71 protein-coding genes and 2 pseudogenes (1 of these 73 running past the window's edge) are annotated in these 54,140 nt (G+C 37.5%); 42 read left to right on the top strand and 31 right to left on the bottom strand.

Annotation, left to right across the window (positions count from 1 at the left end; translation table 11 throughout):
- On the bottom strand, nt 1-780 hold the 5' portion of the coding sequence (locus CCAL5182_RS05180) for a DegT/DnrJ/EryC1/StrS family aminotransferase (RefSeq protein WP_169936530.1). 354 nt of this gene lie to the left of the window's left edge; only the first 780 of its 1,134 coding nucleotides appear in the window; it begins with the start codon at nt 778-780; its stop codon lies beyond the left edge, outside the window.
- Nucleotides 781-790: 10 nt separating this feature from the next.
- Entirely contained in the window at nt 791-1,546 is a 756-nt protein-coding gene (locus CCAL5182_RS05175; protein WP_169936532.1) for an NAD+ synthase, read from the bottom strand.
- A 115-nt stretch (nt 1,547-1,661) separates the two neighbouring features.
- Between CCAL5182_RS05175 and CCAL5182_RS05170 the strand changes: the two genes are divergently transcribed.
- Complete coding sequence (locus tag CCAL5182_RS05170) at nt 1,662-2,264, top strand: MBL fold metallo-hydrolase (RefSeq protein ID WP_336610437.1); 603 nt, start codon at nt 1,662-1,664, stop codon at nt 2,262-2,264.
- Here the strand turns inward: CCAL5182_RS05170 and CCAL5182_RS05165 are convergent.
- The 3 genes from CCAL5182_RS05165 to CCAL5182_RS05155 are packed head-to-tail and all read right to left on the bottom strand — an operon-like array spanning nt 2,257 to nt 3,861.
- The gene (locus CCAL5182_RS05165; RefSeq protein WP_169936536.1) at nt 2,257-2,784 is read right to left on the bottom strand and encodes a PaaI family thioesterase; all 528 of its coding nucleotides are present in this window, start codon (nt 2,782-2,784) and stop codon (nt 2,257-2,259) included. The two genes, CCAL5182_RS05170 and CCAL5182_RS05165, sit on opposite strands and share 8 nt — an antisense overlap.
- 8 nt (nt 2,785-2,792) lie before the next feature.
- A complete protein-coding gene (gene cmoB, locus CCAL5182_RS05160; RefSeq protein WP_322619308.1) occupies nt 2,793-3,683 on the bottom strand; it encodes a tRNA 5-methoxyuridine(34)/uridine 5-oxyacetic acid(34) synthase CmoB in 891 nt (296 codons plus the stop codon).
- A 1-nt stretch (nt 3,684) separates the two neighbouring features.
- The gene (locus tag CCAL5182_RS05155) at nt 3,685-3,861 is read right to left on the bottom strand and encodes a hypothetical protein (RefSeq protein WP_169936538.1); all 177 of its coding nucleotides are present in this window, start codon (nt 3,859-3,861) and stop codon (nt 3,685-3,687) included.
- 89 nt (nt 3,862-3,950) lie between these two features.
- On the opposite strand from CCAL5182_RS05155, the gene CCAL5182_RS05150 reads away from it, so the two are divergent.
- The 4 genes from CCAL5182_RS05150 to CCAL5182_RS05135 are packed head-to-tail and all read left to right on the top strand — an operon-like array spanning nt 3,951 to nt 6,899.
- A complete protein-coding gene (locus CCAL5182_RS05150) occupies nt 3,951-5,036 on the top strand; it encodes a transglutaminase domain-containing protein (protein WP_169936540.1) in 1,086 nt (361 codons plus the stop codon).
- Nucleotides 5,037-5,038: 2 nt separating this feature from the next.
- Entirely contained in the window at nt 5,039-5,362 is a 324-nt protein-coding gene (locus CCAL5182_RS05145) for an aryl sulfotransferase (RefSeq protein WP_169936542.1), read from the top strand.
- Nucleotides 5,355-5,615, top strand: coding sequence for a heavy-metal-associated domain-containing protein (locus CCAL5182_RS05140; protein ID WP_169936544.1), 261 nt, complete (start codon nt 5,355-5,357; stop codon nt 5,613-5,615). The genes CCAL5182_RS05145 and CCAL5182_RS05140 overlap by 8 nt, the downstream gene beginning before the upstream one ends.
- 6 nt (nt 5,616-5,621) lie before the next feature.
- On the top strand, nt 5,622-6,899 hold the full coding sequence (locus tag CCAL5182_RS05135) for a M20/M25/M40 family metallo-hydrolase (protein ID WP_336610436.1): 1,278 nt from the start codon (nt 5,622-5,624) through the stop codon (nt 6,897-6,899).
- 73 nt (nt 6,900-6,972) lie between these two features.
- On the opposite strand, the gene CCAL5182_RS05130 is transcribed toward CCAL5182_RS05135, so the two are convergent.
- Nucleotides 6,973-7,215: a hypothetical protein gene (locus CCAL5182_RS05130; RefSeq protein WP_336610435.1), complete on the bottom strand. Its 243-nt coding sequence runs from the start codon at nt 7,213-7,215 to the stop codon at nt 6,973-6,975.
- Between the two features lie 74 nt (nt 7,216-7,289).
- On the bottom strand, nt 7,290-7,925 hold the full coding sequence (gene nth, locus CCAL5182_RS05125; protein WP_169936550.1) for an endonuclease III: 636 nt from the start codon (nt 7,923-7,925) through the stop codon (nt 7,290-7,292).
- A gap of 88 nt (nt 7,926-8,013) precedes the next feature.
- Here nth and CCAL5182_RS05120 point away from each other — a divergent pair, with 88 nt between their 5' ends.
- From CCAL5182_RS05120 to CCAL5182_RS05090, 7 genes are read left to right on the top strand one after another with little or no spacing between them, the layout of a single operon-like run.
- On the top strand, nt 8,014-8,841 hold the full coding sequence (locus CCAL5182_RS05120; RefSeq protein ID WP_169972178.1) for a peptidylprolyl isomerase: 828 nt from the start codon (nt 8,014-8,016) through the stop codon (nt 8,839-8,841).
- 12 nt (nt 8,842-8,853) lie between these two features.
- Nucleotides 8,854-9,918, top strand: a complete 1,065-nt coding sequence (gene fbaA / locus CCAL5182_RS05115; RefSeq protein WP_169936553.1) for a class II fructose-bisphosphate aldolase — start codon at nt 8,854-8,856, stop codon at nt 9,916-9,918.
- Nucleotides 9,919-9,922: 4 nt separating this feature from the next.
- A complete protein-coding gene (locus tag CCAL5182_RS05110; RefSeq protein WP_336610434.1) occupies nt 9,923-11,251 on the top strand; it encodes a MotA/TolQ/ExbB proton channel family protein in 1,329 nt (442 codons plus the stop codon).
- The gene (locus CCAL5182_RS05105) at nt 11,238-12,326 is read left to right on the top strand and encodes an OmpA family protein (RefSeq protein ID WP_169936557.1); all 1,089 of its coding nucleotides are present in this window, start codon (nt 11,238-11,240) and stop codon (nt 12,324-12,326) included. The genes CCAL5182_RS05110 and CCAL5182_RS05105 overlap by 14 nt, the downstream gene beginning before the upstream one ends.
- Nucleotides 12,323-13,171 carry a 1-aminocyclopropane-1-carboxylate deaminase gene (locus tag CCAL5182_RS05100; RefSeq protein WP_169972181.1) on the top strand — a complete coding sequence of 283 codons (849 nt, stop codon included), beginning with the start codon at nt 12,323-12,325 and terminating at the stop codon, nt 13,169-13,171. Before CCAL5182_RS05105 ends, CCAL5182_RS05100 begins: the two co-directional genes overlap by 4 nt.
- Nucleotides 13,168-14,463 carry a histidinol dehydrogenase gene (gene hisD / locus CCAL5182_RS05095; protein ID WP_336610433.1) on the top strand — a complete coding sequence of 432 codons (1,296 nt, stop codon included), beginning with the start codon at nt 13,168-13,170 and terminating at the stop codon, nt 14,461-14,463. The genes CCAL5182_RS05100 and hisD overlap by 4 nt, the downstream gene beginning before the upstream one ends.
- A gap of 55 nt (nt 14,464-14,518) precedes the next feature.
- Nucleotides 14,519-15,268: a flagellin gene (locus CCAL5182_RS05090; RefSeq protein ID WP_336610432.1), complete on the top strand. Its 750-nt coding sequence runs from the start codon at nt 14,519-14,521 to the stop codon at nt 15,266-15,268.
- Nucleotides 15,269-15,383: 115 nt separating this feature from the next.
- On the opposite strand, the gene rpoD is transcribed toward CCAL5182_RS05090, so the two are convergent.
- On the bottom strand, nt 15,384-17,243 hold the full coding sequence (gene rpoD, locus CCAL5182_RS05085; RefSeq protein WP_169999661.1) for an RNA polymerase sigma factor RpoD: 1,860 nt from the start codon (nt 17,241-17,243) through the stop codon (nt 15,384-15,386).
- Between the two features lie 153 nt (nt 17,244-17,396).
- On the opposite strand from rpoD, the gene CCAL5182_RS05080 reads away from it, so the two are divergent.
- Both CCAL5182_RS05080 and flgG read left to right on the top strand, forming a co-directional pair.
- Nucleotides 17,397-18,209 (top strand): flagellar hook-basal body protein, encoded by an 813-nt coding sequence (locus tag CCAL5182_RS05080; protein WP_336610431.1) that lies wholly within the window; start codon nt 17,397-17,399, stop codon nt 18,207-18,209.
- An 11-nt stretch (nt 18,210-18,220) separates the two neighbouring features.
- Nucleotides 18,221-19,009, top strand: coding sequence for a flagellar basal-body rod protein FlgG (gene flgG / locus CCAL5182_RS05075; RefSeq protein WP_169936569.1), 789 nt, complete (start codon nt 18,221-18,223; stop codon nt 19,007-19,009).
- 140 nt (nt 19,010-19,149) lie between these two features.
- Here the strand turns inward: flgG and CCAL5182_RS05070 are convergent, their stop codons facing one another.
- Nucleotides 19,150-19,662 carry a hypothetical protein gene (locus CCAL5182_RS05070; RefSeq protein ID WP_336610430.1) on the bottom strand — a complete coding sequence of 171 codons (513 nt, stop codon included), beginning with the start codon at nt 19,660-19,662 and terminating at the stop codon, nt 19,150-19,152.
- A gap of 200 nt (nt 19,663-19,862) precedes the next feature.
- Here CCAL5182_RS05070 and CCAL5182_RS05065 point away from each other — a divergent pair, with 200 nt between their 5' ends.
- The 7 genes from CCAL5182_RS05065 (at nt 19,863) to CCAL5182_RS05035 (ending at nt 23,373) form a co-directional block, all read left to right on the top strand.
- A complete protein-coding gene (locus CCAL5182_RS05065; protein WP_336610464.1) occupies nt 19,863-20,483 on the top strand; it encodes an AzlC family ABC transporter permease in 621 nt (206 codons plus the stop codon).
- A 60-nt stretch (nt 20,484-20,543) separates the two neighbouring features.
- Nucleotides 20,544-20,888 carry a branched-chain amino acid transporter permease gene (locus CCAL5182_RS05060; protein ID WP_169972184.1) on the top strand — a complete coding sequence of 115 codons (345 nt, stop codon included), beginning with the start codon at nt 20,544-20,546 and terminating at the stop codon, nt 20,886-20,888.
- A gap of 94 nt (nt 20,889-20,982) precedes the next feature.
- Nucleotides 20,983-22,032, top strand: coding sequence for a type II asparaginase (locus CCAL5182_RS05055; protein ID WP_394346904.1), 1,050 nt, complete (start codon nt 20,983-20,985; stop codon nt 22,030-22,032).
- A 119-nt stretch (nt 22,033-22,151) separates the two neighbouring features.
- On the top strand, nt 22,152-22,400 hold the full coding sequence (locus CCAL5182_RS05050; RefSeq protein ID WP_336610429.1) for a LysE family translocator: 249 nt from the start codon (nt 22,152-22,154) through the stop codon (nt 22,398-22,400).
- Nucleotides 22,378-22,536: a hypothetical protein gene (locus CCAL5182_RS05045; RefSeq protein WP_336610428.1), complete on the top strand. Its 159-nt coding sequence runs from the start codon at nt 22,378-22,380 to the stop codon at nt 22,534-22,536. The genes CCAL5182_RS05050 and CCAL5182_RS05045 overlap by 23 nt, the downstream gene beginning before the upstream one ends.
- 56 nt (nt 22,537-22,592) lie before the next feature.
- Nucleotides 22,593-23,258 carry an HpcH/HpaI aldolase family protein gene (locus CCAL5182_RS05040; RefSeq protein ID WP_228026851.1) on the top strand — a complete coding sequence of 222 codons (666 nt, stop codon included), beginning with the start codon at nt 22,593-22,595 and terminating at the stop codon, nt 23,256-23,258.
- Nucleotides 23,227-23,373, top strand: coding sequence for a hypothetical protein (locus CCAL5182_RS05035; RefSeq protein ID WP_228026852.1), 147 nt, complete (start codon nt 23,227-23,229; stop codon nt 23,371-23,373). Before CCAL5182_RS05040 ends, CCAL5182_RS05035 begins: the two co-directional genes overlap by 32 nt.
- A 45-nt stretch (nt 23,374-23,418) precedes the next feature.
- Here the strand turns inward: CCAL5182_RS05035 and CCAL5182_RS05030 are convergent, their stop codons facing one another.
- Nucleotides 23,419-24,375, bottom strand: coding sequence for an SLAC1 anion channel family protein (locus CCAL5182_RS05030; protein WP_169972191.1), 957 nt, complete (start codon nt 24,373-24,375; stop codon nt 23,419-23,421).
- A gap of 164 nt (nt 24,376-24,539) precedes the next feature.
- On the opposite strand from CCAL5182_RS05030, the gene CCAL5182_RS05025 reads away from it, so the two are divergent.
- From CCAL5182_RS05025 to glyS, 11 genes are all read left to right on the top strand, one after another.
- Nucleotides 24,540-25,184 (top strand): Crp/Fnr family transcriptional regulator, encoded by a 645-nt coding sequence (locus CCAL5182_RS05025; RefSeq protein ID WP_336610427.1) that lies wholly within the window; start codon nt 24,540-24,542, stop codon nt 25,182-25,184.
- A gap of 65 nt (nt 25,185-25,249) precedes the next feature.
- The gene (locus tag CCAL5182_RS05020) at nt 25,250-25,426 is read left to right on the top strand and encodes a YgaP family membrane protein (protein ID WP_169938607.1); all 177 of its coding nucleotides are present in this window, start codon (nt 25,250-25,252) and stop codon (nt 25,424-25,426) included.
- An 86-nt stretch (nt 25,427-25,512) separates the two neighbouring features.
- Entirely contained in the window at nt 25,513-25,992 is a 480-nt protein-coding gene (locus tag CCAL5182_RS05015) for a 3-isopropylmalate dehydratase small subunit (protein WP_169938609.1), read from the top strand.
- Nucleotides 25,993-26,011: 19 nt separating this feature from the next.
- Entirely contained in the window at nt 26,012-27,079 is a 1,068-nt protein-coding gene (gene leuB, locus CCAL5182_RS05010; RefSeq protein WP_336610426.1) for a 3-isopropylmalate dehydrogenase, read from the top strand.
- Nucleotides 27,076-27,321, top strand: a complete 246-nt coding sequence (locus tag CCAL5182_RS05005; protein ID WP_169938614.1) for a hypothetical protein — start codon at nt 27,076-27,078, stop codon at nt 27,319-27,321. The genes leuB and CCAL5182_RS05005 overlap by 4 nt, the downstream gene beginning before the upstream one ends.
- Nucleotides 27,318-27,671, top strand: a complete 354-nt coding sequence (locus CCAL5182_RS05000; protein ID WP_170016612.1) for a CiaD-like domain-containing protein — start codon at nt 27,318-27,320, stop codon at nt 27,669-27,671. The genes CCAL5182_RS05005 and CCAL5182_RS05000 overlap by 4 nt, the downstream gene beginning before the upstream one ends.
- A complete protein-coding gene (locus CCAL5182_RS04995; protein WP_336610463.1) occupies nt 27,637-28,788 on the top strand; it encodes a CCA tRNA nucleotidyltransferase in 1,152 nt (383 codons plus the stop codon). The genes CCAL5182_RS05000 and CCAL5182_RS04995 overlap by 35 nt, the downstream gene beginning before the upstream one ends.
- A gap of 15 nt (nt 28,789-28,803) precedes the next feature.
- Entirely contained in the window at nt 28,804-29,637 is an 834-nt protein-coding gene (purU, locus tag CCAL5182_RS04990; protein WP_169938618.1) for a formyltetrahydrofolate deformylase, read from the top strand.
- Entirely contained in the window at nt 29,637-30,116 is a 480-nt protein-coding gene (locus CCAL5182_RS04985; protein ID WP_169938620.1) for a tRNA (cytidine(34)-2'-O)-methyltransferase, read from the top strand. The genes purU and CCAL5182_RS04985 overlap by 1 nt, the downstream gene beginning before the upstream one ends.
- Entirely contained in the window at nt 30,113-31,039 is a 927-nt protein-coding gene (locus CCAL5182_RS04980; protein ID WP_336610425.1) for an endonuclease/exonuclease/phosphatase family protein, read from the top strand. The genes CCAL5182_RS04985 and CCAL5182_RS04980 overlap by 4 nt, the downstream gene beginning before the upstream one ends.
- A 115-nt stretch (nt 31,040-31,154) precedes the next feature.
- Nucleotides 31,155-33,182, top strand: a complete 2,028-nt coding sequence (glyS, locus tag CCAL5182_RS04975) for a glycine--tRNA ligase subunit beta (RefSeq protein WP_336610424.1) — start codon at nt 31,155-31,157, stop codon at nt 33,180-33,182.
- 35 nt (nt 33,183-33,217) lie between these two features.
- Here the strand turns inward: glyS and modD are convergent, their stop codons facing one another.
- The 9 genes from modD to CCAL5182_RS04930 form a co-directional block, all read right to left on the bottom strand.
- Nucleotides 33,218-34,057: a ModD protein gene (modD, locus tag CCAL5182_RS04970; protein ID WP_336610423.1), complete on the bottom strand. Its 840-nt coding sequence runs from the start codon at nt 34,055-34,057 to the stop codon at nt 33,218-33,220.
- Nucleotides 34,054-34,323 (bottom strand): helicase, encoded by a 270-nt coding sequence (locus tag CCAL5182_RS04965; protein WP_169938628.1) that lies wholly within the window; start codon nt 34,321-34,323, stop codon nt 34,054-34,056. Before CCAL5182_RS04965 ends, modD begins: the two co-directional genes overlap by 4 nt.
- Nucleotides 34,313-36,403: a heavy metal translocating P-type ATPase gene (locus CCAL5182_RS04960; protein WP_442862141.1), complete on the bottom strand. Its 2,091-nt coding sequence runs from the start codon at nt 36,401-36,403 to the stop codon at nt 34,313-34,315. Before CCAL5182_RS04960 ends, CCAL5182_RS04965 begins: the two co-directional genes overlap by 11 nt.
- On the bottom strand, nt 36,372-36,680 hold the full coding sequence (locus CCAL5182_RS04955) for a YtxH domain-containing protein (RefSeq protein ID WP_169999644.1): 309 nt from the start codon (nt 36,678-36,680) through the stop codon (nt 36,372-36,374). Before CCAL5182_RS04955 ends, CCAL5182_RS04960 begins: the two co-directional genes overlap by 32 nt.
- Nucleotides 36,681-36,989, bottom strand: coding sequence for a hypothetical protein (locus tag CCAL5182_RS04950; RefSeq protein ID WP_169999642.1), 309 nt, complete (start codon nt 36,987-36,989; stop codon nt 36,681-36,683).
- Nucleotides 36,990-36,999: 10 nt separating this feature from the next.
- Nucleotides 37,000-37,323: a hypothetical protein gene (locus CCAL5182_RS04945; RefSeq protein ID WP_228026746.1), complete on the bottom strand. Its 324-nt coding sequence runs from the start codon at nt 37,321-37,323 to the stop codon at nt 37,000-37,002.
- Nucleotides 37,323-37,967, bottom strand: coding sequence for a ferritin-like domain-containing protein (locus CCAL5182_RS04940; RefSeq protein WP_169972198.1), 645 nt, complete (start codon nt 37,965-37,967; stop codon nt 37,323-37,325). Before CCAL5182_RS04940 ends, CCAL5182_RS04945 begins: the two co-directional genes overlap by 1 nt.
- On the bottom strand, nt 37,960-38,283 hold the full coding sequence (locus tag CCAL5182_RS04935; protein WP_169972199.1) for an HMA2 domain-containing protein: 324 nt from the start codon (nt 38,281-38,283) through the stop codon (nt 37,960-37,962). The genes CCAL5182_RS04940 and CCAL5182_RS04935 overlap by 8 nt, the downstream gene beginning before the upstream one ends.
- Before the next feature lie 86 nt (nt 38,284-38,369).
- Nucleotides 38,370-38,816, bottom strand: a complete 447-nt coding sequence (locus CCAL5182_RS04930) for a Fur family transcriptional regulator (protein WP_169938639.1) — start codon at nt 38,814-38,816, stop codon at nt 38,370-38,372.
- Nucleotides 38,817-38,949: 133 nt separating this feature from the next.
- Here CCAL5182_RS04930 and CCAL5182_RS04925 point away from each other — a divergent pair, with 133 nt between their 5' ends.
- Nucleotides 38,950-39,159: a hypothetical protein gene (locus CCAL5182_RS04925; protein ID WP_169938641.1), complete on the top strand. Its 210-nt coding sequence runs from the start codon at nt 38,950-38,952 to the stop codon at nt 39,157-39,159.
- Here the strand turns inward: CCAL5182_RS04925 and CCAL5182_RS04920 are convergent.
- Nucleotides 39,156-39,812, bottom strand: a complete 657-nt coding sequence (locus CCAL5182_RS04920; RefSeq protein WP_336610421.1) for a lipid-binding SYLF domain-containing protein — start codon at nt 39,810-39,812, stop codon at nt 39,156-39,158. The two genes, CCAL5182_RS04925 and CCAL5182_RS04920, sit on opposite strands and share 4 nt — an antisense overlap.
- A gap of 186 nt (nt 39,813-39,998) precedes the next feature.
- Between CCAL5182_RS04920 and CCAL5182_RS04915 the strand changes: the two are divergent.
- Nucleotides 39,999-40,367, top strand: a pseudogene (locus tag CCAL5182_RS04915) (molybdopterin oxidoreductase family protein); the annotation flags it as partial.
- Nucleotides 40,368-40,398: 31 nt separating this feature from the next.
- Nucleotides 40,399-40,572, top strand: coding sequence for a hypothetical protein (locus tag CCAL5182_RS04910; RefSeq protein ID WP_336610419.1), 174 nt, complete (start codon nt 40,399-40,401; stop codon nt 40,570-40,572).
- A gap of 12 nt (nt 40,573-40,584) precedes the next feature.
- On the opposite strand, the gene CCAL5182_RS04905 is transcribed toward CCAL5182_RS04910, so the two are convergent.
- Entirely contained in the window at nt 40,585-40,788 is a 204-nt protein-coding gene (locus CCAL5182_RS04905) for a hypothetical protein (protein WP_336610418.1), read from the bottom strand.
- A 52-nt stretch (nt 40,789-40,840) separates the two neighbouring features.
- Here CCAL5182_RS04905 and CCAL5182_RS04900 point away from each other — a divergent pair.
- From CCAL5182_RS04900 to CCAL5182_RS04890, 3 genes and pseudogenes are all read left to right on the top strand, one after another.
- A pseudogene (locus CCAL5182_RS04900) lies at nt 40,841-41,317 on the top strand (molybdopterin dinucleotide binding domain-containing protein); the annotation flags it as partial.
- 94 nt (nt 41,318-41,411) lie between these two features.
- Nucleotides 41,412-42,026, top strand: coding sequence for a trimeric intracellular cation channel family protein (locus tag CCAL5182_RS04895; protein ID WP_336610416.1), 615 nt, complete (start codon nt 41,412-41,414; stop codon nt 42,024-42,026).
- 1 nt (nt 42,027) lies between these two features.
- A complete protein-coding gene (locus CCAL5182_RS04890; protein WP_336610415.1) occupies nt 42,028-43,191 on the top strand; it encodes an acetylornithine transaminase in 1,164 nt (387 codons plus the stop codon).
- Nucleotides 43,192-43,203: 12 nt separating this feature from the next.
- On the opposite strand, the gene ybaK is transcribed toward CCAL5182_RS04890, so the two are convergent.
- Nucleotides 43,204-43,689, bottom strand: coding sequence for a Cys-tRNA(Pro) deacylase (ybaK, locus tag CCAL5182_RS04885; protein WP_169972203.1), 486 nt, complete (start codon nt 43,687-43,689; stop codon nt 43,204-43,206).
- 57 nt (nt 43,690-43,746) lie between these two features.
- Between ybaK and fliL the strand changes: the two genes are divergently transcribed.
- From fliL to CCAL5182_RS04870, 3 genes are read left to right on the top strand one after another with little or no spacing between them, the layout of a single operon-like run.
- On the top strand, nt 43,747-44,289 hold the full coding sequence (gene fliL, locus CCAL5182_RS04880) for a flagellar basal body-associated protein FliL (RefSeq protein ID WP_169972204.1): 543 nt from the start codon (nt 43,747-43,749) through the stop codon (nt 44,287-44,289).
- Nucleotides 44,286-44,636 carry a holo-ACP synthase gene (gene acpS / locus CCAL5182_RS04875; RefSeq protein WP_169938655.1) on the top strand — a complete coding sequence of 117 codons (351 nt, stop codon included), beginning with the start codon at nt 44,286-44,288 and terminating at the stop codon, nt 44,634-44,636. The genes fliL and acpS overlap by 4 nt, the downstream gene beginning before the upstream one ends.
- Nucleotides 44,637-44,678: 42 nt before the next feature.
- On the top strand, nt 44,679-47,969 hold the full coding sequence (locus CCAL5182_RS04870; protein WP_336610414.1) for a DUF748 domain-containing protein: 3,291 nt from the start codon (nt 44,679-44,681) through the stop codon (nt 47,967-47,969).
- Between the two features lie 25 nt (nt 47,970-47,994).
- Here the strand turns inward: CCAL5182_RS04870 and radA are convergent, their stop codons facing one another.
- The 9 genes from radA to CCAL5182_RS04825 form a co-directional block, all read right to left on the bottom strand.
- On the bottom strand, nt 47,995-49,335 hold the full coding sequence (gene radA / locus CCAL5182_RS04865) for a DNA repair protein RadA (RefSeq protein ID WP_336610413.1): 1,341 nt from the start codon (nt 49,333-49,335) through the stop codon (nt 47,995-47,997).
- Nucleotides 49,328-50,236: a DMT family transporter gene (locus CCAL5182_RS04860; protein WP_336610412.1), complete on the bottom strand. Its 909-nt coding sequence runs from the start codon at nt 50,234-50,236 to the stop codon at nt 49,328-49,330. The genes radA and CCAL5182_RS04860 overlap by 8 nt, the downstream gene beginning before the upstream one ends.
- A complete protein-coding gene (locus tag CCAL5182_RS04855) occupies nt 50,217-50,564 on the bottom strand; it encodes a VanZ family protein (protein ID WP_169938663.1) in 348 nt (115 codons plus the stop codon). Before CCAL5182_RS04855 ends, CCAL5182_RS04860 begins: the two co-directional genes overlap by 20 nt.
- Nucleotides 50,557-51,423, bottom strand: a complete 867-nt coding sequence (gene ftsY, locus CCAL5182_RS04850) for a signal recognition particle-docking protein FtsY (RefSeq protein WP_336610411.1) — start codon at nt 51,421-51,423, stop codon at nt 50,557-50,559. The genes CCAL5182_RS04855 and ftsY overlap by 8 nt, the downstream gene beginning before the upstream one ends.
- Entirely contained in the window at nt 51,423-51,995 is a 573-nt protein-coding gene (locus tag CCAL5182_RS04845; protein WP_336610410.1) for a TlpA family protein disulfide reductase, read from the bottom strand. Before CCAL5182_RS04845 ends, ftsY begins: the two co-directional genes overlap by 1 nt.
- A gap of 140 nt (nt 51,996-52,135) precedes the next feature.
- Nucleotides 52,136-52,825, bottom strand: coding sequence for a hypothetical protein (locus CCAL5182_RS04840; RefSeq protein ID WP_336610409.1), 690 nt, complete (start codon nt 52,823-52,825; stop codon nt 52,136-52,138).
- Nucleotides 52,826-52,842: 17 nt separating this feature from the next.
- Entirely contained in the window at nt 52,843-53,199 is a 357-nt protein-coding gene (locus CCAL5182_RS04835) for a hypothetical protein (protein ID WP_336610408.1), read from the bottom strand.
- A complete protein-coding gene (locus tag CCAL5182_RS04830) occupies nt 53,196-53,519 on the bottom strand; it encodes a hypothetical protein (protein WP_336610407.1) in 324 nt (107 codons plus the stop codon). Before CCAL5182_RS04830 ends, CCAL5182_RS04835 begins: the two co-directional genes overlap by 4 nt.
- Nucleotides 53,467-53,757, bottom strand: a complete 291-nt coding sequence (locus CCAL5182_RS04825) for a hypothetical protein (protein WP_336610406.1) — start codon at nt 53,755-53,757, stop codon at nt 53,467-53,469. The genes CCAL5182_RS04830 and CCAL5182_RS04825 overlap by 53 nt, the downstream gene beginning before the upstream one ends.
- A gap of 17 nt (nt 53,758-53,774) precedes the next feature.
- Between CCAL5182_RS04825 and CCAL5182_RS04820 the strand changes: the two genes are divergently transcribed.
- The coding region (locus tag CCAL5182_RS04820) for a hypothetical protein (protein ID WP_336610405.1) at nt 53,775-54,140 on the top strand (366 nt) is incomplete at its 3' end.

Raw genomic sequence — 54,140 nt, 5'->3', positions numbered from 1 at the left:
GCGTTTGATAAACATATCGTTTTTCTCTATCTGGGCAGTGGCATATGCGGCATTTAATGCACTTATATCGTATTTAAGACCGATGTCAACTACGTCATAAATATAGCCTAAGTTGCCGTATTTATCGATACCGTTTATAAGTGCGTAGTTTCTAAGAAGTCTCGCGCGTTCCGCAATCTTGTCGTCATTTGTTGTGAAAAATCCAGCTGTTGCGATAGGGTTGTTTACTTGCGAATACGTCTGAAAGCATGATAAAAATGAGTTTTCATTGCCGATTTTGGCGCCATTGTATGTTAGTCCGATAGAGCGATTTGCATCATCTAATACTTTTACGTCATAATGTTTTGCTATCTCGTTTATCTCATCAACCGGAGCACTTTGTCCTGCTATGTGACTTACAAAAATTCCTTTTAGTTTTTTATGATTATACTCTTTGAGGGCTTTTTCAAGTGAGTCCGGGTTTATGTTAAAGTCATCTTCGTTTATATCGACAAATATCGGCTCGGCATCAAAGTGCCTGATTGATTGGGCTACACTTGGAAATGAATTTACCGAGCAAATAATCTTATCTCCACGTTTTATCTCCATTGCACTTAAGGCTAAGTGGTGTGCTGCGGCTAGGTTGTTTGTGCTTATGACATGTTTTGCACCGAAATATTTTTGCAAAGTATCTTCTAGTGCTTTAATGGTTTTGTTTGAATTTTGGTTTTTTAAAACATCTTGTATAAGTTCATTTTCGCGCTCCGTAATGGTTGGTTTATAAAATGAAATTTCTTCCATGTCTTGCCCCCTAAATTTTTGCTATCAGAGGCATTCGCCTCTTAAATTCGTTTGATTTTACTCTTTTTAGTATCTCTTGAACTGTTTTTTTGCCAAATTTTTCTTCGATTTGTTTATTATAAATTTCACCGTTTTTTGTCGCTATTAAAATTTCATCAACCACTTCATAGCTATATCCGATATCTTCTTCGTCGCTTTGGCCTTCCCAAAGATCGGCTGATGGCGCTTTGTTTATGATATTTCCGTCTATCTCAAGATACCTAGCAAACTCAAAAATTTCAGTTTTATAAAGCTCTCCGATAGGATTTATTGCACATGCCATATCGCCAAATATAGTTCCGTATCCAAGCATGAGTTCACTTTTGTTACTAGTTCCCACAACGATAGCTCTTATGTCTGCCGAGTAGTCATACAAAAGGCTCATTCTTATTCTTGCACTTAAATTTCCTTTTCGAATATTGTTTAAATTTGTGTCTATACTCTCTTGGTATGCGCCTAAAATGCTTTCTATGCTTAAGATTTTAAATTTAATGTTTCTCTTTTGACAAAATTCAGTTGCATCTTTTATATTTTTTGGGTCGGAATTTTTAGTCGGCATGATTAGGGCGTGTGTATTTTGAGGCATTGCCTTTGCGCAAAGTGCGCCCACTATAGCAGAATCAAGCCCTCCGCTCATACCAAGAAGTAAATTTTCGACACCGATATTTTTACAGTAGTCTCTTATAAAAGCAACCAGTTTTAGCTCTAACTCTTTAAAATCTCTCATTTTGGTATCATTGTTTAAAAAATTTGTATTATTATACTTAACATATATAAATTTTTAGTTAAGTTTTCATAATTTTATTGTAAAATTCTTAAAAAAATAAATTAAAGTATTTAAAATGAAAGTGTTATCAAAAAGTTTTGGAGAATACGCTACAAACTGTTACATAGTAGAACAAGACGGTATGCAACTTGCTGTAGATCCAGGTAAAGGTTCGTTTGAGTGGATTGGTCAAAATGTTACAAATTTAAAGGCTATACTTTGTACACATGGGCATTTTGACCATATTTTTGATGTTTTAAAGGTCCAAAATAAGTTTAAGGCGCCTATTTATATCCATGAAGAGGACGCATTTTGGGCGCAAAATGATATTTTTGGATATGGATATGAGCTATTTACTCCAGATGTATTTTTTAAAGACCAAGAGTGCGTTACTATCGGCTCGTTTAATATAAAATTCCATCACTTTGCAGGACATACGCCAGGATGTTCAATGATAGAGATAAATGGCTGTATGTTTAGCGGTGATTTCTTGTTTAGAGATAGTATTGGCAGGTGGGATTTTCCGTATTCAAACAAAGAAGATATGCTAAAAAGCCTTGAAAAATGCTCAAAAATAAGCGGTGACTACAAGCTCTATCCAGGACACGGTGAGCCAAGCAGCCTAAGTGCGGAGCAAAGCAGGCTTGATATGTGGATAAGGATAGTGGCTTCTAGTTAGCCTTATCCTGTCGCTCTTTAGCACGTCTAATAGCGCCTTCGCGTTGGATATTTTTTTGTTGTGCTAAGAAAATATGCTCTTCGAGTGCAACGAGTTGAAATGTCCCCTCGAATACCTTCATGTCGTGAAGTTTGCCTATGACTCTTACTTCGCGTTTGCGCGACTCGTCAAAGTAAGCTCTTGCATCAAATTCTACGATCTCTCCAAGTTTGATCGGGCCGTAAAAATTTATACGAGCATTTATGGTGACGCAAAATTCTTCATTGATGGCAACAAGAGCCGCGTAGTTTGCCGCGGAAAATATAAATCCGCTATGGATGAGATCAGAGCCGTCGGCTACCATTTCGTTTGTGGTAAAAAATTTTGTTTTTGCGTGATTTTTTTCTAAAAATGTCGTTACGCCGGTTAGGCTTAACTTGATATTTGGTGATGTTTTTATCTCATTGCGAAATGGATTTTCGTCTTCAGGAAGGACGATTTGAGAGTCACCAACCTCTTCATAAATGCTGTTTTCAGCCATTTTTATCCTTAAATTTTTATTTTTATATACACTCGGTTTGGAGCAGGATAACCTTCGATAGTTTTTAAACTATCGTTTGGATCAAGAAAATTTTCTAAACTCTGTCCGTCTATCCACTCGGTTTTTCTTTGTTCGTTTACGTCGGTAGGTTTTGTGGCTAAAATTTCAAAATCACTAAATTTAGCCCTTTCACACCAATTTTCAAGCGCACCGATAGTAGGGACAAAGTATATGTTTGGTATCTTTGAATACGTAAGCTTTGGTGTTAATGCAAAATCACCCGGCATATCTATATACATCGTATCTAAAAATACTTCTCCGCCCTTATTAAGTGAACCTTTAAGTTCTTTTAGCATTTTTACCGGATCGCTTCTGTGATATATCACGCCAAGGCAAAAGATGGTGTCAAATTTGTGCTCGTAATGCGCTAAATGCTCAACTCCTAAAAGCTCATATATGATATTTGAGCGCACAAAATGGTTTATGAAATTAAACTGCATAAACGTATGCACGCTAGGGTCAAAGCCGACTAATTTTTTTGGTTTTTCTTTAAGCATGCGAAACATGTAATATCCGTTATTGCACCCCACATCGGCTACAACTTTATCTTTTAAATTTATATGTGGTTTAAGTAGGTTGTATTTTATAAAGCTTTGCCACTCTGTATCTATAAAAAGCTCTCCAAGCGCAAACGGACCTTTTCTCCATGGCTTAAGCTCTTTTGCGATCGCCTCTATCTGTTCTTGTTTTTGAGTGGTTAGACCGTTAAATTTAATACTAACAATATCGTTAAATTCACACTCGCAATCAAACTTTCCTAGTGCATTTATGCGTGAAAGAAGTTCTAAATTTTTAGATGAATTTAATATCTTTTGTCTTTCTTTTATGAAATTTTGCACGCTACTTCCAGTCTATGATGTTGTGCGGACACTCTTTGCGATATGTGCCGGTCGCGTCATAATACTCTTTACAGTCGTTGTAATACTGTGTTGAAATTCCGCGCTCATTTAAAAAAATACAACCGTTAAAAACAAAAACAATAAGCATTAAAAGTAATATTTTAAGAAATTTATTCATGGATTTGATTTTAGCATAAAATTTAATATTTTATAGTAAAATGTTCGTTTTTAGGGCTTAGGTTAGCCATTTTATTATTAAGGCATTTCATGCAAAGACGTGATTTTTTTAAAATAGGTGGAGTTTTGGGTGCGGCAAGCGTGCTGCCAAGCGTAGCATTTGCGGCTGCTAACGAGAGCAAAAGTAGTGCGGTTAGGACGTTTGACGTTAGATTAAGTCATTTACTAAAAGAAAAGGGTAAAAACGCTCGTTTTTGGTTACCTCTTGTTACTTCAACCGATTTTCAACAATTAGTAAGCGACTATAAGATAACAACAAATGCAAAAGAGTATTACATTTCAGATCTTGCCATCCCAACGCTATTTGCCGACTTTAAAGAGGGTCAAGTAGATCCAGCAATAGATGTTGAATTTAAAGTAAGAACTACTGAGAGAAATACCGACTTTTCAAAGGTTAATTTTAACGAAAATGAAAAATTAAGCAAAGAGATCGAGTTTTATCTAAAAGCAACCGCTCAAATTCCTACAACAGGCATAGTTAAAGAATTTGCTGACAAGATCATCGGTAAAACAAAAGGTGACTTAGAAAAAGCTCGTTTGATATATAACTGGGTCGCAAACACTATGGAGCGTGACAATAGCGTGCCTGGATGTGGCAGAGGAGATGTAAAAGCTATCCTTGAAAGCGGTAAACTAGTCGGTAAATGCACCGATATAAACAGTGTGTTTGTCGGACTTTGTAGGGCGGTTGGAATTCCTGCTCGTGAGTTATTTGGTATCCGCGTTGGTGCTTCGAGATTTTCAGGTCAAATGGGCGCAGCCCCAAAAGAGGACGGCTTAAGTCATATATCTGGCGGACAGCACTGTAGGGCGGAATTTTATCTAAAAGGATATGGCTGGGTGCCTGTTGATCCTGCTGATGTTACAAAGGTAAGACTGGGCGAAAAACTAAGCAACAGCGACACAAAATTGGCTCAAATTCGTGATTATCTATTTGGTAACTGGGAAATGTGTTGGATAGGCTTTAACTACGGTAGAGACTTTGACCTAAAGCCACTTGCCGAGCAAAGACCTATAAATAACTTTGGCTATCCATATGCTGAGGTTGATGGCAACACGTTAGATTATTACAACCCAAAAGAATTTAGCTACGATTACGTATCGAAAGAAATTTAAATTTGAAGCACGTTTGGTTTATCATAACCTCGGCTATTAGCGCATTTATGGCAACGCTTTGTTGCCTACCTGCGCTACTTTTTTTACTGTTTGGAACCTCTTTTTCATTTTTGTCTTGGACTAGCGCATTTTATGAGTATCGCACGTTTTTTAGCATACTTTCGGTGATATTTTTCGTTGCTTCGGCATTTTTTGTGTTTTATAAGCCAAAGTCTTGCGCGCTAAATTATGCTAAGAAAAAGTGGATATTTATATATGTTCTTTTGGGGATTTTGATTGTTTTTATGCTTGTTTATCCAGAGCTGTTGGGAGACTTTTATGAGTAAAATTTTATTTGCACTACTAATTTGTACGGTTGCATTTTCGGATCAAAATTTTAAGATACAAGTAGAGGCTATGCATTGTCCACTTTGTACGTCAATGGTTAGAAAAGCACTGCTTGGAGTTGAGGGCACTCAAAGTGCCAAAGTTTCTTTACGTAGTAAAACGGCGGATGTTATTACGGTGGATGGAGTTAAGGAAGATGACTTGCTTAAAGCTATAGAGGCTATAGGCTATCCTGGTATTGTTTTAAAGTAGGCACTCATGAAAGAAGTTCAAATTTTAGACAAATTTAAGGAAATTTCACAAATTCCTCATTGCAGTTTTAATACAAAAGAGTTGCGCGACTTTTTGGCTAATTATGCCAAAAATCACGGATATAGCGTGGACGTTGATGAGGTTGGAAATATCCACGCGATAAAAGGTGAGCCTAAAATTTGCTTGCAAAGTCACTATGATATGGTTTGTGTGGGCCATACGCCAAAGCTCGAGCTTGTCGAAAAAGATGGTTTTTTAAGCGCTAAAGAGTCATCTTTGGGTGCCGATAATGGCATGGGTGTCGCTATCATGATGCAGATGATGAAGGAATTTGAAAATTTAGAATGTCTTTTTACAAACGACGAAGAGGTTGGGCTTATAGGAGCAAATGGATTTGACGGTAATTTTGCAAGCAAAAAGCTTTTAAATTTAGACAGCGAAGATGACAGCGAGGTTATAGTTGGTTGTGCAGGAGGTATAAATATCTTTGCATGCATTGACGCAGATACAAAGACTGTATCAAGCGGCGATGTTTATGAAGTTATCGTTAGCGGATATCCTGGTGGACACTCCGGTGTTGAGATACAAAAAGATATACCAAACGCTATTAAAATTTTAGCTTGCTTTATAAGACAAAACGGTGCGAAGCTAGTAAGTATAGAAGGCGGCGAAAGAAGCAACTCTATACCGGTTAACGCAAAGGCTGTCGTAGTAAGTCAGAACAAATTAAAAAGCGATGACTTGCATATTTGCGTTAAGAAGCTTGACGGTACTGCTAAAATTTTAAAAAATTCAGATCAAATTTTAGCTTTTATAAATGGTTTTTCGCAGGGCGTAAGAAGCTATGATGTGGAGTTAAATTTACCAAAAGATAGTGTAAATTTATCTACCGTAAAAAATCACAACGGTAAGATCTGGGTGGAATTTTACGCTCGCTCTATGAGTATGGATGGAATTTCAAGGCTCGAGTTTGAGATCGGCGAAATGGCTAGTGCGCTTGGTTTTGACATTAGTATCAATGAGCGCTCTAATCCCTGGGAGCCTAGTGCAGATGAATTTGCTTATGCTGTTTTGGATGAACTTCAAAAATTTAAACCGGATGCAAAGATAAAGGCTATACACGCAGGGCTTGAGTGTGGTGTGCTTTGTGAGGGTAGAGATGATATGCAGACTTGTTCCATAGGACCAAATATCTACTCTCCGCACTCTACCCACGAAAGATGTGAGCTTGCTTCGGTTGATATTATAGCAAGTGTCGTTAGAAATATAATTAGCAGATATTAAATTTGTAAAATTTTACATAAAATTTCATTTAAAATGCTTAGAAACTATAAGCATTTTAAATTTACATAAACGCTTAAACTAAGATGTTTAGGCTTCCTCTTTCTTGCCTGCTTTGTTCTTGGTTTTGACTCTGCTCGGTTTGTTCTAGTTGTCTTTGTTCGTTTGCTCTTTGACTTTGCTCGGCTTGAGATGCTTGTGTGTTTTGAATTCGCTCTTCGTTATTTTTGTTTTGAGCACTTGGCTCTCGCGTTTTGTTTTGATTTTTGTAGATATCATAGCTTTGATAACTTCCGTAAGAATTTATTGAAGTAGGCATTTTTATCCTTTTGATTTTATTTATATTATAGTATCTTTTAGATAATTGCAACTTAATATGATATAAAATTTACATTAAATTTGCACTTTATCCTTGCTTTTGCAAAGCTCATATAAAAAGCATTCGCCGCAAAGTGGTTTTTGAGCCTTGCAGACATATCTGCCAAAAAGCACCATCGCTTGATGAAGCCTGCCAAGATCTGTTTTAAAAGCTAAAATAAGATCAGCCTCGGTTGTTTGTGGGGTTTTTGCACTGCTTAAACCAAGACGATGTGAAACTCTAAATACATGCGTATCTACTGCCATTACATTAGCACCAAGTGCTTCTAGCATGACGACATGGGCAGTTTTTGTTCCAACTCCTGCTAAATTTATTAGTTCGCTCTCTGTGAGCGGAATTTCTCCACCGTGATCATCAACAACACTTTTTGCCATTTTTATTAAATTTTGTGCTTTATTGTTAAAAAAACTGCAAGAATTTATAAACAATTTCACGCTCGCAAGATTGGCATTTGATAAGGAATTTACATCGGGATAGGCTTCAAAAAATGCCGGAGTTATTAGGTTTACACGCTTATCGGTGCACTGTGCCGATAGCATGACGCAGACTATTAGTTCGTAGTTGTTTTTCCACTGAAGTTCGCTTTTTGCATCTTTGTAATTTTGCAAAAATAAATTTTTGATTTTCGATATATCTTTTTTCGTTCTCATTTTGTGATTTTAGCATTTAATTAATAAAAAGTAACGTATTCTTTGGATATAATAACTGGTTTAAAACAAAATTTTATAAAGGATGTTTATGAAGAAATTTTTATTTCCAACGTTTTTAAGCTTGGCTACCGCACTTAGCCTAAATGCTGCCGTTATGGCTACAGTTGATGGCGAGAGCATAGAAGATAGCGAGGTTGCTGCTTTGTTAAGCGCTGCTATGCCTGGATTTGACGCGAGCCAACTTTCACAGCTTCCTGCTGATGGTAAAAAACGCGTTGTTGATGATTTGATTAATAGAAAACTTTTACTTAAAGACGCTAAAGCAACAGGCATAGAAAAAGATCCTGAATTTACAAAAGCTATGCAAAATGTTCGCGATAGTATCGCTCTTGACGTATATATGAAAAAAATGTTTGACGGCATTAAAGTAAGTGATGCCGAGATAAAAGATTTTTACAACAAAAACAAAGAAAATTTCTCTCAACCGGCTCAAGCCCGTGCTCGCCATATACTTTTGGGTGACGAAAAAGAGGCTGGGGCTGTTATAGCTGAGCTTAAAAAATTAAAAGGTGATGCACTAACTAAGAAGTTTGCTGAGCTAGCAAGCGCTAAATCAATCGACAAAGGCTCTGCGGCACACGGTGGCGAGCTTGGCTGGTTTGGTCAAAGCCAGATGGTTAAACCTTTTGCCGATGCTGCTTTTGCACTTAAAAAAGGTGAAATTTCTGCAAAGCCTGTTCAAACTCAATTTGGATATCATGTTATCTTAAAAGAGGATTCAAGGCCTGCCGGAACAGTTTCACTTGATCAAGCTAAAGGTCAAATTGAACAAAATTTAAAACTAGAAAAATTTCAAGGTCAAATTAGACAAAAAACAGATGCGCTTCGCTCTAAATCTAAAATAGAATACAAGTAATCGGAGGATAAAATGGGCGTTTTAGATGTTGTAAAAGCCGGTGTTGTAAGTGGCGAGGATCTAAATAAGCTATATGCATATGCAAAAGAGCAAGGTTTTGCTATACCTGCAGTAAATGTCGTAGGTTCTAACTCTGTAAATGCGGTACTAGAAGCGGCAAAAACGGCAAATTCGCCCGTTATTATTCAATTTAGCAACGGTGGAGCCAGTTTTTACGCAGGTAAAAGCTGTCAGGGTGGAGATGTTTTAGGTGCTATTGCTGGAGCTAAGCATGTTCACTTGCTAGCAAAGGCTTACGGAGTGCCGGTAGTGCTTCATACCGATCACGCCGCTCGTAAGCTTTTGCCTTGGATAGATGCTCTTATACAGGCTTCAAAGGAGCATAAAAAAACTCATGGTATACCACTTTTTAGCTCTCATATGCTTGATCTTAGCGAAGAGAGTTTGGAAGAAAATTTAAGTACTTGTGAAAAGTATCTAAAAGAACTTAGCGATCTTGACATCGCCCTTGAGATAGAACTGGGTGTAACCGGTGGCGAAGAAGACGGGGTGGATAATACAAATGTCGATAACGCACTTTTATACACACAACCCGAAGATGTAGCTCTTGCTTATGAAAGACTTAGTAAGATAAGTGATAAATTTAGCATAGCCGCAAGTTTTGGCAATGTTCATGGAGTTTATAAACCCGGCAATGTTGTTTTACGTCCCGAAATTCTTAAAAATTCACAAGAGTATGTCGCAAAGAAATTTAATACAAGCGACAAAAAGCCTGTAAATTTTGTATTTCACGGTGGAAGTGGCAGCGAGCTAAAAGATATCAAAGATGCCGTAAGTTACGGCGTGATAAAAATGAATATCGACACTGATACGCAGTGGGCGTTTTGGGATGGCGTGCGCGAATACGAAGCCAAAAATAGAGGCTACCTTCAAGCGCAGATCGGTAACCCCGAAGGCGATGATAAGCCGAATAAAAAATATTACGATCCAAGAAAATGGATAAGGTGTGGCGAAGAGAGCGTGATAAAACGCTTGCAAGTTGCATTTTCTGATCTGAACTGTTTAAATAGGAATTAATAAAATGTCGGTCAATAACGACTTTAGCGATCTTGCCTTACCTCAAACCAAGGCAGACCGCTCTATCTTTGTTTTTTTTAAGATTATCTTTTTACCGGTTGCTACCTTTGTTTTAGCCTTGCTTGCATACCTTGAAGTTATCAACTTTGAGATGAAAGCGCACACGATAGTGATGATGGCTATTATCTTGATCATAGCCGTGATATTTACTCGTCATAGTGCGGAGTATGCGTATAGTATTTTTCGTGCAAGAGGCGATGATTTTAGGCAAAGCCTTAAAAAATTTATCGTTTCACATTTGCTTGAAATTTCAGGACTTAAGAAGTCAAGATCCGGTTTTAATGAATTTTTAGACGAATACACAAGAAATTTTAGAAATGACAATCTAGCAAGTATAGGCTCTGCCGTATTTCCTATGCTTGGAATTTTAGGCACATTTATAAGTATAGCCATGTCTATGCCTTCGTTTAGTTCAGGTACGGCCGGAGAGCTTGAAAAAGAGATAGCTATCTTGCTAAACGGTGTTGGTACGGCATTTTATGTGTCGATATACGGTATATTTCTTGCGCTTTGGTGGATGTTTTTTGAAAAGATAGGTATATCAAAATTTGAAAAATTTGCCAACGAACAAAAAGAGTTAAGTAGAGAATTTTTCTGGCAAAAAGACGAGCTTGAACAGTTGTATATGAGTGCTGCAAGTTCACATTTTGAAGATATGAAAGTCATGTTTACCCGAGTAAGCAATGAAGAGTATTTTAAACGGCTTGATAGCGTTACTGAGGCTAAATTTAGCAACTTTATGCAGCTTGAAGAAGCGCAGCAAAAAATAGTCGCTCAAGCTTCCGAGACTTTAGAGCAAAATGTAAAAATTTTAAATAAAGCCGCAAGTAGACAGGACGAATTTATTAAAATTCATTCAGATATTTTAAATGCCATGTCTTCGTTTAACGACTCCTTAAAAGAGTTGGAGTTAAAAATTTCAACCCAATACAACAGAGCAAGCGAACTAAATGAGAGCAAGATGGTAAGTCTTGATAAAAGTGTGGCTAAATTCTCGGAAAATTTAAAACTTTTTGACTTAAGTTTAAAAGAATTTTCGGTTAAACTTTTAAATGAGCAAAATGCTGCTATGAAGTCGTTTAGGCAAAGTATTTTTGATGGAGTAAGCGAATTTAAAAGTGTTTATGAGCAGGAGATAAAGAGTTCTGAAAGAGAAAAAGAGCGTGATGTCTTGATCGCGGAACTTAAAAAAAGCGTAAAAGAGATCGATCAAGAAGCTAGCTTAATCATACAAAAAATAGAAAATGCAAATTTGATAGATGAAAATAGATAAAAAAGACCAAGCATCCTCGACATTTTGGGTTTCGTATGCAGACCTTATGGCGGGATTGCTTTTTGTTTTTATGCTACTTATCGGCGCGATAGTCGTTAAGTATGTTCTTTCTCAAAATACCCTGGCAAGCAAAGAGCAAGCCATAATCGCAGCTCTTGCAAATTTAAAAGACGAACAAGGTAAAAATATCACGCTTGATAGGCTAAATGCAGCCTTAAAAAGCGAGCTTGCAAAAATAGGCGATGAAAATTTAGAGCTTAAAAAAGCAAATGAAATTTACATAGTTGAGCTTGATGCGCTAAAAGAGCGGTTAGAGAGAGCTGTAAATGAAAACTTAGACGCAAATACAAGTATAAAAGACCTAAATGCGAGTATTTTAAATTTAAATCAACAAATGATAATCCTAACAGACGAGTTAAAAGCGGCTGAAGAAAACGCAACAACTCAAAGCGAAGATAATGAGAAAAATTTAGCTAAAATCGCCTTTTTGCTCGAGCAGGTAAGCCAAAAAGAGGCTAGATATGATGAAATTTTAAGAGACCTTAATATAACAAAAAGTCGTATTAAAAATTTAACAGGCATTAGAGTAAAGGTTATAGGGGCTCTTAAAGAAAGGCTCGGAAGCGATATCGCTATAGATCCGAATTCAGGAGCTTTAAAACTAAGTTCTTCTGTCCTTTTTGATAAGGGTAGGGCGGAGATAAAAGATGAAGTTAAAAATGAATTAAAGCTTACCTTACAAAAATACTTCGATGTGCTTTTAAATGATGAAGAGATATCTAAAAACATCGATCAAATTATGATAGAGGGCTTTACCGATAGTGACGGAAGCTATCTTTATAACCTCGAGCTTTCGCAGCGCAGAGCTTATGCTGTGATGGATTTTATAAATTCATATAGTAGCGATGAAAATTTAAGAAAACATCTCGTTGCAAGCGGCCGTAGCTTTAACGAGCTTGTAATGAAAGATGGAGTAGAAGACAAAGACGCCTCACGAAGGATAGAGATAAAATTTTTGATCTCAAACAAAGAGGCGATAAAAGAGATAGAGAAATTTTTGGAACATACGCCATGATAGAGAAGTTTAAATTTCGCGGACGTGAGATGTTTTTGCTAAGAGACGATCTGCTTGGTGAATTTAACGGCAACAAGGCCAGAAAGCTTGAGTATTTTTTAAATAGCGACTTAAAAGGTATAAAACGCATAGTCTCACATGGTTCAAGTCAGTCAAATGCCATGTATAGTCTTAGTGTGTTTGCAAAGATGCGAGGTCTTGAATTTTGCTTTGTGGTTTCTCATTTAAACTCGAATTTGCAAGAAAAGCCTGTTGGAAATTTTAAATTTGCCCTACAAAACGGCATGAAGATATTTGTCGCGCAAGATAGAAGGTCACTTGCAAAAGAGCTAGCAAGCCAAGATGATGCTTTTTTTATAGAAGAGGGCGTGGCGATGACTGAAGCCGAATTTGGCTTTAAAACACAAGCTATGCAAATAGAAAAATGGTGCGAAAAAAATAGCATAAGACCTGATATCTTTTTGCCATCAGGTACAGGAACGAGTGCAGCTTATCTTGCTAAAAATTCAAATTTAAGAGTATTTACTTGTCCTTGTGTCGGCGATGTTAAATTTTTACAAGATGAAATTTTTGCTCTTGATAAAAATTCAAAAGTTCAAATTTTAAATCCTCCTAAGAAGTATCATTTTGGGGATTTAAAACTTGAGCTTTATAAAATTTGGCGTGAAATTTTAGACGAAACAGGAGTTGAGTTTGAGCTCATTTACGATCCGGTTGGCTTTTTAACGCTATTTTCAAATTTGGACGCATTTAGCGGCGATATCCTTTATATTCACCAAGGAGGAATTCTTGGCAATATAAGCCAAAAAATGCGATATGAGAGAAAATTTAAAGGAGAATTATGAAATTTTTACACACAAACGACGCTGATTTTAGGGATAAATTCTCACAACTAGTAAGGCGTTCTGATATGGACATGAGCGGTGTTATGCCGACTGTTATGAAAGTCATCGAAGATATAAAAAAAGACGGAGATGATGCACTTTTTGCGCAAATAGCAAAATTTGATAAATTTACTCCCACATCCACACAGGATCTATTGATATCAACCAAACAAATGCAAGAGGCTTATGACGCGCTTGATAACACGCTTAGAGAGTCGTTAAAGTTAGCTTACGAGCGCATAAAAGCCTATCACGAGCAATCCGTGCCAAAAACTTGGAGTATGCGTGATGAGCACGATGTGCTTTTGGGTGCTAAGTATACTCCGGTAGATAGAGCGGGACTTTATATACCGGGTGGTAAAGCGGCATATCCTAGTTCGCTTTTGATGAATGCTGTTCCTGCCATAGTTGCAGGAGTAAAAGGGATAGTGGTTTGCACCCCTGCTATCGGCGGCAACGTAAACTCTCTTTTACTTGCAGCCATGCATCTTTGTGGTATCAAAACGGCATTTAAAATAGGCGGAGCAAGCGCGATAGCGGCCATGGCATACGGAACTAAGAGTGTTCCAAAGGTGGATGTTATAACAGGTCCCGGAAATATCTACGTAGCAACCGCTAAAAAGCTTGTTTATGGTGAAGTAAACATAGACATGATAGCGGGTCCAAGCGAGATAGGTATCATAGCGGATGACAGCGCAAATGCTCGCCATATCGCGATCGATCTTTTAAGTCAGGCAGAGCATGATGAGCTTGCAAGTAGCTTTTTAATAACTCCGGTAGAGGCTTTTGCTAATGAAGTTTCAAAGCACGTTGCAAGTGAATTAAAGAGTCTAAAGCGCGAAGCTATCGCAGCAGAAAGCATACGCAATAAAGCCGCGATAATAGTAGCAAAAGACATGCAAGAGTGCGTTGAGCTTATGAATGAACTAGCTGTAGAACACCTTGAAATCGCGACAAATGACGCATTAAGCTATATGAACGACATAAGGCATGCCGGAGCGATATTTTTCGGACATTTTACACCAGAAGCCATGGGTGATTATCTAGCCGGACCAAATCATACTTTGCCAACAGGCGGAAGCGCTAGATTTTACTCGCCTCTAGGGGTTGAAAATTTCATGAAGAAAAGCTCTATAATCTCTATTGGTAGAAAAGGCATAAAAGAGCTTGGCAAAGCATGTATGAATTTAGCCGATGCAGAGGGGCTTGGCGCACACGAAAGATCGGTAAAAGTTCGCTTAGAGGATTTTTAGGTTAAATTTAGTTTAAAACTATACAATGCCTTGCAAATAGAGTAAAGGGGTTAAAATGAAGTTGAACAACTTATCTGCAACAAATATGTATAATGTTGCACAAAATAATAACGACCAGCAAGAAAAAGCTTTGAAAAATATCGCTGTCGCGCGTGCTTTAAGTGGGATTGACGGCTCAAACCTTGCTATCGCGGACTCCCTTATGCTCCAAAGTAACACTCTTGAGCAAGGTATTGCTAATGCAAACGATGCCATAGGTATGCTTCAAATCGCTGACTCCACGCTGTCAAATTTAAGCCAAAGTGCAAATCGTATAAATGAACTTTCGGTATCTTTAAATAATGCTGCGTTAAATGACAGCCAGCGCTCAATGATACGAGGTGAGATCAACGCACTTTCAAATTCTATGAGCGATAGCCTAAGTAACGCTACGTTTAACGGTAGAAATGTTTTTGGATCAGAGCTAAATTTTGTTACAGGCAATGGCATGGAGAGTATAAATTTAAACACAAATTCTTTAATGACAATAGATGAAGATGGCTCTAATGCAACCGATATAATCTCTAATATCAATTCTCTTCGCACTCAAATAGGCTCTGCGCAAAATGGTATAGCTTCAGGCATAAATGCTTCTGTTGCGCAAAGTATAGCACTAAAAGAGAGTGAGAGTAACCTGCAAAACAATGGTATCGCCAAGAATTTAAATGATCTTCAAAATGCAAATTTGAGCATAAATGCAGCCATTTTGGCACAAACACATAATATTACAAGCTTACAAACCCAACTTGATAGACTTCTTTCATAAGCCCAAATTTGGGCTTATGTTTTTATCTGCTTAAATTTTTATATATTCTATTAAAAATTTGAAAATCATAATGTATTAAAATGTAGTTTTGTCAAAAAAAGAAGATCGAGAGAAATTATCCCTCGATGTAGTTTTTGAGTTTTCTACCCACTTTAGGGTGTTTTAGCTTTTTAATGGCTGAGCTTTCTATCTGACGAACACGCTCACGAGTTACATTAAGAGCCTTGCCTATCTCTTCTAGTGTTCTATCGCTTTCGTCTTCAAGTAGACCAAATCTCATGCAAATAACAGCTTTTTCACGGTCGTTTAGCTGAGAGAGAACCTCGTCTATCTGCTCTCTAAGGTCGCCTTTTAATATCTGTTCCATTGGGCTTAATGATGTTTTATCCTCGACAAAGTCTCCAAATTTTCCATCATCTTCGTTTGCTATCGGAGCTTCTAAGCTAATAGGCTCTTTTGTGATTTTAATGACTTGTTTTACCTTGTCTATGCTTAGTCCGACCTCTTTTGCAATGATGCTTACATCGGGCTCTTTCCCTTCTTCTTGGAGGTATTTTCGGTTGATTTTATTGATACGATTGATCGTTTCTATCATGTGTATCGGTATGCGGATAGTTCTTGCTTGATCGGCGATCGCGCGAGATATGGCTTGACGTATCCACCATGTTGCGTAAGTTGAGAATTTGTAGCCTTTTCGGTATTCAAATTTATCAACAGCTTTCATTAAGCCGATATTTCCCTCTTGGATAAGATCTAAAAACGGCAAGCCACGGTTGGTGTAGCGTTTTGCTATACTAACGACAAGGCGTAAATTTGATTTTGCCATTCTGGCTTTTGCCTCGTCTGAAATTTTCTTTCCGCGTTTTATCTGCTCTAAAATTTCTTTTAAGACGGTTGGATCAAGGTCAAATCCTTGCTTGCTAGCCTCTTTTGTTTGAAACAATTTCTTTATCTCAACATAAGTTGAAACCATTGTCGCTTCAGGAACACGTGTAGCTATCTCTTCTTTTGATAGTTTTACTATGTCTTTTAGTATGCTTTTGTGATTTTTCTTAAGTTCGTCACTAAACATTGGCAAGCGATACTCAAGGCGTTTAAGTTCTCTATCAAATTCGTCGTCGCTTTTTAGTGCAGTTTCCATTGATTTTACGATCTCGCTTATAAGCTTGCTTGTTGGGCCTAGATCCATAAGCTTATCTTTTAGAATTTTCTTTTTAAATGCAAGAGTAAGTTTTGACGCAGTATCTTCGTTCTCAACTTTTTCTTGTTTATTGGCTGTTTTTAGCCACTCTTTTTTGGCTTTTTCAAGTGCTTTAAAGCTTTCTATAACTTTTTCAGCGCGTTTGTCGTTTTTGAGTGATTTTTTAGGAGTTTCTTCATCCTCATTTTCCTCCTCATCGCTCTCTTCTTCCTCGTTTTCGTTTTCACTTTCACCATCATCTTCAAAGCTTTTAAAAAGCTCTTTTACGCGACGTTCACGGTTGATAAGCGGCTCTTTGTAATCAAGTATAAAGTCTATAAGAAATGGCACCGAGCAAAATGCATCTATGATAATATCTTCGCCAAGTTCGATTTTTTTGCTGATTTCTATCTCTTCTTCTTTTGTTAAAAGCGCTATTTGCCCCATTTCGCGTAGATACATCCTTACTGGACTATCTGAGCGTGACCATTCTAAAAAGTCGTTATCGTTTGCAAGGTCAAATTCTTCTTCTAAATTTAATTCATTTGAATTTTGCTCTTTTTCGCTCTCTTTTTGGCGTTTTTTAGCATCTGCTATATTTCTTGCTTTTGCAACCTCTGCGGCAGTCATAAGCTGAACTTTGTTTGCGTTAGCCAATGCTTCTATCTTTTTAACCACTGTTGCCGTTGGGGCTTTTTCAAGTAGTTTTACTAATTTTTCATAAGTAACAAAACCCTTTGCGTTCTCGACAAAAAGTTCCTCGATTTGATTAAACGCGTCTTTGCTTGTACTCATAAAATTTCCTTTCCGATTGGCGATTTAAAAATATCTGACTATGTTTTGAAGAAATGTGGATTATACCGAAATTTTATTAAACGTATATAAATTTAAAGTTGGAACGTATTTTGCTTTAATTCGTTTTGATATAAATTTGAACTAGGAAAATCTATGCAAAATGGCTACTATCAGGCAACGGCAGGTATGGTTACGCAGTTTAACCGACTAAATGTCATAACAAATAACCTTGCAAACGTAAACACTATGGGATTTAAAAAAGACGGCGTGGTTGTGGGGGATTTTGAGAGAATTTTTAAAGAGGTTCACGATGAGCTTCCACTTAAAAACCACACCAAAGATGCTGCTAAATTTTTAAACAGAACGCTAGATAGAGTTCCGCAGGTAAGCGAGCAGTATATTGATTTTAGCATGGGAGGGATAAAAAATAGCACAAATACGCTTGATTTTGCAATTAAGCGAGACGATGTATTTTTTCTAATCGATACTTCAAGTGGTGTTAGATTAAGTAAAAACGGCTCTTTTAGTCTTGATGAAGACGGCTTTGTTGTTACGCAAGAAGGTTACCGTGTATTGCCTAGCGGATACGAAACTATGCCTTTGGCTCAAAGAGGCATTCAGGTGCCTCAAGGAGAGGACTTTAGAGTGGACACAAGAGGAAACGCTTATGCCAATAACGAGCAAATAGCTAAATTTTACATGGCTCAACCACGCGAGATAAGAGCTCTTGAAAAGATAGGGGATAATTTTTACAAGCCGGAAAATTTAGATGATATAGTAGATATAAATGAAGCAAATGTTGTCTTGCAAGGATATGCACAGATGTCAAATGTAAATCCTGTAATTGAAATGGTTGGACTTATAGAGACACAAAGGTTGGTTGAAATGTATCAAAAAGTAATGACAAGTCATATGACTGATCTTAACCAAGACGCTATTGATAAACTTGCAGCAAGTAGAGGATAAAGGATAAAAACATGATGAGATCACTTTATACGTCAGCAACAGGCATGATAGCCCAGCAGACGCAAATAGACGTTACCACACATAATATTGCAAACGTCAATACTTACGGCTTTAAGAAAAATCGCGCAGAATTCGCAGATCTTATGTATCAAGTAATGGAGTATGCAGGAACTGCCACAAGTCAGACTACTACAAGCCCAACCGGTATCGAAGTAGGACTTGGCGTTCGACCGACTGCGATAAATAAAATTTTCTCGCAAGGGTATTTTAAAGAGACGAGCAATAACCTTGACGTTGTCATCGCAGGGGATGGATTTTTTCAAATTCAGCTACCTGACGGCACAACGGCTTACACTAGAAACGGCGCCTTTAAGCTTGATAGTGAAGGTACGATCGTAAATTCTGACGGATACGCTTTGATACCTCAGATAACCGTTCCTGCAAACGCTACGCAAATTTCTATCGGTACTGACGGAACTGTTTCCGTGCTTCAAGCCGGCGAAACCGATATGGCGCAAATCGGACAAATAGAGCTTGCAAATTTTATAAATCCAGCAGGTCTTCACTCTATGGGGGATAATAACTATCTTGAAACGGCAGCAAGCGGAGATGTTGTCGTAGGTGTTGCGGGCTTAGATGGACTTGGAACTATTAGACAAGGATTTGTTGAGATGAGTAACGTGCAGCTTGTTGAAGAGATGACTGATCTTATCACGGGGCAACGCGCGTATGAGGCAAATTCAAAAGGGATCACGACAAGTGATGCGATGCTTGAGATCGTAAACGGACTTAAAAGGTAAGTAAAATGAGCTATATGCTTTTAATTATCGGTTTTATTGTGTTGATTTGGGTGGCTGATATATTATACTTTTCAAACGAAGAAGCCCATAAATTTTCAAAATAATTTTATGACTTTCTAACCCGTTTGTGGGCTAGAATTTTACTTTTCCGGGCATTTTGTATTTGGTTGGATACGAGTATCAGAGCCTTGAGATGATATCAAGTAGGCTTCTCCGGCTATAAACTCACATACTTTTCCTGCTTGTGTAGAGGTAAATACCTCATCGCCGATTTTATACACCAAACTTACTGCATCAACGATAGTAGCTTCATCGCCGACTTTACTTCCGCCGACTCCGCCAAGTGTGCCACCCACTATTCCTCCGATCACTGCACCTTTATCCGACGAACCGCCGCCCAATGCATAACCAGTAACCGCACCAACTGCGGCACCAAGCACCGCTCCAACGGTTGTGCTTTGTGTTTTTGTTCCGCCGTCTTCAACTGCAACTCTTGCAGGCAAGACTTCAAGTATTGTTACTACTTTTACACTTTGTTGTCTGTTTAATTCACCTTGATTATATACGTTGCCACCTATTGTATCGGTAGTTTTTGCGCCACATCCTGCAAATAACGCACCGCAAATGGCAAGCGAGATAAATTTAGCTTTCATTGCTTCTCCTTTTTAAAGTCATTTTGATTATACACTTAAATTTTAAATGAGTATTTTTTATTACATTAAGAAAACTACTTTAAATTTTTCCTTATGCTGAGATTTAAGTTATGTTTTTGTATTATTCGCGTTTTTAAGGCATTTTAGTGGAACAAAATTTAGATAATAAATTCATCTTTAAACTCTCCATCCCTGTTTTTATGGGTTATTTTCCATTGGGTATAGCATTTGGCATAGTTGCTCATAGTGTAGGCATAAGTCCTTTTATAGCTCTTATGCTTAGTATGCTTTCTTACGGAGGGGCTGCGCAATTTATGATGCTTTCGCTTTTTGCGGCAGAAACTACTTTTTTAGAAGTTTTTGTTGTGTCTTATCTTGTAAATTTACGCCATACTTTTTATGGACTTTCGCTTTTAAAAGAATACAACGGACTAAAATTTAAAATTTTTAATATCGCTACTTTAACGGATGAAACATTTGCTATCTTTAAAACATTACATATCGAAAATTTAGACGATAGAGGTCGCGTTTTTACTGCGCTAAATTTTCTTTCTTGGAGCTACTGGGCTTTAGGAACGGCAACGGGAAGTTTTGCTGGTATGCTTATAAAATTTGATATGAGCGGACTTGAATTTAGCCTAACCGCACTTTTTATAGTCATAGTTATTGAGATGTTTAAAACAGATAGAAATTTTAAAGTCCTTGGTGCGGCTTGTGTTTTTGGAATTTTAGGACTCGCGCTTTTGCCGGTTAAATTTTTACTTGTTGGCTCAATGTTTGCATGTTTTGTATTTATTTTAATATTTAAGGATCGTTTGTGATTATTAAGATAAGATTTTGCTACATTATCGTAACACTTTAAATTTAACACGGAGATTTGCATGAATATAAGCACAATATCTAACGAATGGATACTTTTTTTGGCTGTTATTTTAAGTTCTATTGCAACATTTATAACCCGTGTAACACCATTTTATATGATAAAAAACTATAAACCAAGCCCATGGTTGAACGCGATACAAAAACATATGGGACTAATGATAATGGTGATTTTGGTATGTTATGCGTTAAAGGATACTAGGCTAAATGCCTATCCATACGGGGCAAGTGAAGCGATGGCTGTTTTGATTGCCATTTTGGCTCATCTTAAATTTAAAAACACCCTAGTTAGTATTGTCATTTCAACTTTGTTTTATATGTTTTTTATTAGAGTTTTTAAAATTTAATAAAATTAAAATATTAATTGACTTTCTAAATTTTACCATGTATAATTTCTCCTAAGTTTTATAAAAACCATTTTATTTTAAAGGAGAATGTATCATGAGTTTTTCATTCAAGAAGGTGGTGGCAATTATGCTTCTTTCAGCTGTTGCGGCTTTTGCAAAGCCTACGATTTACATTTTAGCTACTGGTGGTACCATAGCTGGTTCAGGTGCAAGCGCTCTTGATTCTAGTTATACTTCGGGTACAGTTACGGTTGATAAACTAATCGCCGCAGTTCCTGAGATCAACAAGATCGCAACCATCAAAGGTGAGCAAATTTCACAAATCGGCTCTCAAGAGATGAACAACGAGGTTTGGCTAAAACTTGCAACTCGCGTAAATGAATTACTAACTAGCGGCAAAGCTGACGGTGTCGTTATCACTCACGGTACTGACACTATGGAAGAGACCTCATATTTTCTTGACTTAACAGTAAAAAGTGACAAACCTATCGTATTTGTAGGCGCTATGAGAAATAGCGGTTCACTAAGTGCAGACGGTCCTTTGAACTTATTTAACGCTGTAAATGTAGCTATAAGCAAAGAAGCTGTAGGTAAAGGTGTTTTGGTTACAATGAATGACGAAATTCATGCTGCTCGCGAAGTAACAAAAACAAACACAACTGCAGTTGATACATTTAAGTCGCCAAACAGCGGTAAAATCGGTACTGTATTTTACGGAAATGTAAAATTCTATATGAACCCTATCCGCAAACACACTGTAAATTCAGCATTTGATATCACTAAGATCAAAGAACTTCCACGTGTTGACATCATCTATAGCCATGCAAATGACAATCCTGACTTTGCAAATATCGCTATCAAAAACGGTGCAAAAGGCATAATCAGCTCAGGTATGGGTAACGGCAATCCATTTCCAACTGTTCTTGAGGCACTTGGAGAAGGTGTTAAAAAAGGCGTTGTAGTAGTTAGAGATTCTCGTGTAGGAACAGGTGAGACTACTCTAAACGGCGAAGTTGATGATGCTAAATACGGCTTTTTGGCAAGTGATAATCTAAACGCTCAAAAAGCTAGAGTTCTTTTAATGCTAGCTCTTACACAAACAACAGATAAAGCTAAAATTCAAGAACTATTCTTAACTCATTAATATAGTAGGTAGAGCGCAAAAGGTTACAAGTTAGCCTTTTGCGTGCTTTTATAGGTGTTTTATTTCTTTGCTCGCTTGCTTAATAAAATTTGACTTAATCCAGCCGCTTAAGGCGCATCATGAATTATCTTCTCTTTGTTGTTACGTTTTTTCCTATTAGTTTTATGCCAGGCATTAATATGACCCTTGCTTTAAGTATCGGCATGAGTATAGGCTATATGCGAGCTATACCTATGATATTAGGGCAACTTGTAGGTGTTGTTTTGGTTAGTTTTTTGTGTATTTTAGGGGTTGCTACGCTACTAATGAGATATGAATTTGTGTTTGAGATGATAAGAATTTGCGGTGCGATTTACAGAAGTATCTAAAAACGGACTAGGTGAAGTTGCTACTTTCGTAGAAAACGCAAATAGCGACTACTCTACGTATGATTTGCTAAAAGAGTATTATAAAGATGAAGAGAGCGATATGTATTGGCTAGAAAACCAACTCGAGCTTATCTAAATGATCGGCAAACAAAACTGGCTAGTAGCTCAGCTTTAAATCGCAAAGGATAAAAAATGGCAATGACTAAAGACTATCTAAAAAACAGCTTTAAAGAGAATATCAACGCTGGAAATTTACAGTTTGGCGTAGCGCAAGAGATACCAAGTGCGGAGGTGGCTGAGGTTTTAGCCACGACTAAATATGACTGGCTATTTGTCGATGGCGAGCACGGCGCACACGACATCCTCTCTATCGTTGATATAGCACGTGCTATCGCGCCTTATGATATGACGCCTGTGGTTAGGATACCGCAAGCAGGCACTGGTATATTTAAACAGCTCCTTGACTCTGGTATCCAAAACATCATCATCCCAAAGGTAGAAAGTGGCGAGGAGACCGAGCAGATAATGTGCTGGGCTTCGTATCCGCCTAGGGGCAACCGCGGTATGGGTGCAGGTGCGGTAAGAGCGGCGAGATATGGCAGGTATCCTGACTATTTAGAGCGTATAGAAAAAGAGATATGCATTTTACCACAAATAGAGAGCAAAAAGGGTATAGAAAACCTTGAGGCGATAGCTACGACACCGGGTATCGGCGGTGTGTTTCTAGGGCCTATCGACTTAGCTGTGGATATGGGTCATGGGCTAAATATCTTTCATCCTGAGGTGGTGGAGGCGATGAAGTATAAAGCGCATAAGAGAGCTTGGTGTGCCGGTAGGCACTATCGCTGTTACGCCTGAGCAGGTAAAAGAGTATGCTGATATGGGCGTTAGCTTTTTAGGCGTTGGGGTTGATACTCTGTTTTTGGCAAACTCAGCCGATAGCACGCTTGAAACGTTTAAAAGCAAGCTTTAAAATGAGATGAACGCCACTAAGTCATCGCGGTTTAGTGGTGTAAATTTAGTGCTCCGCTACGCAAATTTCATCGTTTTTGATAGCTTTTATAGTAAAGTATCCGACAACTCCGATGAAAAATAGCAAAAGCACAAACATTATCACGCCAAAGTATAGATAAATCGGCTCACGGCTTAACTCATAAGCCTTCACAAAAGTCATGCTAGCCGCCGCTGTCGGGAAGGTAAACGCCCACCACGATAGGAAAAATTTAAGCTTCATGAAATTTTTATACATAAATAGTATCAGCCCCGTAAAAAATATCGTCAAATTTAAAAGCACGTGAGCAAATACATCAAAGCTCTCCACAAGTCTCGTGTAGCCTAAAAATGCGATCGCAGGCGGAGCGATGACGATAAAAAGGGTCGGCATGAATTTTTGTGCGAGCTGATCGTGAAAGATGATGCGGTAAAAGACGATCGTAAACAAAACGAGCCAAAAAAAGAGCCCGATAGAGAAGTAATACCACAAAAACTCGCTCTTACTATCGCTTGCGATGACCACTACAAGGTTGCCAACTATCGGGATAAACCAGGCGGGATTTGAGTGGTTTATGAGTAGGTTGTTATTGATCCAAAAGGCGATGACATAAAAGGTAAAAAAAGTCTGTAAAACAAGTGCGATGTAAAAAAGCACGCTGTGCAAAGAGGCAAATTCACTCCACATCGCAGAAAGCAAAAACAGCGATATGGCAAATGCGGCGAAGAAATTTATCTTAACTGGATGAGATATCTCTTTTTTTACATCATCTTTAAATTTAATTATTTTTATTCCATAAAGTGCAGCGATAGCGATAAAGATTAGGCTAGTTGCGCTACGTAAAATTTCAAATATGATATCTGATAAACCAAGCGTTAAATTTAATTTCTCGTATGATAATGTAAGCCCGCCAAGTCCCATAATAACAGCAAAAAGCATAATGGGAAAGTTGGCAAGTTTAGATGATGTTTCTTCATTTTTCATAATAACTCTTTAAAATTTTTTTAAAATATTACTCTTATAATGGCAAAATTTCAGTGATAAAATCACTTTGTTAAAGAATTTTATTACATGAAAATAAATAAATACTAAGAAGATGTTTAGAATTTTTCAATACAATACTGGAATTACATAATTCAAGGAATAAAATGCTAAATGAAGCTGATCGTAAATTTTTAGACGAAAGTTTTTTGTCTAAGTTTGAAATTTCGGACGCCCATAAGCAACTTGTTATGGAAAAAAGTCTAATCAAGACTTTTAAAAAAGATGAGATCATCTATACAAAAGACGGTTGCAAGGGTTTTATCGTAGTAAAGAGCGGCAATATAAGAGCCTACATCGCCTCTAGTAACTTTAAAGAAATCACTGTTTTTAGCCTAAAAGATAATGAAAGTTGTGTGTTGTGCTCCTCTTGTGTCAAGAAAAATTTCGAGATAGAGATAAATTTACAGGTGTATGAAGACACCGAAGTAGTTTTGATACCTATTGATATTTATAAAATTTTAAGGGACATTTATCCAGAGATCATGAGTTTTACTTTAAATTTAATCTCAACAAGATTTGCAAGTGTTATTACCGTTATGGAGCAGGCATTGTTTCTACCGCTTGTTGAACGTATAAAAAATTTTTTAGAGCAAAACAGCACAGATTCAAGCATTAAGATCACTCATGAACAGCTGGCAAACCACATCGGAAGCGCCAGGGAAGCTGTCTCAAGAGTCTTAAAAGAGATGGAAAAAGAGGGACAAATAGAGCAAAAAAGAGGAGTTATTACTCTACGTCATGCAGTGTAACTTTATCACAAATTTAAACTTTTATTTGCGCTAATATCTCGTAAAATTTTTAAAAGGAGATAAATATGGTAAGCAAAAAGAGCAGAATTTTTAGAGTGATATTTGGGTTATTTTTGATGGTTGGTGTTTGGCTTTTATTTAAAAGCTACTGGGCATTAATAGGCCTTGTTCCTATAATAGTAGGTATTACAGGATACTGCCCCGCATGCCAAATACTTGGCAAATGCTCTTTAAAAAGATAAATTTCAAAGACGCCTTTTTATTGTTTGATTTGTTATTTAGCTTTTTTTGGTTAAAATCGCAAAAACTTACTATTTAAAGGCGTATTATGGCAAATAAAGTATGGAAATTTGGAAATAATATCGACACTGATATTATCATCGCTGCAAGATATCTAAATACATCTGACGAAAACGAACTAGCAAAACATATCATGGAAGACGCTGACCCCGACTTTGTAAAGAAAATTTCAAAAGGCGATATTATCGTAGCGGGTGAAAATTTTGGCTGTGGAAGCTCGCGTGAACATGCTCCTATCGCCCTCAAAGCTGCCGGCATAAGTGCCGTTATAGCAAAAAGCTATGCGAGAATTTTTTATAGAAACAGCTTTAATACCGGACTTTTAATCCTTGAGATAAATGAAACCGATGAGATCAATGAGGGTGATGAGCTAAAGATAGATGTTGATAACGGTGTGGTGCTAAATTTAACTAGCAAAAAAGAGTATAAATTTAACGCTATCCCACCTTTTATGCAAGAGCTTTTAAGTGCCGGTGGACTTATAGAATACGCAAAAAGCAAAATTTAAAATTAAGGTAAATACAAAAATGAAAAGATATAAAATTTGCGTTATAAAAGGCGATGGTATCGGTACTGAGATAGTTGATGAGGCGATTAAAGTACTTGAGGCGACAAGCTTGAAATTTGGCTTTGAGATGGAATATGATTATAAGTTAATGGGAGGCGCGGCTTATGATGTTTTTGCTGAGCCGTTACCAAATGAAACACTCGATAGTGCTCTTAGCTCAGATGCAGTGCTTTTTGGTGCTATAGGTGGTGCAAAATGGGATAATTTGCCTCGCGACAAACGTCCTGAAAGCGGACTTTTAAAGCTTAGAAAAGGTCTTGAAGCTTTTGCAAATTTACGTCCGGCTGTTATTTATGATGAGCTTGTAGAGGCCAGCACTATAAAGCCTGAAGTCCTTCGCGATGTTGATATCTTGGTTGTTCGCGAGCTAACCGGAGGAATTTACTTTGGTCAGCCTAGAAAGAAGAAAGAAGACAGTGCATTTAACACTATGACATATACAAGAGCCGAGATAGAACGTATAGCAAAGATAGGCTTTGAGGCTGCACTAAAGCGTAAAAAACGCGTTTGTATGGTAGATAAGGCAAACGTTCTTGAGACAAGTCAGCTTTGGCGTGAAGTCGTAAGCGAAGTCGCTAAAAGATACCCTGATGTAAGCCTTGAGTTTATGTATGTTGACAACGCCGCTATGCAGCTAGTGCGTAATCCTCGCCAATTTGACGTTATTTTGACAGAGAATTTATTTGGAGATATATTAAGTGACGAAGCAAGTATGGTCGTAGGCTCTATCGGCTTGCTACCAAGCGCAAGTATGGGCGGCAAAGTAGGAATTTACGAGCCTATACACGGCTCTGCGCCAGATATAGCAGGTCAAGGTATAGCAAACCCGATCGCAACTATACTAAGTGCTGCAATGATGTTAAGATACGCATTAAATGAAGAAAAAGCAGCTACTTGCATAGAAAATGCCGTAAAAACAGCACTATCTCAAGGTTATCGCACAAAAGATATCGCCGCTTATGGAGCAAAAGAAATTTGCACCACAAGTGAAATTGGCGATGTGATCGTTAAAATAATAGAGCAATGAAAAACACCGTTACCGAAGCACTGATATATGAGGCTCAAGGGCTAAAAGACGACGCCCTTGAGATTTATAAAAACATACTTAAAAATGATGCGAACAACAAAGAGGCACTTGCTGCGATAAGGCGTTTAAGCGGACTTCGCAAAGGTCGCAAGATACAAAATGAACTTATGAAGGATTTTTTTATAGATATGAATACACCTGAAGAGATAACGGAATTTAAAAGGTGGTTAATAAGAATATGAAGCTTGATGATATAGCAAGAATGGCGATAGACGAGGTTAGCGCGGAGCTTGAGAAGATAGAAAATATGACCAAGGTTGAGGAAGAGCAAAATTTATCAAGTTCTAAAGAGGATGAAGCACAAGAAGATATCGCTTTGCAAAAAGTAGATGAGCCAAAAGAGAGTGCCAAAGAGATAATAGGTAGCGAAGAGATATTTTTACGTAACCTAAAAGAGCGTATAGAAGTTCTTTTTGAAGGGTTAAACGAGATGTCACAAAAAGATCTACCCCAAAGACTAGAACTCACGCTTAAATTTCTTGAATTTGTTCTTGCAAATGTTGAAAACAGGCTTGAAAATTTATCAAAATAAAGCCTTGGATGAGGTGCGAGAAATTTTAGCGCCTCATACTTCACGAGCCTATCTTGTAGGCGGTTGTGTTAGAGACTCCATTTTGGGGCGTGAAATTTATGATTATGATATTGAAGTTTATGATATATCGCCTGATAAATTTGATAATATCATGCAAGATGTCGGTGCAAGCGGTGTAGGCAAGAGCTATTTTATCTACAAATTTAAAGAATTTGACCTAGGACTTCCACGTACGGAAAATAAAACCGGCTTAAGACATACCGACTTTGAGGTAAGCTACTGCAATGATGAAAAAGCAGCCTCTCAAAGGCGTGATTTTAGTATCAATGCGCTTATGTTAAATATCTTTAACGGCGAGCTGATTGATAACTGGAGCGGGCTTAGCGACCTTAGAAATTCATCTATAAGGCACATTGATGATGAGAAATTTTGCGAAGATCCGCTTAGAGTTTTGCGCGCTGTTCAGTTTGCATCAAGGCTCAATTTTAAAATCTCTCAAAAAACATTAGAGCTTATGAAAACTCTTGATCTGTCCTGGCTTAGTAAAGATAGGATAGCTTGTGAACTACTTAAATTTTTTAAAGCAAAACATCTTGAAGTCGGCACATTTTACCTTTACGAGCTTGGACTTTTTGATAAGTTGTTTAACCTTAAAATTTCACGAGACGAGCTTGATGATTTTTGCAAAAAGCTGCAAAACGCACGTAAATTTATAGATAGTTCAAAGCTGTTTTTGTATCTTTTATCTAATGAATTTTCTTTAAATTTGACGCAAATTTTAAAAGAATTAAAGTTGCCTAAAATTTATGAAAAGATATTAAAAGAGCCGTTTTATAAGGATCAGCCGAGTGATTTTGAGCTTTTGCAAATCGCGCAAAATTTACCACTTAAGCAGTGGCTTGGCTGCTATAGCCAAAAGCGTGTCGATAGGGCTAAAAAGCTAGGTTATTACGACGAACAATTAGAGATAAAGATCGACGCAGCCAGCATAATACAACAAGGCTTTACAGGCAAAGCCGTAGGCGAACAAATAGAGCTTAAAAAAAATGAAGAGATAGAAAAAATTCTTGCCGAAAAAGGCTTAAACAAGTCAAAATTTGATAAAATCCAAGACTAAATTTTAGGAGTTAGTATGCAAAAATACATTTTGAAAATAAAATGTAGTGACGAAAAAGGGCTGATATATAGAGTTTCTGATGTTATATTTAAACATCGTCTAAATATCGAAACAAACAATGAATTTGTTGATAAGGAAAATAATCGCTTCTTCATGCGTGCCGAGCTTAGCGGAGAACTAAACATAGGTGAGTTTTGCGGTGTGCTTGAAGCTGTTTTACCAAGCGATGCAGAGATAAGCTGCCTTGCAAAAGCAAAAAAAGATATCATTGTTTTAGCGACAAAAGAGACACATTGCTTGGGTGATTTACTTATTAAATTTGATAGCGGAGAGCTAAATGCAAACATTGTTGCCGTTGTCGCTAATCATGAAATTTTAAGAAGTTTGGTTGAGAGGTTTAACATACCTTTTCATGTTGTATCGGCTGAAGGCATGAGTAGAGAAGACCACGAAGATGCTGTGCTTGAAGTTATGTCACAGTATAAATTTGACTACGCGATCTTGGCTAAATACATGCGTATCCTAACGCCAAAATTTGTCAATGCTTACCCGCAAAAAATCATAAACATACATCACTCGTTTTTACCTGCTTTTATCGGAGCAAATCCTTACAAGCAAGCATATGAGAGAGGTGTTAAGATCATCGGAGCAACGGCGCATTTTGTAAACGACAACCTAGATGAAGGTCCTATCATCACTCAAGATGTGATACATGTAAATCATGAAATGAGCTGGCAAGATATGCAACGCGCGGGACGCACATGCGAAAAAAGCGTTTTATCAAAAGCACTTGACCTTGCGTTTGATGATAGACTTTTTATAAATGAAAACAAAGTGATAGTTTTTTAATGTTTAACATAGTTTTAGTTTCCCCGCAAATTCCGCAAAATACCGGAGCTATAGGGCGAATGTGTGTAAATGCAAATTTAAAGCTTCACATCGTAAAACCAACCGTTTTTAGTCTTGATGAAAAGGCGGTAAGGCGTGCAGGGCTTGATTATTGGAAGGTATTAGATCCTGTTATATGGGAAAGCTTAGATGAGTTTTTAGAGCAAAATTTAAAATTTAAAGATAGATTTTTCTTTGCTACGACTAAGACAAATAAGCTTTATTTTGACGCCAAATTTAAAAGTGGGGATTTTATATTTTTCGGCGGAGAAAGCACGGGGCTGCCTGGTGAACTAATGAAAATAAACGAAGATAACAAAATAACAATCCCAATGGGAAAGCAAGGCAGAAGCCTAAATCAAGCAATGAGCGTGGCGATCGTGGCTTATGAGGCTATAAGGCAAAATATAGCTGAATTTGACTTTAGGGTGCCGATTTGAGAGCGGTTGTTTTACTTGTTTTTTGCGTCGTTTTTGCGTTTTGTCAAAATATAAAAATTGCAACTTATAACGTTGAAAATTTATTTGACGGAGTAAATAACTGTAACGAATACTCTGACTTTCGTATAGGTAAAGGCAAGTGGAGCAAAGAAAAGGCAAGGCAAAAACTTCTTCGTATAAAAGAGGTTATAACTGCTTTAGATGCTGATATCATCGCTATTCAAGAAGTAGAAAACGAAGAGGTTTTAAAAGAACTCATAGCCGGCACAAACTATAAGTATATAAATTTTAGCACGAGCAAAAATGCTCCTGTAGGGCTTGGCGTGATATCAAAGATAAAGCCAAGCTCAAGTGAGGCTTATAAAGTCCACGGTATAAAAACGCGTGATATTTTAAGGGTTAAATTTAAACTTCAAGATGGAGAATTTAGCCTTTTCGTCGTGCATTTTCCAGCCTTTAAACGTAACGGCTTAGAGGCGCAAAAAAGAGCAGAAAGAACTCTTAGGGTGGCTTTAGCGCAGCATAAAAATGCTATCGCGCTTGGGGATTTTAACACTGTTTATTCTACGTCGGATAGATCGCTTTTATACAACATCACGACTACTAAAAACTACACAAATCTTTGGAGCGAGGTAAGAGAGTATAAACAGCGCTACTCGTATGCAAGATCGGGTTCAAACAAGCGCGCAATAGACCATGTGCTTTTAAGTCCAGAATTTATGGACAAAAAAGGTCAATTTGTCTATGTTTGTGATAGTTTTAAGGTGTTTAAGCCAAATTTTATGATGGATGGCGAATACGCAAAAAATGAGAAGAATTTAAGTGTGTATTCTGATCATTTGCCGCTTGTTTTTGAAATTTCAACTGATAAAAATTTGCTTTGCGGTATAATGAGCAAATTTTTAAATCGGATAAATATGTAATGGATAGAATTCTTGATATTTTCATGACCGCCTTATTTGTGGCATTTTTGGTATTTATGCTACGTGGCGTTGCACTTAATATAAGCGAAAAACAAAAAAGGAAAGAGGACAAAAAATGACAAAAGAGTTGCTGATCGAAATCGGTGTTGAAGAGCTTCCTGCGATACCGTTTCTAAAAGAGTTGCCAAATATCAAAACAAAATGGCATAAAGTGCTACAAGAGTATCGCTTGGATGGCGAGTTTGAATTTTACTATACGCCAAGAAGGCTAGTTTTTCTACACAAAAATTTTAGCATCTCACAGCCTGATAGCACGGTGGAATTTATCGGCGCGCCAAAGCATGTTGCGCTAAAAGACGGTGCTTTTACAAAAGCGGCGTTGTCGTTTGCCGGCAAATGCGGTATTGGCGAAAGTGAGCTAAAATTTAAAGAGATAGATGGCAAAGAGGTTTTATTTTACGAAAAAGAGCTAAAAGGCGAAGCTAGTAAAAACTTGCTTGGCGATATGATAGAGAAGTTTTTACTATCTCTTAGCTTTGGCAAGTCTATGCGCTGGGGCAATGGCGAATTTGAATTTATCCGTCCTGTGCGTTCGTTTTTATGTATCTTTGGTGATGAGTTTGTAAAATTTGAAAAATTTGGCGTAAAAGGCGAAGACTCTACTTATCCTCACAGAAGTATCGGTTATGATAAAATTTCTATCGCAAACATCGACGAGTATTTTAGCGGATCAAAATCACGCGGTATCATCCTTGACGCAAATGAGCGCAGGGCGATTATGCTGGCTGCATTTGATGAAATTTCAAAGAAAAACGGAGTACAGATAGAAATAGACGAAGAGCTACTTGATGAAGTAGTGACGATAACCGAGTATCCAACCGCACTTTTGGGTGAATTTGAGAGTGAATTTTTACAAATCCCAAGCGAAGTCATCATAACTTCCATGAAAGAAAATCAACGATATTTTCCGGTGTTTAAAAACTCAAAGCTAAGTAACCACTTTATTGTAGTAAGTAACGCCATAAGTAACGATAGTGCGCTTATAGTTCGCGGCAACGAGAAAGTTTTAAGGGCTCGTTTAAGCGATGCGATGTTCTTTTGGCAAAGCGACTTAAAAGCAGAATTTAGTCCTGAAAAGCTAAAAAATATCACTTATCTTAAAGAGCTTGGAAGTATTTATGATAAAGAGCTAAGAGAGGTTAGAGTAGCTCAAATTTTAGGCAAAATGTATAAAGATAGGCTAGAAAACGAAGTCGGCAAAGACTTTAATGCAAAACTTGAAAGAGCTGTGATGCTAAGCAAAGCTGACTTAACAAGCGGCATGGTTTATGAGTTTACCGAGCTTCAGGGCATAATGGGTCATTATTACGCACGTGCAAAAGGCGAAGACGAAGCGATAGTAACCGCTATAAAAGAGCAATACCTACCAGATGGTGAAGATGCACAGTGTCCAAGTAGTGTATTTAGCTCGGTCGTCGCACTTTCAAGTAAACTTGATGCACTGTTGGGGCTTTTTAGCGTAGGCAAAATTCCAACCGGCACAAAAGATCCCTACGCACTTAGACGTGCGGCAAACGGTGTTATCAGGATAGTTCAAAACATGGGTTTTGAGTTTGATATCGTTAAAGTTTTAGAAGAACTCAAGGACGGATATAAAGAATTTGACACCAGCATACTTGAAGAGTTTATACTTGATAGACTTTATGTATTTTTTGATGTAAATTCTTCTATCGTAAAAGCTTGCATAAATAGCGGCAAGCGCGATATAAACGAGCTTGGTAAGGCGATAAATGCTCTAGCTAAGATCTCAAAAGATGATGAATTTAAAGAAAATTTCTCTACCTTTAAACGTCTTGCAAATATCATAAAAGATAGCGAAATTTTAAATGTAAATGAGAATTTGATTAAGAACGAATACGAAAAAGCCCTAAATGATAAATTTAGCGCACTGGATAAAAAAGAGGGCGACTATGAAGGGCGCTTAAATGAGCTGTTTGGGCTAAAAGATAGTATTGATGGCTTCTTTGATAATGTTATGATAAATGACGAAGATCCAAATATAAAGGCTAATCGCATCGCTATAATCGGACAAATTTATAAAGAATTTTTAAAGATAGCAGACATTAAAGAGATCAGCTTTTAATAACACATACAAGGGTCAAGCCTTTGACCCTTTGCCTATATAAATGAAATTTTACCTGTAAGATCGGCTGTGCCTTGAGTGTATGGTGCCGATGTTATTACCGCATTTATGCCTGTCTTTGCAAACTCCTTGCAGTTTTTTAAATTTATACCTCCTGCTGCAGTTACTATGATGCTTGAATTTGTTTTATTTTTAAGCTCTATGGCTTTACTAAGCTGCGATGGGCTAAATTTATCACACTGGATAACGTCCGGCTTGTAATGCAAAAGTGTTTGAAATTCGCTTAAATTTTCACACTCTATCATTATCTTTTTTTCTGGCAGATTGGTTTTAAAGTCGGCTATATGTTCGCAGAAATTTTCAAAACTTTTGTAAGCCTTGATATGGTTTGCGAAAAATAGCACGCTGTCGCTAAGATTTGCCCTATGTATGCGTCCACCGCCGCTTATAACGGCATTTAGGCAAAATTCTTTTGCAAAAGGAAAGTTTTTTCGCGTGGTTTGGACTTGACAATACGGGCTAGCGTCCTTACATAAAGCTACCATGTCTGCAGTATGTGTTGAAATTTTACACGAGTATTCAAATAAAATTTGTATCAGCTTCCATGCTTTATGTAAATTTTCAAAGCTACCGCTCGCGTTAAATATCTGCTCTTTTGCTTTATAAATTTCACCGTCTTTTCCTGTGTTTACATCTTTGCATTCAAGAAATTCTGCTATGCGTATTGCTGTGGCTGCGTTGCTTAAAACAATTCGCTCGCGTGTAAAAATTTCAAGCTTAGCAGGGCGCTCTTTACCCTTGCAAAGTGAAGTTGTAAGATCGTTTAACGGGAGATCGGAGTGGATATACTCCCAAATTTTTACGTCACTTATCATTTTGCGCTAAGGGCTATTTTCTTACGTTTTTTGGACTGTTGGGTTATAATTTTTTGCGCAAAACCATTATTGTAAAGTCCGTGATGATATATGCTAAAGCCGACAAGTGCTACGCCTGATATGATATGTAGCGCTTTTATAGTTTTGTTTTTCATGCCAAACGCACTTAATGTAACCACTCCAAGTGACACGCCAAGGCCGACTTTTGCGACTTTTCTTTGAGTCTCAAGATTTAGTAATGAGCCGTTTAAAATTTTATTTTGCAAATTTTACACCTTTCATTGAATTTAAAAGTAACCAGATCGTAGTTCCGTTGTGCAGTATTGCGGTTGCGATAGGGTTTAGCATGCCAAATGTTGCTGCTGCTAGGATGGCGGTATTTATACCAACGGTTGAGTTAAAATTTGAGCCGATTAGCTTCATTGTTTTTACAGACAACTCTTTGGCGATAGCAACACTTGCTATATCGTCCTTAAGTAGGCTTATATCAGCAGTTGCCTTTGCTATGTCTGCACCCTTGTGCATACTTATGCCTACGTTTGCTTTTGTTAGACTTGGTGCATCGTTGATGCCATCTCCTATAAATGCAACATTTTTACCTTCGGCTTTTAGTTCTTCTATTATCTTTGCTTTATCCGTTGGCAAACATTCTGCGTATACGCGGTCACAACCAAGCTCTTTAGCAACCTCTTGAGCTTTTGCTTTTATATCTCCGCTTAACATAATAATCTCTTTTACGCCAAGAGTTCTTAGCTTGTCTAATGTGGCTTTTGCGTTTTCTCGCATATCATCTTTCATCGCGATGACGCCGACTAGTTCTTTGTCGTATCCGACATAAAGTAGGGTTAGTCCTTTGTTTAGTGCATCTTGTATGACTTTATCTTGCCCGGCAAAGCTTATACCTTCGTCATCTTCTAAAAAGTGTCTTGAACCGATAACGACCTCTTTTTTATCCATGGATGTTTTGACGCCGTGTGCAACGATAAATTCGACCTCATCGTGATGTATATGATGAAAACCGCGTTTATTGGCGGCTTCTACGATCGCCTCTGCTACAGGGTGGAAGTAGTGCTCTTCGGCGCTTGCGGTTAAATTTAAGATATCTTCTTCGCTCAAATTTTTCTTGAACGAAAATATCTTGACCACGCTAAGTCTTCCATGGGTTAGAGTTCCTGTTTTATCAAACACAAAAGTATCTGCCAAATTTAAAGCTTCGATCGCCTTCGCGCCTTTGATTAAAATCCCGTTTCTTCCGGCCTTTGAGATACTTGACTTAAAAGCCACCGGAGTTGCTAGTTTAAGCGCACAAGAGTAGTCTGCTTGAAGCACGCTTGCGACACTGTTCATATCGCGGTTTATCAGATAGGACACACCAGCTAAAGATAGAGTGACCGGTACTAGTTTGTCGGCCAGCTTTGTAGCTTTTAGCCCGACGCTTGATTTTTCGTTTAATGAGCTTTGGATGTATTCTTTGATACGGGCCGTAGCTGTTTCGTCGCCAACATTTTCAGCCCAAATTTTGATCCGGCCATCTTCGACGACAGTCCCGCTCATGACGCGGTCGCCTCTTGATCTAGCGATAGGTTCTGCCTCTCCGGTCATTGAGACTTGATTCACACTGGCATTTCCGTCAACTATATATCCGTCTATGCCTATGCTCTCTCCTGCGCCGACAACTACTATGTCGCCTTTTTTAAGTTTTTGGGTTTTTACTTTTTTAAGTCCTAGGCTGCCGTCTTCTTGGCGAATTTCTATCCAAACCTCTTCGATATTTGGTCTTGCAAGCTCTTTTATGAGATCATCGCTTCTATGAGAGGCACTTTCTTCCATGTATTCGCCTAAATTTAACATGAAATTTGTGCTGTTTGCGGCTAGATGGTCGCCTCTTGCAAGGCTAACGCCAACAGCCATAGACTCAAGAACTTTAGATGTTACTCCCTCTTCTTTTAGTTCTTTTACGCCTTGTAGTAAATTCGCACTACTTGCATAAAGTCCCAACGCAGTTTTTGTGTAATTGCTAGAGATGAGCGGACTTATCGCCATTACGGCACCTGACTTGTATATCTCGACCTTACTTGGCAAGGAAGTGTCTTTTGGCTTTTTTGGGATCTTTAAATTTTGTATGAAATTTAAAATTTCATCAAGATCGCCAAAATACTCTACAACGATACTTTTTGCGTATTTGTTTACGCGCACGCTTTTTATGCCTTTGTGCTCGCCGATATTGGCCTCTATGACACTTACGTCGCTTCTGTTGTTTAGCTCGTCACAGATGATACGAATTCGGTTACCGCAGTGATGTGCGATACGTAGATTATTTTTGTGCTTCAAGCTCTGCTTTGACATCTTCAAACCGCTCTTTTAGCTCTTCTATACCGGCATTTACAAGCTCTCCGCCTTTTATGATAGCTTTAAAAAGGCGCTCTTGCGCTTTGGGATTAGTAAGCACATAAGCTGCTACACCGCCGATAAGTAGCCCTTTTATAAAGCCTGCGGCATTAAAATTTTCAGGAACAAAAGGTAGTTCTTTGGCCGCTTCGTTTATAGCTTTATCTACTCCGTTTTGGGGAGGTGTAGTTACTTGAACTTGAATTTCTTGGTTGTCGATATATGGATTTTTCATTTAGTTACTCTCCGGTTTTATTAAATTTTCTATTAAAATTAGTGCACCGATACCAAGGGCGGTCTTTGTAGCCGCACTCATGTAGTTTCCTTTGGCGATAGAGTTTGACGCACTTATGCCTACGGCTGCCACCACGCCGCCGCCTAGGCTAAATTTCAAAACTCTCTTTGCGACACCAAGGGGAGTTTTTTTGTTTTTATTTCCTAGCTCAAGCGCAGTCGCGCTCATAGCACCCACTAGAGCGCCACTTACGAAGTGGTCAAACGGCAGTCTAGTTGTTGAAAGCATAAGAGCTTTGCTTTTGCTCATATTATATCCCCTATGCTTGATCGTTAGCTACTTGCGGTTTTGCTTTAGCAGTAGACGGTTTTTTAACACTTTTTTTAGCGGCTGGTTTTTTCTCGCTTTTTGTTTGAGTTTTTAAGATCTTTTCTTGAGTAAATTCCTTTACGTCACCTGCGATATCTTTGCTTTTTTTAAAAAGGTCTTTTGCGGTTTCTTTACCTTTTTCAAAGCCGTCAGCCGCACACTCTTTTACCTTATCTCTTTTGTTGTAGGCTACTACAGCCAATGCGCCCAATGCGACGCCTGCAATAAATGGAAGTGCCATTTTAGCTCCTTTCTTGTTTGTATTTTGTATCATTATTTATCCTTTGGTTCTAAATTTTTACCGACTATGGAGATACCAAGAGCGCCTAGTGCAAGACCGCTAAAAAACGAAAAATTCGGATTATTTAAAATTTTCATCATCTGGGCTTTATCGGCTTTTCCACTTATGATATCTTGCAGATCGTTGCTTATTTTAGCGAAATTTTCTTGGTATTCGTTTATAACACCCTCATAGCCTTTTTCTTGTAAATTTTGTATTAAATTTTTTATATTATTTTGATCATCTTTGTCGCCAGACATGGTCTTAGAAAGTTTTGCTTTTAGGGCGACGATGTATTCGTTATTTGATGTAGCCCAAAGTCTAAAAAATAGATCTTTTAGCTCATCATCGTCTAAATTTTCACAGAAATTTTCATACATTTTATTTAGTTGAATTTCATAATTTAACGCACATATAAATGCATCCTGGGCGCAAGTCGGTTTTAAAAACGCATTTTGCGTCTCATCTTCGTTTAGCTTAAGCTTTTTAACCTTGGCATATGTTTGTATAAGGGTTATGGCATTTTGTCTTAGGGCGTAAATTTCTCTAAAAACATCATCAAATTCGTTTAAAATTTCATATAAAATTTGAGCATTTTTTTCGCTTAAATACGCTGCGTCCAAAAAGTCGTTATGCACAATACACCTCTTTTGCGATGTTGTTTATCTTGACTGAAATTTGGTCTAAATTTTGTCCCTCAAGAAGATCGTCCCATAAAATTTTAGGGAAAATTTCATTGTCATACTCGATCGTTACAGAGCCGATGATCTTGTTAAATTTGACGTTTTTTATGCCGTTTATCTTTGCTATAACACTGTCAAGTTCACCTAAATTTACGCTTTGCGAAAGATCCTTGATCTTTGGATCAACCCTAACTCTAAGGCGACCCGGAGTGTGAGCTATCTTGCTAAAATAGCTTGATATTTGCATTAAAATTTCTAAATTTATATCCATTTTTTATCCTTTTGTCGGCATTATGTAATTAAGTAACTTAAATGTTACTTAAAGTTTTTTGCCTCTCGTTATCAAAATCCAAATTATTATGAGAAATTGTTTTTCAGACACTCATCACATATTCCATAAAGTATCATCGAGTGCGATATGCAAGTGAAATTTTTATCTTTACAAATTTTATCCTGAGCGTCTTCTATAAAATCATCTCTAAAGCTCTTAACTTTTCCACATCTTTCACAGATAAGATGATCGTGATGTGCGGTTAAATTTAACTCAAATTTTCTTACGCCGTTGTCGTCATATACGTTTGTAAGGTTACACTCGCTTAAGAAATTTAGTAAAGCATAGATGCTTGGCATGGAGATGTTTTGTTTGTGTCTTTTAAGAAATTCGTCTTTTATATCGGCTGCGCTTAAATGCGATGAGGCATGATATAAAATAAGTAAAATTTTCTCTTTTGCGTATGAATTTTTATGGTTAAACTCACTCATAAAATGTGATAAATTTTTATAAAAATTTTCAAAGTTTTCCATCTTGTATCACCGCAAATTTGATATTAATTACTAAGTATTTATAATAATACCTCATATTAACTATAAAGAAAATAAAGCCAAATATAAGGTTGTTTTGGTATAGTTTCGCAATTTTTTGACTTAAGGAAAACTAATGACGTATGACGAGCTTGAATTAGATGCGGTTTTACTTGAAATTTTAGAAAATCGCGGCAGTTTCGACTCTATGGATGATGAAGAGCTTTATGAGCTTATAGAGCATGTTGCGACTTTTACGGATGGGGATTATGAAGAAGCGTTTGAGTATATGACGCAGTTTTCGCCTATACCTAAAAAACGCTTCATCTCTTTATTTACAATCTAACCTTTAAAACTTTGCCTAGCTAGTTCTTGCAACTTCTTTGTGTATTTACTAGCTTTTGGGCTATTGTTATAAATATCTTCGTAGTCGTATATCCTATCGTAATAATCTATCGTATCTTGTCTGTTTATTCCCATATGTGAAATTTGAATTCCAACTCCAAGATAAATTCCTCTTGAGTTAGATGACTCTCTTGCGTAGGCAAAAAATTCAGGGGCATTTGTGGTTATAGCGCCTCCGCTTGCGTTATTTATCATCGTTGCTTGTGTGCTTAGGGAAATTCTATGGTTATTTTCAAAAATTTTATGATAGCTGCGAGAGTTTTTGTAAACGATGATAAGATCAACAGAGCTTAATCCAAGGGTTGCACCAAGCTCAATTCCTGAAAAATCCACAAAAAACGGACTTGAAATTTGACCGTCATCATTTTTAGCCACAAAGATACCTTTGCCATTTATAACGCTAACTCCGGCTCCACCCTTGGTAAGATCTGTAAATATCGCTATCGCGCTAGCGTCTTTTAATAAATTTTGATCTTTATTTTCTATGATAAAGTCATTTAGGACGTTTATGGCGCGTTTTACTTTTTGGTTTTGCACAATATCGGCCGATAAAATAGTGGTAAAAAATGCCAACATGAGTAGAATTTTACGCATTTTGATTCCTTTTTGTTCTAATTATATTAAATTCTAGTAAGTATATAATATAAAAATATTTAATTAATTTAAAAAATTAAATAAAAATTTATATTTATTTAAAGTTAATTGTGTAAAAATTGCATAATTAAATATGCAAAAATAACATATTTAAAATAACCTGTAAAACAGGTAAAGGAGAATACGATGAAAAGTGGTGGTAAAGTCATTTGCCCGTATTGCGGAACCGGCTGCGAGGTAGAATTGTTTGTCGAAAACAACGTGATAAAAGCAGCCGTTGGTGTTGAGGATAACCCCGTAAACGAAGGAAGTCTCTGTTTAAAAGGTAGCTACGGCTGGGACTATGTAGGCTCTCCAGACCGACTAGTAAAACCATTGATCCGTAAAAAAGACGGAGTGTTTAGCAAAGACGGCGATCTAGTAGAGGCAGAGTGGGACGAAGCGCTTGATCTTGTCTCAAACAAGATAAAAGAGGTGGTTGCCAAACATGGCGCTGATGCTTTAGCGGGAAATTTTTCTGCACGTTGCACCTTGGAAGATAACTACGTTGCACAAGTTTGGGCTTGACGAGTTTGAGACTTTAATAATGAGAGGCTTAAACCTCTCATCGGTTATAAGGCAAGGACTAGGCGGCGGATACTTTGAGTGCGACAGCTTGGCGCTAAAGGCATTTTGCAAACGCACAAAGATTGATTTTTTATGGATGTTTGAAATTTCAAAGCGCTACTGCGGCGTTATAAATAAAAATTTGGGGGAGTGAGATGAAAATAGATTATATCTTTTGTCGTCGTTGTTTTAATTCGCGCCAAATGCCTACGGCAAATCCCGCAAATACGCTAAGCGTAAGAATTATAACAAAAAATGCAAACATATCTTTAAGAAGCGCCCACCAGCCTATAGGATCGACCGTAACGGAAAATCCAAACAGCATAACCGCGGCAAATATCATAAAAGATTGCAAAATAAATTTTAGCATTTCGGATCTCCTTTTTTATATGTATTTTAGCATAAAAGGCTAGCAAATGGCAAATGTTGATGAAAAGACAGACGAGAAGTATCCTATCCAGCTACTTACTACAAGAAAGGTTTATCAATACACCGTAGGAACGATGACTCGTCGTTCTCGTGCGATAGAAGAGGGCGGAGATAGTATTGGTCCGATAGCTGAAATGAGTGCCGCGCTGGCAGCTCGTTACGGTATATCGCATGGGGATTTTATCAAGGCTTGGAGTAGATATGGTTATATTGTTGTAAAAGCCGATATAACCGACTGCGTGCCTGACGGTATCATACAGATGACCTTTCACTACTGGGAGAGCTCTTGTAACGAGCTAACAAGCTCCGGCTGGGACTTTATCTCCAAGACGCCGACATTTAAAGCTGCGATCGAGATCAAAAAGATAGATGAGGAGGAATTTTTACGCGTGCGTGAGTTAAAGCGTGAGAAATTTCAAACAAACAAGATCATATTTGACGACTTCCATCATCATCCTATGACGTTTTAAGCTTTTAGCCCCGTTTGGTTGCGGGGCTAAATTTAAAGCCGATATTTATATTTTTACTTGTAAAATACCCCGAAAATTTACTTAAAGCGTATAGATGGAAATAATCTTAATCATAGAGTATATAGGTATCGCGTCTGCGGCACTTAGCGGTTATTTGTTCGGGGTAAAGAAGGGCTGTGACTGGCTTGGTGTTTTTTTGGCGGCATTTTTAACTGCACTTGGTGGCGGTATTCTTCGTGATATGCTTGTTAGTAGGGCGATTTATAGTTTTACACATTATATGCCTATGATTATTGTTATTTTGGTGCTTGTAGTGGCAAATTTTACGAATTTACACAAAAAACGTGATAAATTGGAGAAAAAATTTATATTTATATTTGCCGACGCTATAGATGTGATATGCTTTTCTATAGTAGGAGCTATGGTTGCTGTCGAATACGGTCATAACGTGTTTGGCGTAGGGCTTATGGCGTTTTTTAACGGCGTAGGCGGAGGAATTTTACGCGATATTTTACTAAATGAGGTGCCTTGGTTTTTAACTACGGGGCTTTACGGGACGATTAGTCTTTGTGTTGGCATTAGCTATTATCTGCTTTATTTGGCAGGTTTTACAGGGGTGTTTTTCGTGCTGTGCTTGCTTGCGCTTGGTATTACTATACGAATGTTTGCATACTATAATGGTTGGCGTTTGCCGCCGCTAAAGGATTAAAATGTATTTAATGGACACTTACGCTAGATTTGATGTAGGTTTTGAGAGAGGAGAGGGTGCTACTCTTTTTGATGAAGATGGTAATGATTATGTTGATTTTGCTTCGGGTATAGGTGTAAATGCGTTAGGCTACGCTCATAAAAAAATAGTAAGAGCAATTACTAAGCAGGCTAAAAATTTACTTCACACTTCAAATATATATCACATCAAGCCGCAAGAGCGTTTAGCCAAGGAAATTTCAAAGCAAATCGGCTATAAAACATACACTTTTTTTTGTAACTCAGGCGCAGAAGCTAATGAGTGTGCGATCAAATTAGCTAGAAAGTATGGTGCAACTCATTTTAAAGAGAAGAAATTTGAGATTATTTCTTTAGGAAATTCATTTCATGGACGGACATTAGCTACACTTCAAGCAACCGGACAGGATAAATTTCATCCTGAAATTTTCGCTCCTTATATGGAGGGATTTAAATTTTACTCAACGATTGAAGATGTTATAAAAAATATAAATGATAATACCGTAGCTGTAATGATAGAGTTGGTTCAAGGCGAAGGTGGCATAAAAGCTCTTGACAAAGATGAGGTAAAACGTCTTGCAAAAGAGCTTAAAAAACGCGAACTTTTACTTATAACCGATGAGGTTCAATGCGGTGTTTATAGAACCGGCGAGTTTATCACAAGTAAGCTTTATGACATAAAACCGGATGTTATAACCTTTGCAAAAGGACTTGGCGGCGGAGTTGGTATAGGGGCCTGCGTTAGTAAAAAAAGTATATTCACACCAGGCGATCACGGCTCTACATTTGGCGGAAATTTCCTAGCTACTTCGGTAGGACTTGCGACTTTAAAAGAACTAAAGGCATTAAAAAAAGATGGTGAGATGGATAAAATTTCAGCTGAATTTAACGAACATCTGGATGAAGTTGTAAAGAAAAACGGTAAAATTTTTGAGCAAAAACAAGGTCTTGGCATGATGCTGGGTCTTGAGCTAAAAGATGGTATCGATCTTGCTAAAATTATCTCTCTTGCGCTTAAAAACCGTGTTTTGGTACTTCGATCAGGAGTTAAAACGCTTAGGTTTTTACCGCCTTTAAATATAAGCAAAAAAGAGATGAAAGAGGGTTTTGCTAGACTACAAAAAACGCTTGATGAGTATCAAGCCTAAAATTTGCAGGGACTACTCTCGCGCTGATCTTGCGATGCTTTGAAATTTTGCATCGCAAATTTTTGCAAGATCAAGGGGATTTAGCATAAGTTGCTTTCCTCTAACACCTGCGCTTATATAAATTTCTTGCAAATTTATCGCTCTATCGTCTATAAAAGTTGCAAACTGTTTTTTCATTCCTATTGGCGAACAACCGCCTCTGATATATCCTGTGATCTTTTCTAAGTCTCTTAAATTTATAAGCTCACACCTCTTAACTCCGGCAGCTTGGGCTAGGGATTTTAAATTTAACTCCAAGTCTCCTTGAATACAAGCTATGATATAGTTTTTTGGCTCGCAAACACAAACTATGGTTTTATAAATTTTTTCTATCGGTTGTGCGGCTACGTTTGCTACGTGAACGGCTGAAAGATCGCTCTCATCAACTTCGTATTCTATGATTTTATAAGGAATTTTAAATTTATCAAGTATCCGTGCGGCATTTGTTTTATGTATCATCTTTTCTCATTTTTGATTTTTTTTTGTATAATTGTATCAAAATTTTAAGGAGAGAGAATGGCGGACGAGATAGAAGAAGGAAAGTCTAAGAAGGGTGGCTCAAAAAGTGTGCTTATTGTCATTATCGTGGCGATATTTGTATTATTGCTTATAGTTGGTGCTTTGGTGGCGTTTTTGCTTCTAGGGGATGATGATACGGCACAGGCAAATGCTGCTATGCAACAACCTCAACAGCAACAAGTAGCGCAGTTTACCCCGGCTTCTCAGTCCAACAAGCGCACTGTAAATTACGCAAATATGGGTCCGATATACCCTCTTGATCAATTTATAGTAAACCTTCTAAGTGAAAACGGCTCACGTTTCTTAAAGACTAAAATTGACATGGAACAAAGTGCTGAGACTTTAACACCTGAACTTGATAAGAAAAAGGCGCTACTTCGTGATATTATCATAGTTACATTGTCCTCAAAAACTTACGAAGAGGTAAGCACCTCAAAAGGTAAAGACAAGCTTAAAGATGAGATAGTTGGCAAGTTAAACGAAGTTCTTAGCGATGGATACATTAAAAACATCTATTTTACTGATTTCGTGGTGCAATGATCGGTATAGACATAGTTGCCATAGATAGGATAGCTAGGCTAAAAGCGCGCTATAATGAGACATTTTTGGCGCGTTTTTTATCTCCTAGCGAGATAGCCCTTGTTAAGTCAGACGCAACGGCTGCTGGTTTTTGGGCGGCAAAAGAGGCTGCTAGCAAGGCTCTTGGCGTCGGTATAAGTGCTGAGTGCAGTTTTTTTGACATTATCGTTGAAAAAGATGCGAAAAATGCACCCATTTTAAAATTTACACCTAAAGTTTATGAGAAATTTAATATAAAAAATGCCAGTTTAAGCATAGCTCACGATGGAGGATTTGCCATTGCAGCAGTTATGCTGGAGTGTTTTTAGGATAACTAGCTTAGCCGTCATTTCAAATTTTAAAGGTCAAATTTGAAAAATTTCTATCACAAATATAAAAAATCTTGCATCGTCATAACTTCATTTAGCTTAATTGTTTTGTTTTATACTTTATTTGGATTCTTCGGTATTCCTTGGCTTATAACGGATATCGCACCAAAATTTATAGCCGATAAAAATGCGACTTTGGAGATCAAAGAGGCTAAATTTCATCCATATAAATTTGAACTAAACGCAACTAAGGTAAGTCTAAAAACATACAATGATCTTTTTAGGGCAGACAGTATCGACGTGAGTTTAAATTTTAAGGAGATTTTTTCAGGAAATGTAAATGTTGATGTTTTTCGCTTAACAAATCCATTTATAAATATTACGCGAGATAGGGAGCTTGGTTTTAACTTTGAGCCTTTGGTTGCAAGTAAAACAAGTGAAGATAATGCAAGCAATCAGGCAGATAACGAGAGTTTTTTTAACTTTACGTTAAATTTGTTTGAGATTATAAACGGCGGCGCTCAATATGCCGACATGAGTTTAAAAGAGCCATTTGTGGTCTCCTTTAATGATCTAAGCTATACTATAAATGATATAAATTTAAAAGAGTATAGCGCAGGAAAGCACGATCTTGATACAAGCTCAAGCTTGTTTGAGACGTTTGATTGGAGTGGCGGAGTTAGTTTAAATCCTTTAAAAATATATGGCGATGTTAAATTTAGTGGACTAAAAATGAACAAAATATGGCAAAGCTACATAAACCAGCCTGATGTAAACATAACAAAAGGCACGCTTGATGCAAAGCTAAACTACGAGCTAAGCCTAGATAACGGCGTGAATATAAATGTAAATAAGGCAAAACTTCAAGCAAATGAATTTGAAGTGCTAAATTTGGATGGTAACATTTCATTTGATAAATTTAGTTTAGATGATATCTCTTTAAACGGAGACTTTGTTAAGACAAGTATTGCAGATGTAAAAATCGGCAAAACTTCGCTGGATAAAATGAGCTTTAAAAACGCAGAAATAGCCATGGGTAGTGATAAAATTTATATAGACGATATGCTCATAAGGGCTAGAGATGATTTTAAAAGTATCACTACAAGGTTGCCAAAATTTGGCTTAAGCGACATTAAATTTAAAGGTTATGACACGGAGTTATCACAGTCTGTCTTTGAATTTAACGAGCTAAACACTTTAGTGTCTTTAAAAGATAGTGACGCAAAGATTGTCGCGGATCTTAAAAATTTTAACTCACAAACTAGTGTCATAAAAGTAGCGGGAGAAAAACTACTTAACATTGATAGTCTAAATGCAAATGAGCTTAAATTTGATAATGAAAGACTTGCACTTGGCTCTTTTGACGCCAAAAAAAGCGATCTGTTTTCAAGAGATAAAGTATTTGGCGGACTTGACAAACTTAGTCTTGAAGATATAAGTTTTAATCTTAAAGAAAACATACTTGATGTAAAAAACATAAAAGTGCTTGAGCTATTTTACAACGATGAGATAAGCAAAAACGGTGCAAAAGCAATAAATAATCTTGCTATTTTAAAGAAAACTTCCGCAAAACAGACCGATAAAAAAGCGGCAACAGCAAATAACTATAGCAAAAAACAGTTTGTCGCAAATGTCAAAAATATCGAGATCATAAATGCAAAGTCAAACATCACGCAAGGCTTTCTTCCTTCTGTTCTAACTCATGAGATAGTTCTTAAAAATGCCAAAATAGGCGGCTTTTCAAGCGATCTTTCAAAACCGTTTGATATAAATGCAAGCATTACAAGTGGTGAAAAAGTTGATATAAATTTAAAAGGCAACGCAAGGCTTGAGCCGCTAAAATCAGATCTAAACATAAAGCTTAACAGCAAACTAAAAGAGTTAAATAAGATCTCAAAACACTACATTAACGGCTTTATCGCAGGTGGCAATCTAAGTGTTAATGCAAATGTTAAATTTGATAAAAGCTATCAGATAAATTCACATGTAAATTTGGACGATATTGTTATAAACGATAGTAATAACTTGCAAATTATAAATTTAAAAAATGCAAAAATAAAAAATATAAATTTAAATGAAAATGGAGTAAAGATAGACGGCGTGACGATAAACAGCCCACATCTTCGTGCTCATGTTGATGATAACAAAAGCTTAAATTTAGCGCTTTTGGCAAAAGTTAACAGCCAAAACGAAGCAAAAAAAGAACTTAAAAGTAAAAGTGCCGATAAATTTGGGGTGCAGATACAAGATGTTGCCTTAAATGACATGAGTGTTGATTTTAGCGATGCTAGCCTGGTTTTACCGTTTTTGTTTAAGATAAAAAATTTAAATGCAAAAGTTGACAACATAAGGAAAAACACCATCTCAGAGATAACATCTAGCGGAACTATAGGTAAAGGAGGTAGCGCAAATATCCAAATGAGGATAAACGCGCTAGAGCCTAAAAAATTTAGCGATATTAGCTTGAAATTTAAAGATATCGAGCTAAACGAAGTAACTCCATATAGCGCGACCTTTGTTGGACGTAAGATAGAGGGTGGGGTGCTTGACTTATCGTTGGTATATAATATCGAAGATTCTCAGATGAAAGGTGATAATGGCATACGTATAGACACCATAAAACTTGGAGAAAGTGTGGAGTCATCTAGCGCAGTTAGCTTGCCTTTGCAGCTTGCCATCTCGGTACTTCAAGACTCAAACAACGTAATAAAGCTAAATTTACCTGTCGGAGGTGATCTTGAAAATCCAGAATTTAGTTACGGTGGTATAGTACTGCAAGCCATCATGCAGATATTTACAGATGTTGTGACTTCTCCTTTTAGACTTCTTGGGAATATGCTTGGAGTAGAAAATGCTGATGAGCTAGCCAGTATCGATTTTACGGCAGGTAGCGACGAGATGATGAAGTCTCAGATGAAAAAGATAGATGAATTTAAAAAGATAACCGATGCCAAAAAGGATATAAATTTAATCATTACGCCTTCTTATGATGAAGAAGTGGATAGATACGCAGTCCAAAAGAGGTTGTTTGATAGAGACGTGATGATGGCTTCAAGTAAAACAAATGGTACACAAGACGAAGTCATACGCCAAATGGCCGCCAGACAGTTTAAAAACCAACCGACTAATGCATATGAGGCTTTGGTTAGAGCTAGAAAGATTGATGAAGATACTCTTGATAAGCTAGCCAAAAATAGAGCGCAAAAATTAAAGCAAGCGATGATAGATGTCGGTATATCGGCGGACCAGATAGTGGTTTTAGAAAAGATACAAGCAGTTAAGGCACAAATGGATCTTTATGTGCCGATACCTATGGGTGTAGAAAATAAATAAATCATGACCGGTGTTATCCAGGTCATCACATCCACTCCAAAACTTGTGTTATCTCTTTTGCATAAAAGCATTTTATGCCCTGCGTATCAAGTGGTTTACTGGGTATGATCGCATTTTTAAATTTTTGTCTTTTTGCCTCTTTTAGTCTTTCGTCTATGTTAAAAACATCTCGAATTTCGCCGTTTAAACTAAGTTCACCGATAAATATACTATCTTTGCTTATCGGGCGATTTCTAAAACTTGAGATGATAGCTGCTACGACGGCAAGATCGGCGGCAGTTTCATTTATCTTAACTCCGCCTGAAACATTGATAAAAACGTCATAATGTCCAAGTGGAATTTCAAGTTTGCGTTCAAGCAGAGCCAAAAGCATATCAAGGCGGTTTTTCTCATATCCTGTGGAGCTACGTTTAGGATAGGCGCTTTCGCATACTAGGGCTTGAATTTCCACGCTTAAAGCCCTTGAGCCTTCCATTATGACGGTTATAGCAGAGCCTGACACCGCGTTGCCCCGTGTGAAAAATTTACTTGCAATTTCTGTAGCACAAACAAGACCGTTGGCGCTCATTTCAAAAATTCCAACCTCACTTGTTGAACCAAAACGGTTTTTAAATCCTCTTAGCATTCTTAGCTCTCTTGAGGCGTCTCCTTCAAAATAAAGCACGACGTCAACCATGTGCTCAAGTATCCTAGGACCTGCGATCGAGCCGTCTTTTGTTATATGACCGATGATGAAAACACAAATTTCTTGCTCTTTAGCCAGTCTCATGAGTTCAAATGTTATCTCTCTAACTTGCGAAACTGATCCTGGAGCGGAGCTTACGTTTTGGCTATAAAGTGTCTGGATAGAGTCGACAACTAGCACTTTGTATTCGTTTTTTTTGGCTTCACTTAAGATGGTTTCAAGATTTATCTCTGTGAGTAAAAATAAATTTTTATCCACGGCGTTTAACCTCTGGGCTCTCATTTTGATCTGACTAGCGCTTTCTTCGCCGCTTACATAGAGTGTTTTTTTGCCGTTTTTTGCCAAATTTGAAGAAATTTTTAAAAGAAGGGTTGATTTGCCTATTCCTGGGCTTCCGCCAATTAGCACCAATGAACCTTCTACTACACCTCCTCCAAGCACTAAGTCAAGCTCGGCATCATCTGTGCTAAAGCGCTTGATGTTTTCGATCTCTACTTTATCCATACTAACTGCCTTGCTTGGAGATGATGAAAATTTAGCCAGCTCTTTTGATATTTTTATTTGTGTATCGCTAAGCTCGATAAAGCTATCCCAAGCACCACAGTTTGGGCATTTGCCGATCCATTTTCCTTGTTGATTACCGCAAGCTTGACACTCAAAAACAGTTTTACTTTTAGCCATTTTTTCTTCCTTTAAGCCGTTGTTTTTTATTTTTTATAGAGCCAAGATATATGGCAAACATTGTTATCGCCGCTCCTAGCCACTGAAATTTTGTTATAAATTTATCTAACAAAAACGCATCTATCAAAAGTGCCGCAACGGGTTCGCTTAACAACAAAAGACCTGTAAGCGAAAGTGACAAAAGCGGTACACAGTAGGCTATAAGCCCCCAAGCTACACATTGCATGATAGCACCATATATAAAAACAAGCCCAATTTCTTTAAAATTTTTTGGAAAGAAATTTAGACTGTCTATGATGATGCTTACAGGAAGGAGCGAGATGGCACCGCTGATACTTAAGATAAACATCAACGAAAAGACACTTATCCTTTGAACTTCTTGAGATTTTTTTACAAAAAGCATGGATATCGCCAAACAGCCACCAGAGCCGATACCTGCTATAAACCCCCAGATGGCATTTGTGTTTGAATTTAGCTCAGGATATGCTATAAGAGCTACGCCAAGTGTTGCAAGTATAAGACTTAAAATTCCAAGTGCGCCTTGCTTTTCGTTATATAAAACACATCCTATAAACGAAAGCCAGAAAATTTGCAAGCTATTTAATAATGTGGAAATTCCAGGCCCTACCGCGTATATACTTTCGTGCCATAAGGCTAGATCATAAGCTAGAAAAAACCCTGATAGAGCGGCGTAAAATTTAGCTTTTTTGTTTGTCGGTAAACTTTTATTAAAGTATTTTACTATGGTGTAAAATATCACCGAAGCTATAATTAAGCGCCAAAATGTAACCGCATAAGCCCCAAGTGATACGGTTGAAACGATAATACTTCCAAGTCCGAACAAAACACAACCGACGATAAGCCCAAGAGAGGCGCTTTTGCTATTTAAGTATAAATTCATGTTTTATTTTTGTAAAAATTATCGTAAAGATGGCCCCAAGTGTTATCCCGACACTGTCGGCTAACACGTCAAAAAGACTAAAAAATCGATTTGGCAAGAGGCTTTGGACTAGCTCAATTTGTATGCCGTAAGCCAAAAGTAGCACAAATTTGTACCAAAATTTAAGCTCAAAAGCTAAATTTAAAAGCACATAAAGGACAAAAAAGGCGAGTATGTGATTTGTCTTATCCCAAAACAGCTCATTTACAGTGATTTTTCTTGAAGTTGTAGCTAAAAATTCTACCACAAAAAGCGTTGCAAAAAAGCCAAATTTGTATAGCTTATCCAAAAATTACGTCCATTAAACCATCTAAAAACTCATCTGGGTTAAATTTTACTAAGTCGTTCATGCTCTCACCGACACCGATGTAAAGTATCGGCAGTTCTAGCTCTCTTGCCACGCCAAATAAAGCTCCGCCTTTCGGAGTACCGTCAAGTTTTGTGATGATAACTCCATCAAGCCTAACTATATCGTTAAAAGCCTTTGCTTGAGCGACGCCTGCGTTACCTTGCGTTCCGTCTAGGATTAAAATTTTACGGTGTGGGGCTTTTTCGTATGCTTTGCTTGAAATTCTTACGATCTTGCTAAGTTCGTTTGCTAAATTTGTTTGGTTTTGAAGCCTTCCTGCGGTATCAAGTATTACACGATCGATGTCTTTTGCAAGAGCCGAACTTATCGTATCAAAGGCAACTGCTGAAGGATCATGTCCTTGCTGTGTAGCTACTATAGGCACATCTATTTTTAAAGACCATTGGCGAAGTTGCTCGATAGCTCCTGCTCTAAAAGTATCACAAGCACCTAAAATCACGCTTTTGCCACTTGTTTTGTATAAATTTGCTAGTTTGGCGATGGTTGTGGTTTTGCCTGCACCGTTTACGCCAAAAATAAGATCTACAAACGGCTTATCATCGGCTATTTTACGCTCATTTTCATAGATAAAGTAGCTCGACATTACTCGTTTAAGATCGGCTCTTTTTACATCGTCTTGTGGTGGTAGATAGTAGATTATCTCTTCGATTATCTCATAAGCGACATCGGCTTCTAAAAGCATATCTTCTAGGATGTCTTTTGTAATTTTTTTATCTTTTTTGGCACTATTTATCGCACCAAATGTTCTCTCAAAACCCTTTTTTATAAAATCAAACATTACTCTATCGCCTTTTGTATATCTCTTTCTAACATCTCTTCAGGCACCAAACCTTTATATCCTGATGCGTAGTCGCCGTTTTTGTCAAATAAAGCAGAAGACGGAAGGGCGAAAATACCGCCTATTGCCTTTTCGAATAAATAATTACTTTCGCCAATTGCGATGTCATATTTGATTTGATATTTTTGCGCAAATGCCTTTATCTCATCCTCGTTTTTATCTTCAAGCAAAACAGCGATAACGTTTAGCTCTTTTTTGTATTTTTCACTTAGATTATTTAGATGCGGAATTTCAGCTTTGCACGGTGGACACCAAGTCGCCCAAAATACAAAAAGAGTTGCTTTTTCATTATCTTTTATGTCAAAGCCGTTTTCTCTTTTTTGCAGTGAAAAAATTTCATTGCTTAAGAGTTTTAGATCGATTTTTTCATCGACTTTTACGGCATTTTGTGCGAGTTTACTCTCTGTAGAATTTGTATCAATTTTTGCACTATCTTTGGAACTTTCTTTGTTTTCACAGCCTAATAATAAAAATATAGCTAAAACAGCTACGCTTAAATTTTTAAATTTCATACTACTCCTTCGTTATTTAAAGATAAAATTATACTAAAAATTTTTTAAATTTATCGTCTAAAACGCAACCAAATTGTAAAACCGCTTTTCAAATCAAAGTGGATTTACGCTTAAATGTAAAAGGAAATCTGGTTCTCATTTTAATTAACTCCGTCAATTAGCGTAAATATGTCCTCGCCATCCACCTTTATCGCTTTTCCGCTTAGGCTTAGTTTTATAAAATCATCGCCGACAATCCCAAACTCTCCGTCATAACGTAGATTCACTTTCGGTATGACTAGGATTTGCGCTTTGCCGGTGGCTAGGTTTATACCATCTACCACTATACGACCCATGTTATTGCTTCTGCTTTCAGGGTTTAGAATTTTTACCTTAGTCGGATATGTCTTTACGGCTAAACTTAAAGAGTCGAATGTTTTATTTGAAGCCGCAGCGGTAAGAATATAAATTTTATTATCCTTTATAACCGCGTCGCCTATCTTGCCGGTTACATTCGCGTTGCCGTCAAGTATGACCTTGCCGTTTATGAATTTATCTCCAGCCTGATAGGTCTTATCTTGGATAAGCCCCTTAAAGGCTAGCGCTAAATTGCTAAGGCTTAAGTCGCCTATTTCGGTGCTAAACTCATAAGTCGTCTTAGTCTCTATCTCAGACGCAGTAGCTCCAAGACTGGTATCGTTACTTAAAAGCTCTTTTACCTCCGAACTTCTATTTAGGCTGACTTTTTGGTTATAGCCAAGTGTTATCTCATCTCCATACTCGCCATTTGAATTTATGGGAGTAAATCTAACCTCGCCGCTTGATAGGCGCGCCAGTTTTTCGTTTGGCATGTTTTTCTCCTTGCTTTTTACGGCTCTATAAAGCCGATAATTTTGATTTTAATTTGTAACCGCACGCAGTAAAGCGTGCTAGTTACAAACGCCGCCTTTGCGCCAAACACGATCTTTTCGCCTTGCTTGGCTCCAAATTTAAACAGATCTCTTCTAAGCTCGTCTATCCTGCTTAAAACCCCGCTTTTTTCGCCTACAAGCGTGTTTCTAGCGACTATCACGCTAAAAATCGCATAGTCGCTAATATCGTCGATACTCTCTAACCCGTCAAATACGATATAATCTCCGTTTTGGTCGAGAGCTTCGATACTTGCAAGCTCAAGTAAGCCGAATTCGCTCTTTAGATCTCTTGCCGTTTCATCGATTGAGTTCATATTAGGTTCTCTCTATTTCGGCTCTTATAAAATTTAGCCGATACTAGCGTGCCGTCTGTGTTTAAAAACGGTGCGCTTTTGATCGCCTTTTGCGCCGCTTCATACAGCGTAACGTCCATCTCGTCAAGCTCTACTTTCAAATAAAGCTTTAGCCTAATATATGCAAAATCCTCCGCCGCGAAGTAAGGCGCGTCGCGATCTTTACACGCCTCTAAAGCGTCGTTTATCGCACGTTCGCAAACATCGTCCGTGATCTCATTCGGATTTTTAAGACTTGTTTTTGCCCACTGCGCCAGCTTTTGTTTTGTTAGCGGCTCCACCTTTTTTCTCCTTATCGCCGTCTTTTAAAGCTTGGCTATCCGTAGAGGCTTCGTCATCGCCTAAATTTTGATTTTCTTGGGCGCCCTCTACTTTTTTATCAGAATCGCTCTCTTGATTTTCTTGCGACCCGTCTAAATTACGATCCGAATTTACGCCCGATATCTCGTTTGCCTTTAAATTTTCGACCTCGCCGCTTATATAAAGAAAAGCTGATAACATCTTTTGGTCTATTTGCATTATCCGCAACCCTCTTATTGTGTGTTATTTCAATGGGTCTTTTGCTGTTTGCCTTGTATCACAACAAAGAAAAGCAATTTATATACTTTGAGCCAAAAACTATAGCTAATATCAAACACGATAAATGGAGCTATGCCCAAGGTCTTGTAAATCTTATAAAAGATACCAAAAAAGCCTTTGATTTTAACTCTGATATAGTTAAATTTAGGTCTTTTTTTATTAGATGGGGAGGTGCTTTTTTGTTTTTAGCCTTTTTATGTTTTGCATTTGCTACAGCTCATATATCATACAACTATTTTTCCACAACTTATAGAAAGGAGGTGAAAAATATGGCTGATGACAAACCACCGGTAGAATCTGACGGCAACGATACGACTAAGATG

Origin of the sequence: Campylobacter sp. 7477a, from assembly GCF_014892335.1 — a bacterium.
GTDB lineage: Bacteria > Campylobacterota > Campylobacteria > Campylobacterales > Campylobacteraceae > Campylobacter_A > Campylobacter_A californiensis.
This window is presented reverse-complemented; position numbering and strand designations above follow the sequence as displayed.

Bases quoted from the DNA above. Each gene is read 5' to 3' on its own strand.
- CCAL5182_RS05015 (WP_169938609.1), top strand. From the start codon at position 25,513: ATGGCAAATAAAGTATGGAAATTTGGAAATAATATCGACACTGATATT.
- CCAL5182_RS04950 (WP_169999642.1), bottom strand. From the start codon at position 36,989: ATGAGCAAAAGCAAAGCTCTTATGCTTTCAACAACTAGACTGCCGTTT.
- CCAL5182_RS04935 (WP_169972199.1), bottom strand. From the start codon at position 38,283: ATGGATATAAATTTAGAAATTTTAATGCAAATATCAAGCTATTTTAGC.
- flgG (WP_169936569.1), top strand. From the start codon at position 18,221: ATGATGAGATCACTTTATACGTCAGCAACAGGCATGATAGCCCAGCAG.
- CCAL5182_RS04945 (WP_228026746.1), bottom strand. From the start codon at position 37,323: ATGATACAAAATACAAACAAGAAAGGAGCTAAAATGGCACTTCCATTT.
- purU (WP_169938618.1), top strand. From the start codon at position 28,804: ATGCAAAAATACATTTTGAAAATAAAATGTAGTGACGAAAAAGGGCTG.
- fliL (WP_169972204.1), top strand. From the start codon at position 43,747: ATGGCGGACGAGATAGAAGAAGGAAAGTCTAAGAAGGGTGGCTCAAAA.
- CCAL5182_RS04920 (WP_336610421.1), bottom strand. From the start codon at position 39,812: ATGCGTAAAATTCTACTCATGTTGGCATTTTTTACCACTATTTTATCG.
- CCAL5182_RS05040 (WP_228026851.1), top strand. From the start codon at position 22,593: ATGGCAATGACTAAAGACTATCTAAAAAACAGCTTTAAAGAGAATATC.
- ybaK (WP_169972203.1), bottom strand. From the start codon at position 43,689: ATGATACATAAAACAAATGCCGCACGGATACTTGATAAATTTAAAATT.
- CCAL5182_RS04890 (WP_336610415.1), top strand. From the start codon at position 42,028: ATGTATTTAATGGACACTTACGCTAGATTTGATGTAGGTTTTGAGAGA.
- CCAL5182_RS05025 (WP_336610427.1), top strand. From the start codon at position 24,540: ATGCTAAATGAAGCTGATCGTAAATTTTTAGACGAAAGTTTTTTGTCT.
- CCAL5182_RS04845 (WP_336610410.1), bottom strand. From the start codon at position 51,995: ATGAAATTTAAAAATTTAAGCGTAGCTGTTTTAGCTATATTTTTATTA.
- leuB (WP_336610426.1), top strand. From the start codon at position 26,012: ATGAAAAGATATAAAATTTGCGTTATAAAAGGCGATGGTATCGGTACT.
- CCAL5182_RS05020 (WP_169938607.1), top strand. From the start codon at position 25,250: ATGGTAAGCAAAAAGAGCAGAATTTTTAGAGTGATATTTGGGTTATTT.
- CCAL5182_RS05175 (WP_169936532.1), bottom strand. From the start codon at position 1,546: ATGAGAGATTTTAAAGAGTTAGAGCTAAAACTGGTTGCTTTTATAAGA.
- CCAL5182_RS05055 (WP_394346904.1), top strand. From the start codon at position 20,983: ATGAGTTTTTCATTCAAGAAGGTGGTGGCAATTATGCTTCTTTCAGCT.
- CCAL5182_RS05070 (WP_336610430.1), bottom strand. From the start codon at position 19,662: ATGAAAGCTAAATTTATCTCGCTTGCCATTTGCGGTGCGTTATTTGCA.
- nth (WP_169936550.1), bottom strand. From the start codon at position 7,925: ATGAGAACGAAAAAAGATATATCGAAAATCAAAAATTTATTTTTGCAA.
- CCAL5182_RS05170 (WP_336610437.1), top strand. From the start codon at position 1,662: ATGAAAGTGTTATCAAAAAGTTTTGGAGAATACGCTACAAACTGTTAC.
- CCAL5182_RS04985 (WP_169938620.1), top strand. From the start codon at position 29,637: ATGTTTAACATAGTTTTAGTTTCCCCGCAAATTCCGCAAAATACCGGA.
- CCAL5182_RS05105 (WP_169936557.1), top strand. From the start codon at position 11,238: ATGAAAATAGATAAAAAAGACCAAGCATCCTCGACATTTTGGGTTTCG.
- CCAL5182_RS05050 (WP_336610429.1), top strand. From the start codon at position 22,152: ATGAATTATCTTCTCTTTGTTGTTACGTTTTTTCCTATTAGTTTTATG.
- CCAL5182_RS05000 (WP_170016612.1), top strand. From the start codon at position 27,318: ATGAAGCTTGATGATATAGCAAGAATGGCGATAGACGAGGTTAGCGCG.
- CCAL5182_RS04930 (WP_169938639.1), bottom strand. From the start codon at position 38,816: ATGGAAAACTTTGAAAATTTTTATAAAAATTTATCACATTTTATGAGT.
- CCAL5182_RS04835 (WP_336610408.1), bottom strand. From the start codon at position 53,199: ATGAACTCAATCGATGAAACGGCAAGAGATCTAAAGAGCGAATTCGGC.
- CCAL5182_RS04860 (WP_336610412.1), bottom strand. From the start codon at position 50,236: ATGAATTTATACTTAAATAGCAAAAGCGCCTCTCTTGGGCTTATCGTC.
- CCAL5182_RS05130 (WP_336610435.1), bottom strand. From the start codon at position 7,215: ATGCCTACTTCAATAAATTCTTACGGAAGTTATCAAAGCTATGATATC.
- modD (WP_336610423.1), bottom strand. From the start codon at position 34,057: ATGATAAGTGACGTAAAAATTTGGGAGTATATCCACTCCGATCTCCCG.
- CCAL5182_RS05100 (WP_169972181.1), top strand. From the start codon at position 12,323: ATGATAGAGAAGTTTAAATTTCGCGGACGTGAGATGTTTTTGCTAAGA.
- CCAL5182_RS05030 (WP_169972191.1), bottom strand. From the start codon at position 24,375: ATGAAAAATGAAGAAACATCATCTAAACTTGCCAACTTTCCCATTATG.
- ftsY (WP_336610411.1), bottom strand. From the start codon at position 51,423: ATGTTTGATTTTATAAAAAAGGGTTTTGAGAGAACATTTGGTGCGATA.
- fbaA (WP_169936553.1), top strand. From the start codon at position 8,854: ATGGGCGTTTTAGATGTTGTAAAAGCCGGTGTTGTAAGTGGCGAGGAT.
- CCAL5182_RS04905 (WP_336610418.1), bottom strand. From the start codon at position 40,788: ATGCTAAAATTTATTTTGCAATCTTTTATGATATTTGCCGCGGTTATG.
- CCAL5182_RS04995 (WP_336610463.1), top strand. From the start codon at position 27,637: ATGTTGAAAACAGGCTTGAAAATTTATCAAAATAAAGCCTTGGATGAG.
- CCAL5182_RS04960 (WP_442862141.1), bottom strand. From the start codon at position 36,403: ATGTCAAAGCAGAGCTTGAAGCACAAAAATAATCTACGTATCGCACAT.
- CCAL5182_RS05155 (WP_169936538.1), bottom strand. From the start codon at position 3,861: ATGAATAAATTTCTTAAAATATTACTTTTAATGCTTATTGTTTTTGTT.
- CCAL5182_RS05150 (WP_169936540.1), top strand. From the start codon at position 3,951: ATGCAAAGACGTGATTTTTTTAAAATAGGTGGAGTTTTGGGTGCGGCA.
- CCAL5182_RS05090 (WP_336610432.1), top strand. From the start codon at position 14,519: ATGAAGTTGAACAACTTATCTGCAACAAATATGTATAATGTTGCACAA.
- CCAL5182_RS05080 (WP_336610431.1), top strand. From the start codon at position 17,397: ATGCAAAATGGCTACTATCAGGCAACGGCAGGTATGGTTACGCAGTTT.
- CCAL5182_RS05165 (WP_169936536.1), bottom strand. From the start codon at position 2,784: ATGGCTGAAAACAGCATTTATGAAGAGGTTGGTGACTCTCAAATCGTC.
- acpS (WP_169938655.1), top strand. From the start codon at position 44,286: ATGATCGGTATAGACATAGTTGCCATAGATAGGATAGCTAGGCTAAAA.
- CCAL5182_RS04955 (WP_169999644.1), bottom strand. From the start codon at position 36,680: ATGAAAAATCCATATATCGACAACCAAGAAATTCAAGTTCAAGTAACT.
- CCAL5182_RS05110 (WP_336610434.1), top strand. From the start codon at position 9,923: ATGTCGGTCAATAACGACTTTAGCGATCTTGCCTTACCTCAAACCAAG.
- CCAL5182_RS04840 (WP_336610409.1), bottom strand. From the start codon at position 52,825: ATGCCAAACGAAAAACTGGCGCGCCTATCAAGCGGCGAGGTTAGATTT.
- hisD (WP_336610433.1), top strand. From the start codon at position 13,168: ATGAAATTTTTACACACAAACGACGCTGATTTTAGGGATAAATTCTCA.
- CCAL5182_RS05005 (WP_169938614.1), top strand. From the start codon at position 27,076: ATGAAAAACACCGTTACCGAAGCACTGATATATGAGGCTCAAGGGCTA.
- CCAL5182_RS05135 (WP_336610436.1), top strand. From the start codon at position 5,622: ATGAAAGAAGTTCAAATTTTAGACAAATTTAAGGAAATTTCACAAATT.
- CCAL5182_RS04895 (WP_336610416.1), top strand. From the start codon at position 41,412: ATGGAAATAATCTTAATCATAGAGTATATAGGTATCGCGTCTGCGGCA.
- rpoD (WP_169999661.1), bottom strand. From the start codon at position 17,243: ATGAGTACAAGCAAAGACGCGTTTAATCAAATCGAGGAACTTTTTGTC.
- CCAL5182_RS05120 (WP_169972178.1), top strand. From the start codon at position 8,014: ATGAAGAAATTTTTATTTCCAACGTTTTTAAGCTTGGCTACCGCACTT.
- CCAL5182_RS05140 (WP_169936544.1), top strand. From the start codon at position 5,355: ATGAGTAAAATTTTATTTGCACTACTAATTTGTACGGTTGCATTTTCG.
- CCAL5182_RS04910 (WP_336610419.1), top strand. From the start codon at position 40,399: ATGAGAGGCTTAAACCTCTCATCGGTTATAAGGCAAGGACTAGGCGGC.
- CCAL5182_RS05060 (WP_169972184.1), top strand. From the start codon at position 20,544: ATGAATATAAGCACAATATCTAACGAATGGATACTTTTTTTGGCTGTT.
- radA (WP_336610413.1), bottom strand. From the start codon at position 49,335: ATGGCTAAAAGTAAAACTGTTTTTGAGTGTCAAGCTTGCGGTAATCAA.
- CCAL5182_RS04825 (WP_336610406.1), bottom strand. From the start codon at position 53,757: ATGCAAATAGACCAAAAGATGTTATCAGCTTTTCTTTATATAAGCGGC.
- glyS (WP_336610424.1), top strand. From the start codon at position 31,155: ATGACAAAAGAGTTGCTGATCGAAATCGGTGTTGAAGAGCTTCCTGCG.
- CCAL5182_RS04925 (WP_169938641.1), top strand. From the start codon at position 38,950: ATGACGTATGACGAGCTTGAATTAGATGCGGTTTTACTTGAAATTTTA.
- CCAL5182_RS05065 (WP_336610464.1), top strand. From the start codon at position 19,863: ATGGGTTATTTTCCATTGGGTATAGCATTTGGCATAGTTGCTCATAGT.